The organism is Paenibacillus anaericanus, assembly GCF_003994475.1.
In the GTDB taxonomy this organism is placed as follows: Bacteria; Bacillota; Bacilli; order Paenibacillales; family Paenibacillaceae; genus Fontibacillus; species Fontibacillus anaericanus.
This window is the reverse complement of the sequence record NZ_RZNY01000007.1, coordinates 57,672-115,342: the sequence shown is the minus strand read 5'-3', so window position 1 is coordinate 115,342 and position 57,671 is coordinate 57,672. Positions and strand designations below refer to the sequence as shown.

Below are 57,671 nucleotides of genomic sequence, written 5' to 3'. Positions count from 1 at the left end.
GCTATTGATCATTATTGCAGCATTGCTGTTATTTGGGCCTAACAAGCTGCCTGAATTAGGGAGAGCTGTGGGTCGTACTTACCGTGAATTCAAAGAGGCGACACGGGATATCGTAGATGATGGACCTGAGGTGAAGAAGCCAGAAGCATCTGTTGCTGTAAAGAGTGAGTCTCCGAAACCTGATGATTGGCGATTACCTGAATAGTTGAACTGGAGATCTCTATACGAAGAACAATCCCTTCTTTTTTGAGGGGATTTTGTATGATGTAGGAGTAAACAAGGACTAAAGGGGGCGGAGTATGGCTCAGGGGCAGGAGCAGTTGAGCGTGATCGATCATTTGTCGGAACTTCGCCGGCGATTATTCTTCACCTTACTGGTGTTTACAGTAGTTCTCGTAGCAGCCTTCTTTGTTGTTAAACCTATCTATCATTATTTGACGGTAAATGTAATCTCAGGAGTGCAGATTGAACTGAATGCGTTCTCTTTCTGGGACGGCGTCGGAGTCTATATGAAAATTGCGATGATGGTAGCGCTTGGCATTACACTACCGTTTACCCTATTTCAAATTTGGGCGTTCGTCAGTCCTGGTCTGAAGCCTAAGGAACGCAAAGCGACGTTGAGATATATTCCATTTGTATTTATTTGTTTTCTATTAGGTGTTGCATTTGGCTATTTTGTCGTCTTTCCGCTTGCGATGACGTTTACAGGTTCCTTAAATAAGGAGTTAGGTTTAATAGAGACGTATGGCATGGCTGATTACTTCAAGTTCTTAATTAACATTGTGTTACCGATCTCTCTATTATTCGAGCTCCCGGTTGTCATTTTATTCCTAACTCATATAAGGATTTTAAACCCACTCAAGTTGCGAAAAATGAGACGTGTGGCTTATTTTGCACTGGTTGTTATTTCAGTTATGATTACACCAGCTGATTTTTTCTCGGCATTTCTCGTACTGGTTCCGCTTATTGTGTTGTATGAGTTTAGTGTGCTGCTATCTAGTCGTGTACATCGTCGGCAATTAGCTGCAGATGCGGAACGTAAGGAAAAATATAAATAGATTATTTCAACGCGCTACTTTTCTTAATAAGCGCGTTTTTTTGTAAGTAAAAGGGTAATATAGGTGAGTACGGAGGAAAGATGAAGGAGTGCTTTGAGGTTGTTTTTAAAAAAGTAGGTAAAAAATATTCAAAGAAACTTGAAATTTTGGCTCAAGTTGAGTATCATAAATATTGGTTGTTAGCACTGAGGCATGTCGAGTGCTAATCACGAGGATTACAACTATTAGATTAACACCAACATATTCAAAGGAGGACATTATTCATGATCAAACCTTTAGGTGAACGCGTATTGGTAGAAGCAATTGAGCAAGAGCAAACAACAGCTTTCGGTATCGTGCTTCCAGACTCATCCAAGGAAAAACCACAAGAAGGTGTAGTTGTTGCTGTTGGTAGCGGTGCATTGAAAGACGGGGTTCGGGTTCCTCTAGAAGTTAAAGAAGGCGACCGTGTATTGTTCTCTAAATACGCTGGAACAGAAGTTAAATACGAAGGTAAAGAATATCTGATAATGAAAGAAAGCGACATTCACGCGATTATCGGTTAAGAAATATTCGCTTAAATTATATAGGGAGGTAATTAACAATGGCAAAGGATATAAAATTTAGTGAAGACGCGCGTCGCGCGATGCTTCGTGGTGTAGATGCTTTGGCAAACGCAGTAAAAGTAACATTGGGACCTAAAGGTCGCAACGTGGTACTGGAGAAAAAATACGGTAGCCCATTAATTACAAATGACGGCGTAACAATTGCTAAAGAAATCGAACTAGAAGATGCATTCGAGAACATGGGTGCTCAACTAGTTAAAGAAGTAGCAACTAAAACAAATGATGTAGCCGGTGACGGTACTACTACTGCAACAGTTCTTGCTCAAGCTTTGATTCGTGAAGGCTTGAAAAACGTAACTGCAGGTGCTAGCCCAATTGGTCTTCGAAAAGGTATCGACAAAGCTGTTAAAGCTGCGGTAACTGAATTGCAAAAGATCTCCAAAACTATTGAAGACAAACAATCGATCGCTCAAGTGGCTGCAATTTCTGCTGGCGACGAAGAAGTGGGCGAATTGATCGCTGAAGCAATGGAGAAAGTCGGTAAAGACGGCGTAATTACCGTTGAAGAATCCCGTGGATTCGCAACCGAATTGGAAGTTGTAGAAGGAATGCAATTCGATCGCGGATACATTTCCCCATACATGATCACAGATACTGACAAGATGGAAGCTGTTCTGGACAATCCGTATATCTTGATCACGGATAAGAAAATCAGCAGCACGCAAGAAATTTTGCCACTTCTAGAGAAAATCGTACAACAAGCTCGTCCGCTCTTGATTATCGCTGAAGATATCGAAGGCGAAGCACAAGCTATGTTGATCGTTAACAAACTACGTGGCACGTTCAACGCTGTAGCTGTAAAAGCTCCAGGCTTTGGCGACCGTCGTGAAGCAATGCTGCAAGATATCGCTGCTTTGACTGGTGGTCAAGTGATCACTGAGAAACTCGGCCTTGACTTGAAGAGCACGACTATCGAGCAATTGGGTACAACTCGTCAAGTGCGTGTAACTAAAGAGAACACAACCATCGTAGACGGTAGTGGTGATAAAGGCGACATTACAGCTCGCGTGAATCAAATCCGTGCACAACTGGAAGATACAACTTCCGAGTTCGACAAAGAAAAACTGCAAGAGCGTCTAGCTAAATTGGCTGGCGGCGTAGCAGTAATCAAAGTCGGTGCAGCTACAGAAACAGAATTGAAAGAACGCAAACTTCGCATTGAAGATGCTTTGAACGCTACTCGTGCAGCGGTTGAAGAAGGTATCGTATCAGGTGGCGGTGTAGCACTTGTGAATGTATACAATGCAGTAGCAGCAATCGATGTTACTGGCGATGAGAAGACAGGCGTAAGCATCGTGCTTCGCGCGTTGGAAGAACCAATTCGTACTATCGCAGCAAATGCTGGTGAAGAGGGTTCCGTTATCGTGGATCGTCTGAAGAAAGAACAACCAGGTATCGGATTCAACGCAGCTACTGGCGAATGGGTAAACATGATTGAAGCAGGTATCGTTGACCCAGCGAAAGTAACTCGTTCTGCACTACAACATGCAGCTTCCGTAGCAGGTCTATTCCTGACAACTGAAGCAGTTATCGCAGACAAACCAGAACCAGAAAAACCAGGTATGCCTGATATGGGCGGCATGGGTGGAATGGGCGGCATGATGTAATCATTACATCAAAAAGCCTGATATATCAAGGAAAACGGGACCTTTAGGGGTCCCGTTTTTGCTTAAAAATCACGTAATGGCAATCATAGAGAGGGCTCAGCAACCTGTGGAAGAAAAATCGAAAGCAGACGGCGCCGTATAGGGCGTATTTTTTTTGACACAGAGTTATTTAAAGGAAGTGAAGTGATGGAATTTAGATCTTTAATTCCAATGCTGAGAATGTTGATTTGAAAATTCAATCTATGAAGGCAGGGGCTATCCGATGGAGTATTCCTTCCAAGAAATACCCTGAAAATCAATGCTAGCTAAAAAATTAACAATATCTTGTTTTCCATGATACGTAGGTATGCCATTGGGATTCTGTGCCATCAAAACAATTGGAATGCCGAGAGGAAAGTAAGGTCTAAACCTACTTCTCACTATTTCGCGTTCTGCAGAATTAAGAATTTGAGGTTTTACAATTACAATAGCAAAGGTTACACCTTGTTCTTTAACTACAGCGCCTTGATATTTCAAGGTTGTTATCTCCTCTCTTTGATTTAATAGGAATAACGATCTATATTGTAATTCGCTAAACTGGGACAATTTACCTTTTTATTCTTGTGTGTAGTTAATATTTTCGAATGGTTTCCATTATGTTTTTTACTTTGCCATCACTGTTACGTGAGGAATATCTATTAAAAATTAGAACAGGGGAATGGGGATGCCGGATCGCAATTGGAAACGTTGCAACGTGTAACACGAGTCGAGACTAAGGTAGATTACATTGAGGAACGCAATTAATGCCCGTAGCCCGCGCTCAGCAAATCGATCAGCAAAAGAAAATGCTGGATAACGAAATAATTAGGCAAATACAACGTAAAATGATTGCTGATAAATTTCAATAATCTATAGTTTAAATTATTCATGTATTAATGCGAGATTTTTATATAGTTAAAGCCCACTAACCTATATGAACTGCCTTCAAGGTATCAGTTCTGTATGGTCGGTGGGCTTTTTTCCTTATATAAAAAACTTCTCAAAAACAGGACTCCGCGACCATCACATCGAATAATGTGAAGCTACTCACCACATAATACTACCGACACGAGGAGGTGTATTTGTGATGAATGAGAAGAATAATGCGAAGCATAGCTCCAAACAAGTAAAAAAGAAACTAGGTGTTCCAAGTCTTGATGCAGAATTTGCTGGTGAAAATTCAGATGCCTATAAAGGAGCGTCCCAAAAGACGAAGAAATAGAATGAGCATAAGACCACCTAGGTATATGGTCAAGACCCAATATTGTAGACAATGAAAAAAGCCCTATAAAACTGAATTATTTAAATGACAAAGCGGCAGACTAGAATTTGGTCAGCCGCTTCAATGATTTAACTATCGTCTCCCGTTAGTTGATCGCCAATTACCTCAATAAGGGTTTCTAACTTAAGAATTAAATATTTCTCTATTTGCTTTAATAACATCTTGAATTGAAATTGCACCTGGAGAAGCTGACAGCTTTTCCATCACCTTATCACGCAGAAATGGAGCTTTTTCTTTATTCGCTTTATTTAAGGCTATGGTTAGTTCCTCTTTTGTAAGTTCTGTACAGTACGCAGGGGTTCCTGGCTGTTGTCTCCACGAATCGCTTAAAGAACCACTATCTACGGAGTCGAAGCCTAGATTGTTCGCTAGACCCATAATTTTATTTTTATGGGATAGGTCATCACCAGCAATCGCTATGGCAATGCGTCCATTAGTCCCTTCGGGAGTTCCATGATGTTCTAACGTATAGGCTAAGAAATTGTTGAAAGCTTTAATGATAGGTCTACCAAAATGATTGGATACCCACACACTTTCAACCATCCCGTTCTCAATCTCTTCGATCTTATTGCTTATTTGAGGATAATAATTTGAAGTGTTTACAACGACTACTTTCTCCCCAACTTTATCAATAATGTTGCGAATGCTTGGCAGCGTGTGGAAAGGGATTGATGTTATAAGAACATCAATATTTTTAATTACATCTTCTACGATTACAGGTATTCCTGTAAGTTTTTTCCCTTCCAAGCGTTCAATCCCACGAGCATCTGCAATCTTGACATCATGTCCATTCTCAACCAATTTTTTCGCAATATTTGATCCAATTGGTCCTGCACCTATAATTCCAAATCTCATTTTCATTCCTCCTATTTTCTACTTTATTATTGAGTCGATTGAGTAATCTGTATACATGCACTAATATATATACATTGCTCTTATTTTTGAAGAGGGAAATTAAAATTGACATAGTACTTTTTTTTGTACCAAACAGCAGATTGAGGTGGAAAGGTGTCTAGAATAAGCAAAGATGGATTTAACGAAGAATGTAAGAAGGATCACAGAGAAGTATATGGCATTGCCTATACCCAAAACATGCTTTCAGGACGTTGGAAGTACCTGATTCTATGGTTTTTAAAGTATAAACCGCATCGATACAATGAAATCAAGACTCTTTTATGGGGGATTTCACAAGGGTCTCTAACCAAGCAACTTCGAGAATTAGAAGCGGATGGCTTAATTAATCGCAAAGTTTATCCCGAAGTACCTCCGCGTGTTGAGTATTCGTTAACATCAAAAGGGGAGAAATTGATTCCAATTATTGATCTAATGGAGGAATTCGGAAAGAAGTTTGGAGACAAAATAGATTAATTATATTGGGTATTTTTAAATTAAATTGCCCATTAGCTTAATGAAGTCCAGTTCTAACATTTGATTTTGATCTAACACACTCATGATGTGAATTGTAGTCGATACTCAACTGGAGTCTTCTTTTTTAATTTAATTTGGATTCGTTCATTATTATAAAATCGAATGAACTCCTCAATTCGTTGTTGAGCCTCGCTAATTGAACTAATATCATAGGGGTAGAGTGCTTCCGTTTTTAGATGCGAGAAAAAACTTTCCATTGCGGCGTTGTCTATACAATTGCCCCGACGAGACATGCTGATTCGAGCGCCGACCTTAGGTAGTAGATCGTGGTATTCGTGGGACGTATATTGGGATCCCTGGTCGCTATGAACGATTAGATCAGCTATCTTACCAGAAGCATCCTTGTGTTGTTTAAAAGCTTTTGCAAAGGTGTTCAGCACCAACTCATTGTCATTTCTAGTGTTAGTATGAAACGCTACAATAACATTCCCACACAAATCTTTTATGGCAGACAGATAGAGACGCTGCTCCCCAACGCGGTATTGTGTGATATCTGTAACCCATTTAAGGTTTGGTTTCGTAGCAGTGAATTCACGATAAAGAGGTTTGGAGATACCCTGCCATCTGATTGCGCGGTTTGATAATTACTAAAATAGGGACGCTTAGCACGAATGATAGATCTAATACCCATTTCTTGCATCAGACGTAATACTTTCTTATGATTCACCGTTTCATTGTACTGACGTTCTAACTCACCTTGGATTCTCCTATAGCCGTAAATTCGCTCACGCTGTAGATAAATCGCCTTTATCCGCTGCTTGATTACGCCATCAGGGTCTGCTTGCTTACGCTTAAGATATCTATAGTATACGCTCCTCCATACATCAAGTAATTCACATAGCAGAGTCACTGGGTAAAGATCAGATAACTCCTCGATAATTGCATACTTGCCTTTTACACCTCCCGTTTCCAGATTTCTAAGCACTTTTTTAGTACCGTATTCTCCCGTTGAAGTTGTTAGTTGTAACGATCCTTATCTATATACTCTTCTCGGCGGCCTCTGTTATCCAATAATCCGTATTCGCCTAGTTTCCTGAATTTATACACCCATTTACGTTTACGAACTCTATCTTTATCTTGTATTCCATACTTTTCTGTAATCTGCTTGTACGTCCATTTGTCCTCCTCGTGTAAACGCACGGCTTCTTTCCTTACTTCATTTGAATACAATTTATTCGTTTGCTCTCTTTTCCTCATAAAAATACACCCCTAAAGTATCATCGGTTTCCCATATGGGTTTTTCCAATGTCTACTATAAGGGGTGCACTTCAATATCCTAAGTGGTCTTTATTATCGATATGATTGGGGATGTTTTTTTTCACCAAAGTAAGTCGAAAATTTATATTAAACATATTGAAACGGTAACTAAGAACATAAAAAAATTAAATGTTCGACTCTCTCGAAGCCAACTTAATTTGCCGTAATTTCTTCCACAGAATGGACATCTGCGAACAGTTTTTGAAACTAAATAGTTGCAAGATATACATAGAGTCATAGGGTTATTTCGTCCTTCCTCATTTTGTCTCGATAGACGTACAAAAGAAGAAAGACAGTTATATAAAAGCCCTTCTAGCGAAGGGAGCGCAATAATCAGAGACCTTTCATGAGTTCATTGAACTTTTGGGAGGTCTCTCATTATTTTTGATGTAGTCGTATTGATTTCGCAAACATTTCGGAGTGAAGTCTAAATACTTGGATTCTGGAAAAGGTGGGTATGTCTCAATCTAATTCTTCATCTAAAACACGTTTTACTAAACGACGTACTTCATCTGTTGAAGAGGTATCCATTAATTGGATTCTTAGTTCGTTTGCACCTCTAAATCCACGAACATAGATTTTGAAAAAGCGAAGAAGTGGTTTAAATAGACGTGGTTCGGTTTCTATGGAATATTTATCGTGAAGATCCAACTGTAAAAGTAGTAAATTGAGAAAATCCTTCGCGCTATGTTCTTTATGATCTTTTTCAAAAGCAAATGGATTGGTGAAAATACCGCGGCCAATCATGACACCATCAACGCCGTATTGTTCTACTAATTTTAATCCTGTTGCGCGGTCAGGAATATCTCCATTAATAGTTAACAACGTATTTGGAGCAATTTCATCTCGTAATTTTTTTATTTCAGGGATTAACTCCCAGTGTGCATCTACTTTACTCATCTCTTTTTTTGTACGAAGGTGAATGGAAAGATTCGCAATATCTTGTTTAAATAAATGTTCTAACCAATTGCGCCACTCGTCAATATTAGTGTAACCTAATCTTGTTTTAACACTAACTGGTAATCCACCTACTTTTGCTGCTTGGATAATTTCTGCTGCAACTTCAGGACGTTGTATTAATCCAGCACCTTTTCCGTTGGGCGCGACGTTGGGTGCTGGGCATCCCATGTTTAAATCGATACCACGAAAACCAAGTTTTTTCATATCAATACTCATCTGTTCAAAAAATGCTGGTTTATCGCCCCAAATATGAGCGACAATCGGTTGCTCATCTTCTGTGAATGTTAACCGACCACGGACACTATGTCTTCCTTCAGGGTGACAATAACTTTCTGTATTTGTGAATTCCGTGAAAAATACGTCGGGTTTTGCAGCTTCACTAATGACGTGACGAAATACAACATCTGTGACATCTTCCATTGGCGCTAATATAAAAAATGGCTTCGGTAAATCAAGCCAAAAGTTCTGTTCGTTACTCATTTTATCTCCTCCTGTTGCAACATCTAAAAAAGATTTTTAGCAATTGCGAAGTCCTTTATCCATCATACATAGTATCATTTCTTTTCGTTTGATGCACAGAATCTCACCTAATATCATGGGCGGTATTATGTCATAAGTTTGAGGAACGCTGATACAAGGGATTTGTTGGAGCTGGCTTAGAAGCAGTGGGTTGGTTTGAATTTAGAGTCCTATAGAGTATACAATAGAAAGGAATACATTCATTGGAGGCAAATACATGTACCGTAAAGCAGGAGACTTTTTGATAGATTGGACAGCATCGGCGCCTGGTACGCTGTCCGTCATGAAAGCGATCACGGACGACAAGATGAACACGGCGATCGTGGAAGGACATAACTCTCTGGGCTGGTTGGCTTGGCATTTGGTCGGCACGGCGGGAGCGTTCGGACAGCTTGCCGGATTGAATACTCCCGCGATTGAGCGGGGGACTGAAGTACCGGAGCGAATGGGCGAGATCGTGGAGAAATACGAGGCAGTTATCGATGCCTATAATAGCGAAGCAAAAAAATTCACGGATGAAATGATGACTGAAGAAATCAACGTTTTTGGAGGCAAGATGATCAGAGGCAAGTTTTTGCGGATGCTCATCGATCATCAGACACATCATCGTGGTCAAATGACGGTATTGCTCCGTCAGGCGGGCCTAACGGTGCCGGGCGTGATGGGACCGACGAAAGAGATGCAGTAAGCTCTGCTTGCTAATACAATATCTGTTTGAACCGAGCGAGCCGTTCTGAAGGATGGACTCGCTTGTTTTTTTTTAAATCCCTTCCGAATCAACAACGTATACGCAAACGGAAATATTCCAAGTAAGAGTCTGCGAATCCGTAGGCTCTTTTATTATGTCTGGAAGGAAGAGCACGAAAAATAGGATTGCTCAACATAGCCTAAATGAGTAATATGAGTATTGCATGTTCTTTTAAATATAGAGAAAAATGGGTAGGGGAGCACCATGAAAACAACACGACAGAACGCATTGATTTTCTCGTTTACGTTTATGGCTTTTATTCTGGGTACGACGGAGTATATTATTGTTGGCTTACTCTCGGAAATATCCGCGAGTCTTGGAGTTACGCTAGCGACAGCCGGGGGATTGGTATCAGGCTTCGCGATCTCTTACGCGATTGGCACACCTCTAATGATGTCCTTATGCAGCCGTGTTCCGAAACGGATTACGATTCTTGTAACTCTTGTATTGATTCTGCTACTGAATTTGTGGAGTGCTGTATCCGGATCTTACAGTATGCTATTGGTGACGAGAATAGTTACAGCCGTACTGTGTGGCTTTGTCCTGTCTGTAGCAATTACGATAGCTAGCGAAGTGGTTGACCCTGACAAGAGAGGCAAAGGGATTGCTACTATTCTGAGTGGTTTCGCGATTGCGAACGTGCTTGGTGTGCCGATTGGCACATTAGTAGGGCAGTTTTTCACTTGGCCGGCTGCATTTGTTCTAAATGGAATATTAGCTGGAATTGCTATTGTACTAAATTATATGTATATTCCACGCGGACTACCGAAACCTGTGCCTAGCTCGCTCAAGGATCAGGTCGAACTGCTCACGAATGGACGCATCATTCTTGCTTTCTTTATTCCGGTTATGGCTGTGGGAGCCGTATTTGTTATGTATACATACATTACACCGTTACTGGAACAAGTGATGAATATTCCTAAGAGTTCGGTCAGCGGTGTGCTGCTGGTATATGGGATTGCCACGATTGTTAGCAACTGGCTAGGAGGTAAGATTGCGTCGGGAAATGCGGTAAGCAAGCTTAGATTCGTATTTCTTATACAAACGGTAGTCTATATCGTTTTTAGTATGACCGCATCGATCCCGATTTTAGGAATGGTCGTACTCATGGTGTTAGCCACAATGTCGAGTATTGTGAGCGCACCAGCACAGCTCTATTTGATCGATTTGGCCAAGCAGTTCGCACCAAGAACGAAGGACCTTGCCGCATCGTTGAATCCAGTTGCCTCTAATGTGGGAATCGCAGGAGGATCCGCGGTTGGTGGAGTGGTTGTCCAGCATGGAGGCTTAACCTCTCTTCCAATAGCTGCTGCCATTATGGCGATAGGGGCATGTTCAATTGCGGTGATATGCAGTAGGTTGGATCATCCAGGGCAAACGACGGCGAATGTTCAACATCATACCAATGGGTGAGGTTGTAAACGAAAATACCAAAGGCAAAGTGGCACTTGAAGCATGCGCAAGTGTCACTTTGCCTTTGGTTCTTCGTCTGTTATTAAGCTACTACGTCCTTTTGATGATAGGAATTGACCTTATCATGCCCTATGCTTTTACTAATAAGGAATTGAGCGGTGTAATAGGTTGACATAATGATTGGACCTGAATAGGCGACATCTGAAACAAACATATTCCAGGATAAAATGGAGTCTGAAGTGATGAACAATAAACTACCCAATATGGCCCATTTATTACTTGTCATAATAGAGAACCAACCCATCGAAGCAATAGCAACGAGATAAATAAATACGGGAATGACTAATCCTCCGTCACCTGAATCTATTAGAGCATGATATAGCTGGTATCCCATAAACCCACTAAATATAAGAATTGGAATGATCGTCAGGAATCTTAACCAAGAGAATCGCCATCTTGTGATGAATGCCGCGGTATAGAATAGATGACCAATTAGAAATGCAGACAGTCCAATCATAAACCATTGAAGAAGACCGTCACCAAGCATACAGAAGAATAAACCGATAAGTGTAATTAAAGAATATCGATCTTTTACATTTGGTTTCTGTAAATAAGCATAAATCAGAATTAGCCACATCGGAATTAATTTATAAATTAGTGCAGAGCTCCCAAAAATATAAACAAGCCCCATCACCAGAATTGCTGCAGGTAACCACCGTTTCATTATTCATACCCCCGGCATATTTGATTTAAAGTTAGCAGCTCTGTGGCTTTATTCATCCGCATTTCGCTAATTATATCAGATAGTGCATTTGTGGTTAATGTTTAATTAACCGGCTCAAATGAATTGGAGACATCGAGAACTCGTCTGCTATTGAATTTTAGCACAGGTTGGAATTGCAATAGTCTTGTTCAATAATTTGATGTACTTTTTTAATGAGGTATTCTTGTTTTGTACTTCGTTTTTGTATTTCTTGAGAACTGATATTTGATAAGAGCTTCGATGCTGTACTTGCCATTTTAAGCAGAGAGAGTGGCAGTCGAACAATTTGAAAACAATATCTATATCCACTGAATGTTAGTCTTGTAGATGATGTTGAGGGTGGCCTGAGAATATTTATGGAAAAGGCAAAACAAAGCAGGTTTAGATAAGATTCAAGACGAATATAAGAAGCAATGGTTGCAGTATTTGGATGATGCAAATATTAGGTGAGCCAGTTTAAAGTATGACTCAGGGAGAACAGCAGGACTAACGTCCTGTTGTACTCTATTACAAGGGGGTAATTTTTATGAAAATTCACTTTCATGGAACAGCTGCATTTGAAGGAATTCCTTCTTTATTCTGCCATTGCGAGACTTGTAAGCAAGCCAAAGTACTTGGCGGGAAAAATATTCGTACACGGACTTCGGTCTTGATTGATGAGGTGCTAAAGATCGACTTTCCGGCGGATACCTTACATCATTCCATCCGTGATTCTGTTGATATGGATAAGGTTCGTGATTTATTATTTACACATTCACATTCCGATCATTTGTACCCTGAAGATTTACTGATTCGTGCGTTTGGTTATGCCCAATTTATTGAAGAGGAAGAGCTCCATCTGTATGGTCATGACTTGCCTATTAAGCACTGCAGTCAATTGCTCGCCACGGAATCGCATCGCTTCCAATTCCACAACTTGAAACCGTTTGAAACCGTACAAGCACAAACAGCTACGATTACCCCATTGCTTGCCAAGCATGATCCTAAAGAAACTTGTTTATTGTACATAATAGAGAAGGACGGCAAAACTATATTTTATGGTCACGACAGTGGTTGGTTTCCTGAACAGACTTGGGACTGGTTGAAAGGGAAGAAGCTGGATCTTGCCATTCTGGAATGTACAACGGGGAATGCCGAACAATGCGACGGTCATATGAATGTCAAGGATACACTAAAAACACGGGATTGGTTGGCCCAGAATAATGTTATGAAAGTGGAAGGGAAAATCGTGGTAACTCATTTCTCTCATAATGCCCATCTGCTACATGAAGATTTGATGCAAATTTTTGAACCGAAAGGTATTATAGTTGCATTTGATGGGATGCAACTGGATATATGAATCCAGGTCTACACTCATGAATTGAAGTTATTGCTGTGATGTCCGTGGTTGTCTTACTGGTTCTATGCTTCACATTTTTAAGCTGATCTTGCAGAAGCAAATAATATGAGTATAAATGAGTTTATGGAAATTTTTGATGTTGATATTTTGCTTGATACCAATAAAAGAATTGATACAAGCAAACGGCAGAAAATGCTGAAGATGTTTCGGTAGTATCTCATGGAATCACTCATGGCATTATTATTCTATTCAATAGAACCAGAATCTCTAGATGAACTGGAAGCTGGACTTGCTAATGCGAATATATCAAAGATAATATATGATGATGGCAAGTACACAGTTGAGTAAATGATATGGATTATGTAGAAAAAGGTAATAAATAAGAATAAAAAAAGCACTTGATAGAAAGCTTTGCAAAACGAATACTGATTCAGTAACAACAACCCCAATGCTACATAGGCACTGGGGTTGTTGTATACGATTAAAAGGATGATCTGATCCATTCATGCTGAGTACATAGAATTTAGCTATCCTCGCATTAAAAATTGCTGACTCATCCTGGTTATTTACATACAACATAATTTGACCTACCTCGACGTCATGTACTACAACGAACGTTTTGCGGAACGAGTCATTCGTGGGTTTGGAGATCTGGAGGTTAGGAAGAAATTGAACGAGATGTTTGAGACACGTTATCCAGCTTCACTTATGCAAGCGTAACTAAGGTTGGGTGTTCTTTGGGGTGGGGCTTCTCCCCACCCCAAAGAACATCACCACTTAACAATCCGAAGAGATACCTCTACCAAGCTTACACAAACTTCTTGACGCTACCAATGCCATAAAAGTATTCGAGAAATATCATCTTAAATAAAACAACAGGGTCAATCTCAGTCGTCCATTATCCGCACAATACAAGGGCCGAACTTGTTCATCGATAAAGGAAAAGTCGATATGTTTATCTACTTTGCGCAGCAAATGATCTTGCGGGACCAAATCTTCTATGGAAACAAACTCGTAGACTTGTTGTTTTTCTCGGTTGGAACGTAGCATGTAGAATACCATCCGTTCTATAATAGTTACCTATATTATACAACGTTAACGCGGTGTCGTCTTAAATAATTAGGTCATAAAGAAGGCTGTCGAGAAAGTCTCGACAGCCTGGGAGACCCCTTGGGGTCCTTTTTTATATAGCAAGTCACAAAAACGCCACATTTTCTGTGAACATAGTTTTTGAGAGTATCCTCGAAGTGAATATTCAGCTTCTTAAGAGCGTGCCACTACCCTTATTCGTAATTTTATTAATTTATATAGATGCTATTTATGATAGTCAAGTCAAAGCGGATCGAAGGAATGTCTCCCGTGGAGTTTGACCTTCCTTGTACGGGTAGCTGCTGCAATCTTAAATGCTGGTGCTTACGTGATTGCATTCTCCGATACAATCTACTCATTAGTATTCCCCCCGTTTATGATCATACCCCATCTCTAGCTATTCAATATCTTGATTAAAAGAAAAATGACCCGTAGGACACTTTGAGTGTCTATCCTACGGGTTATAGTCAAGGTAACCGTACCGATATTTGCTTGAATAAGATAATTCTGCAAAATGATTAAGTGTAAAATTCATTTTGAGAATCACCATAAGGTCAATGTTGTATACAGTAAGCATAATTATAAGTGAATTTAAGAAGCAATAAAATACTATTTTCCCTGTTCTTTTTTTGTAGCGATCTTCCATTTAACTAAAGTATTGAAAGCTATAACTATAATTAAAATAAATAAAAGAAGATTAGTGGTACCTAGACTATTGTCTACTTTATTAATATTACTCGATATTTGATATGAACCACTACTAACCGTTGAACTGACATTACTAACTTGATTAGCTACATTGATTAATTGCTGTTTGTAATCAATCTCGGAATCATCCAATTTATCCATTCCCTTCATAAAATATTTGACTGGGTTAAGAGTAACATATTATTTTTGTATTTACAATAAATCTATTAGATGTTATATTTTGTATTTAATTATACAAAAAAAGGAGGAATTGTATAAATGAGGAATAGTAAGTTATTTTTTTCACTAAGTCTTGCTGTATTGTTACTTCTATGTTCAGTAATGGGGGCATCTGCAAAGAGTATTGACAATCCAATAGGAGCAACTGAGAAGAATGGAAAAGTGGTATATAAACTGAAATTAGAAGGTTTTACAATTGAAACACCTTATAGTCCGAAATTATACAATTTTGTGAGAGAAGAGATTGATAATGGTGTTAAAGTAATAGTTATAGAAAAATTAACAGGAAAGATTGTTACAGATTATGGGGAAATCGTTGAGTACAAAGCCACTCCAAATAAACTTGCTGGAGGAGTGACCCCTAAAATTTCTGGGACGTATACTTCGAGAACTACTTATCAAACATTTTATGATAAAGGTTATAACGATAAGCATTTTGCAGGTGCAAGACTTTACACTGTTTATACATGCTGGCAGGAAGGTTCCTTTGCCCAAATTAACTCTGTAGAGGATACCTACTGGTCTCCTATTGCTGGAAGCGGAAACTTCGATCTAGAATCTCCTCACGCTACTACCGTTCCAACTGGATCAACAAACAAATTTCCTTGTAACAAAATGACAACAACGGGTACTGTTGTGTTTAAGACAACAACTACAGAATCCATGGGTGTAGATCTTAAGTTTTTTGGATTTACACTTGGCGGTGATAGTTACAATAGATATGATACTGGTCCCCAGGGCTACAATATTACTTTTGGAATTTGATAAAAAATCCTACCCGACAAGCTGGCTTCGGTCTCAACCGGAGTCAGCTTGTTTAGTTTTATTTGCGGCGACATAGATATAAACATAAATACTTCGCTTTACAGTATTGATTTAGAAATACCTAACTCTCCAGTATATGAGTAGTCCTGGATGAGAAACTTATGGCTGGCTTATGGAAGTGAGGAGAGCTGATGGAGAAGGGCGTTTTAATATATCTAGACACATCGCTGACCACAATTGACCACCAACTCATCATACGTAATTAAACTTCATGAGAAGCCTCCTTTAGTTGTAACTGAATATTGAGAACTGACAGTATTCTTAGTCAAAATCGATTTATGCTCAATCTTGTTTCTTAGTGAAAAAGGCTTCTATTAAAGGAAACCCTGCTATAATATATTTTTATTGATTACTTTTTTTCTATTATAGCAACATCAGCAAAGTTAAATACTCTTCCATCAGGCACATTGAAATTTCTCCGAGGGTTATTTTTTTATCTGAAAAATCTTTATATATTTGATTAAGGTCATCCGAAAAATACAATAATGAAGGGGTTCCCAGATTGACTTCAGGCGACGTCTTTGAAACTAATTACCGGTATCTGTCTCAGAGGAGAACCCTGCTTTTTCTGTCCAAAATTTTGACAACTCGTTCTGGTTATTTACATCAACATAAACTTCCCCATTGAACTCATTCCTAATTTAAGAGTGTCTGATAGTTTACTGAACTGCTGGGATGAATTGGTATAGTCCATTTGTTAAATGTCGATAATAAGTGTACATTCTCGTTGTGATTTGTACCTATAAGCTAAATACATAGTAATGAATTATATGAATTGGCATAAAAATGGAGGATTTATAAATGAAGTTTCCACATGATTTTTTATTTGGAGCAGCATCGGCTTCTTATCAAATAGAAGGAGCATGGAATGAAGACGGTAAAGGGTTAACGAATTGGGATGTCTTTTCAAAGATTCCTGGGAAAACGTATGAGGGCACAAACGGAGATGTAGCGATAGATCATTATCATCGATATAAAGAAGATATTAAATTAATGGCCGAGATGGGACTTGAGTCGTACCGATTCTCGATTTCATGGGCACGTATTTTGCCAACAGGAGACGGAGAAGTCAATGAAAAAGGCTTGGAATTTTATAATGATGTAATTAATGAATGTTTAAAATATGGGATTGTTCCATTTGTTACGCTGTATCACTGGGATTTGCCTCTGACACTTGAGGAAGATGGGGGATGGACGAATAAGCGAACAGCTGAAGCCTTCGTCCAGTATGCGGAAATTTGTTTTCGGTCATTTGGTGACCGCGTCAAACATTGGATTACTTTTAATGAAACGGTTATGTTTTGCGGACTAGGTTATTTAAAAGGGGCACATCCTCCTGGTATCCAAAACGATGAGAAGAAGTATTTTCAAGCGACACATTACGTATTTTATGCACATGCCAAAGCCGTAGAAGTTTATAAGGCATTGAATCATTACGGTGAAATTGGTATTACACATGTGTTCTTACCGGCTTACAGCGTAGATGATAACAAAGAGAATGTATTAGCCGCCAGACATGCCAATGAATATGAAACCTTCTGGTATTATGACCCTATTTTAAAAGGAGAATATCCGACGTATGTGGCTCGGCAACTTCAGGAGAAAGGCTGGACGCCAAGTTGGACAGAAGAAGAACTAGCAACGTTAAAAAGGAATGCCGGAAAGAATGATTTTATAGGACTTAATTATTACCAGCCGATTCGAGTAGCAAAAAATCACGAAGCTGTTTCATCTATGGAACATTCAAGAGAAACATCTACTCTAACTCCAGGCCTCCCGTCCTTTGATGGTTTTTATCGGACCGTAAAAATGGAAGATAAAACATATACAAGATGGGGATGGGAAATCTCACCTCAAGGATTTCTAGACGGACTGCATATGTTAAAAGAGCGCTATGGTGATGTTAAAATGTACGTAACAGAAAATGGTCTTGGTGATGAGGATCCGATTATTGATGGCGAAGTAGTGGATGTTCCTCGTATTAAATATATAGAGCAACACTTACAAGTGATTAAGCGTGCAATTGAAGAAGGTATTCATTTAAAAGGGTATTACGCATGGTCAGTGATTGATCTATTAAGTTGGTTAAATGGGTATAAAAAGCAGTACGGATTTATTTACGTGGATCATAATAATAACTTAAACCGTAAGAAGAAGCTGTCGTATCATTGGTATAAGCATATTATTGAGACGCGAGGAGAAGAGCTGTAAAGTAAATGAAGAGCATCTCATTCATCGAATGAGATGCTCTTTTTGTCGTGCGCCCAGTATGGGTGTTAATAAAGGAACGTGTGAATTATTCCCATATAACTTTCCAGTTCGGTACGCAAGTAGCTTGTATTACAGGGAATTCAGCGAAATAATCAGCAATAATTTCTGTCATATCGGTCTGAATATCTTTTACGACGGGACAGTCTGCGAAGTACGGAAAATTTCCAGCGCCGGTTGCTCGATAATTATTCATAGCCACTTCGTAACTGCCATGCATATCTAATGGTTTCCCTTGATAGTTGATGCTCAAGATACGATGACCAACGGGCTGTCGCACATCTATCACATACTCAATTCCTTCCCACATATCATAGTTATATGGCTGTGCTTTTGGGTGAAGGAAAGAGGGATCAATTGTTAATTGACCATCTTGAATGGTGAAATAGGATGCACACTGTTCAAGAGCATCATGAATATGCTGCCCCGTCACCTGCAGTACTTTCAACGTGTTGGGATAAATATAATTCGTGACAATATCACGCATCGTTACTTGTTCATTAAATCCGCCTGGTTGATCATGAAATAGAGATGTGCAGGAAATGGGCGCATTCGTCACATGCATTTGTACATGTTGTAAAAATTCAATATAGGGATGTTTGTGTAGTCTTACATCAAAAGCATTGTTATATCGCAGATTTCCATGAATGTGGCCAATCGGTTCATCTAACCATTGTTCCGTTAAATCATGCATTTCCTGAGCTTCACGTACTACTCGCTCATCAAGCGGTGTCTGATCATCCACATAATATAAGTTAGGCTCATGCTGAATAGATGATATTGTACCGTTGATCATCTCCACATCGATGGTAATTCCAGCTATGCAGACAGCTTTGGTTCCTGGCTGTACGATCGATTTCCCGAATGCTTGGGTGCATATTTCACGGTGTTGGTGCCCTGTAATCATAATATCGAAATCTAGCTCTTTACACATGCGATAGCCTACATTTTCCCCTGTATCTGGCTCAAGTAAGCTACCTGATGTTAGATCATGAGCAAAGCCCCCATGATAGCATATTACAGTAATATCAACGTTCTCCTGTTCTTTCATAATACCCAACCACTTTTTAGCACTTTCAAAGGAATCCTCAAATATCAAGCCCTCAATATGACTAGGGTCCTCCCATAAAGGGACAAGTTGAGTAGTGATGCCAATGATGCCGATTCGAATACCTGCAACTTCTTGAATAACATAAGGCTGCATCCAGGTTGATCCGTCTTTGGTATATATATTGGCTGATAGCCAGGGAAATTGTGAAGCTTGAATCGTGTTCTCTAATACAGGTAAACCGTAATTAAATTCGTGATTGCCAAATATGGCTAAATCATAGCGAAGCGCATTCGCAGCATTGATGATGGGGTTGGACTGTTCAGGGTGAAATCTTTGATGGTAATACGTTAAAGGACTTCCTTGAATAAGGTCTCCATTATCAATCAATATGGTCGGACGTTGTTGTCGTAAGTTTTCAATGAGGCTCGCGGCTTTAGCAAGACCAACGGGTTCGGTTATACCACGGTAAGTTGTAGGCATGAGATATCCATGGACATCACTTGTTACGAGTATTTGAATTTGTTCTGTAGACACAAGTTACACCTCTTAATTTTTTAATAGTATTTTATTATAAGGTCAATAGAGTGTAGGATGTCAATTTATCAAATGAATTGTTTGAAATAAATGGTTTAACAATATCTTAACATTAAGTTGAAAAATTCTTTACATTTATCTTATATACGGATTAGTAGCATTGAAAGATATCAATTTGAAAATTAAGCAGGGTGAATATGTTGCCATTATAGGTTTGTCAGGCGCTGGTAAGTCAACATTATTACGTTGCATTAATCGAATGCATGATATTTCGGAAGGTACATTGACGGTTGAGGGTGTAGAGATTAGTAAGCTCAAAGGAAAAGGTATCCGTCAGTTGCGTCGAAAGATCGGAATGATCTTTCAATCCTTTAACTTAGTGACAAGAATTTCCGTTATTAATAATGTACTCGTAGCGTTCGTACCTGAAATGCCGTTTTGGCGTAAGACGTTAGGGATATTTACAGTTGATGAGAAGAAAAGAGCACTGATGTCGCTAGATCAAGTCGGCATTCTAGATAAGGCTTACGTACGTGTAGATCAATTATCTGGAGGACAACAGCAACGTGTTGCTTTGGCAAGAACACTAGCACAGAACCCGGGGATTATTCTAGCAGATGAACCGGTAGCTTCCTTAGATCCGGTTACTGCCAATCAAGTAATGGAAGATTTCAGACGAATTAACCAAGAGATGAATATGACCGTAATTATTAATATTCATCATGTCGAATTAGCATTGGCTTATGCCACACGTGTCATCGGAATACGGGCCGGTGAAATTGTATATGATGGTCCTTCTCAAGATGTGAACGATCAAGTGCTACAGCTTATTTACAATGGTCAAGTAGATAAAGGAGGCAGCACTAGCCATGCTAACGAAGCTGTTTCCACCTAAAACAATAGAGCTTCCCAATGGTAAAGTTGTGATCCAAAAACGATCGATGACACCGATCACAATATTAGCTTTTATTGTGCTGATCTATATTTCCGTACAAATCACAGATTTTGACCTGCAAAGATTGGCTAAACGAATTAATCAGTTCTTTTTCATTTTAAAAGATATGGTGCCCCCAACATGGGAGTATATGCCAAAACTTTGGGAACCATTAGTTGCAACCATAAAAATGTCTTTATTCGGTTCTGTGCTTGGTGCCATTGTTGCATTGCCAATAGCGATGTTAGCAGCAAGCAATATTAATCGCAGTCGTTGGATTCCTGCTGTTACGAAATTTATACTGAGTATACTGCGAACCTTACCGACTTTAGTTGTAGCACTGATCGCTACCTTTATTTTTGGGTTAGGAACAATGGCAGGAACCGTTGCGATCTTCTTGTTTACGATTGCTTATATAGGTAAATTGCTCTACGAGCAGATCGAAAATGCGAATATGGGTGCTTATGAGGCCATGAATGCGATGGGTTTAACGACGATTCAGTCGTTCCGATATGCCATATTTCCACAAGTGTTACCTAACTATTTATCGACATCATTGTTCTGTTTCGAAGGTAATGTTCGGTATGCTTCTATATTAGGATACGTTGGTGCAGGTGGAATTGGCTTATTGTTAAATGAGAGTCTTGGATGGAGAAACTATGCGAATGTAGGCATGATTTTGTTGATGCTTGTTTGTACAGTTTTCGTGATTGAGACGCTCAGTGAATATTTCCGAAAGAAACTGATGTAGGTGAAGAAATGATGAATACTATAGACCAACAATTACAAAAAGCCACTAACCGTCGTCTGCCTAAGTTTATAATCACTGTGATAGTCCTCATTATTTTTTTGTGGTCAACATCAGCAGTGCAATTGGATAATATAACAGAAAATGGATTTTCCATCGCGAAGAATATTCTAATGGGACTAGTTCAACCAGATACGGGACTGCTGTTTAACTTGACTACAGGCGGTGTCTTATATTTATTGCTTGAAACTATGGCAATCGCCTTTTTAGGAACGATTGTTGGGGCAGTGATAGCTATTCCGCTTGCTTTTCTATCGGCGTCCAATATTGTGCCGAAACCAGTAGCCTTTGTTGTTCGCTTCTTATTAATTATTATTCGGACAATTCCAGCAATTGTGTATGGATTAATGTTCATTCGTGTGACAGGGCAAGGACCATTTACAGGTGTACTCACGATGTCTTTAATAAGTGTCGGCATGTTATCTAAGCTATATGTTGATGTTATTGAAGAGTTAGATACATCGGTGCTTGAATCCATGGAATCCATTGGTTGTACCACAATGGAGAAAATTCGTTATGGTATCTTACCACAATTATCTGCTTTGTTTACGTCCATCGTTATTTATCGATTTGATATGAATCTGCGTGATGCTGCTATTCTCGGAATAGTTGGAGCAGGAGGGATAGGTGCCCCACTTATTTTTGCGATGAATGCGTATCGCTGGCCGGAGGTAGGATCTATCCTAATTGGTCTTATTGTACTGATTTTAATTGTGGAATATGTTTCGAATAAAGTTCGCAATAAATTAGTAAATGGATAATAGATAATCACGTTGAGCAAACCTATATAAGACGCATTTCATGGGTTCTTTAGAACTCCTTGGAGGCGTTTTTTTTGATTATGAGAGTTTTTCGGAACGATGAGTTAAAAGAACCCGTTATCTATACAAACCTCTAATGTCCATCGCATGGACTGGTGAAAAAAAGCGCTTTAAACATATTGACAAAAAAAAAGAAGGGTGGTAATCTATGTTACGTAAACGTTTAACCAAAGGTGAATTATAGATTATTTCTATTGCCTTTTAAAATAAGTAAACGTTTACTTATGAGGGGTGGATATATGGCTGCTACTATTAAGGATATTGGAAGGGTTGCTGGTGTATCAACCGCAACAGTTTCTCGAGTAATTAATAATCTTGGCGGATACAATGAAGAAACCGAGAAAAAAGTTATGGCTGTGGCAAAAGCATTAGGATATAGAAAAAATGAAAGTGCCAGGAGTCTGGTGCAAAAATCAACAAACATAATCGGTGTGATTATGCCTGATGTTGCTACGAATTTTTATGGTGACATTGTAAATGGTATAGAAGATGCTTCTTATGAGTACGGATACAGCGTTATATTAACCCATGCAGGTATTAATGGTTGCCGAATTAATGAGAGTTTGAATTTAATGGGGGAACGCAGGGTAGATGGAATCATTATTGTTTCTGTCGAATTACACGAAGCAGAGATAGAATCATTGACGTCTCTCGACATTCCCTTTATCTTGCTCTCTACAAAAACAAATCGTGAGGATACACCTTACATCAAAGTTGATGATTTTAGTGCTGCTTATACAGCCGTAAATTATCTCATTGAGAATAACCATCGAGTCATTGGTATGGCAGGAGCTAATCCTGTGGATCCTATAGCAGGAACACCAAGAATTAATGGATACATTCAAGCTTTAACAGATCATGGGATAAAAGTAGACTTGAATCTAATTAAGGCTGGGGATTTTAGTTTTGAGTCAGGTAAATCAGCAATGCAGCAATTTATTGAGGATAAAGCTCCTATTACAGCAGTATTCTGTGCAAGTGATGAAGCTGCTTTAGGTATCATTTCAATTTGTTTTGAGAATGGTATTAGCGTACCTAATGATATTTCATTAGTAGGATATGATAATTCTACTGTTTCTTATATGTCGATCCCTCCCCTTACAACCGTAGCACAACCCTTTTATAAAATGGGGAAAGAAGGCTGTTTGAAATTGATAGGTTCGATTCAAAATAAAACTAATATTGAGTCAGAAGTTATTCCACATGAATTGGTTGTTCGTCAGTCCGTAAAAAAAATATCTTAAAAAGATATTTTTTTATAAATTACGTAAACGTTTACTTAATCTGAATCTACCCAAAATAACATATCTGAAAGGAGAAAAAATGATTGACCATAAAGGCATTAGACAAAATTTACTGTAATAGGTTTACGTAATCTAATTAATGCTTTCAATCACTGAGTTTAAGACTAAACTGCATAAACAAAAGATAAATTGGAGGAAATATTTTATGAAGAATAGAAAAATATTAGCACTATTTGCTTCAACGGCATTGTTAATGAGTATGGTTACAGCTTGTGGCAGTGATAATAGTCCATCCGTTTCAGACAATAATAATGTTCCTAGTGACGAAAAATTCACTTTAACGATGTGGCATACCTTTAGTGATGTAGAAACAGAAGTATTTGAAAAGAAAGTCATTGCGAAATTTAATGAAGAGCATCCCAACATCAAGATTGATGCAACGCGTATGCCAGCTGGTGATGAGTTCAATCAGCAATTAGTACAAGCTGTTTCGGGAAGTAGTGCGCCTGACTTAGCTCGTATGGATATTGTAGATGTTCCTAGATATGCCAAGCTTGGTGCTCTAGAGCCACTGGATGGATATGAAGGATTTGATGAGATCAAGAGTGAGATGTTCGAAGGTCCCATGTCTTCTAACTTCTATAATGGAAAATACTATGGTTTACCACTCGACACCAACACCAAAATTGCAATTTATAATAAAAAACTTTTAGATAAAGCTGGGTTGACGGAAGCACCAAAAACATTTGATGAATTAGTTGAAGCTGCTAAAAAAATCACGAATGATGAAACATTTGGCTTTGCTCCACAAAATATCGAGGTTTGGGGAACGATGCCATACTTCTTCTCCCTTGGTGGAACGTATACAAATGAAGATTACACGAAAGCAACAGGTCATTTAAATAGTGACTCAAGTGTGAAAGCGCTTGAACAATTAGTAGCTTGGAATAAAGAAGGATTGATTGGTAAGTCATTTGAAGGTGGCTTGGGTTCTTGGGAAGGCTTCAAAGGTGATAACTACATGATGATTGATGATGGCCCATGGTTCGCATCTGCCAATCAAGATGTAAAAGATAACATGGAATTTGCATTATTTCCTGCAGGATCAGCGGGCAGTATCGAAACCAACGGTGGAGAAAATACGGTTATCTTCAACTCTAGTAAACATAAAGAAGCAGCATTCACATTTGCTAAATTTTTAGCTTCTGATGAAGCGCAGACCATATTTGGTGAAGAACTACGCATGATGCCTGTTAATACAAAAACGGGAGAAAAAGAATTTGTTAAGAACGATGAAATGTTGAGTCTTTACATGGAACAATTGAAGACGGCTGTATCTCGTGTACCATCACCAGAATGGACTGTAATCAATAACGTCATCACAAAAGCATTTGAAGCAGCCATTAAAACAGATGAAACACCAAAAGCCCTATTAGATGATGCAGCAAAACAAGTGGATGCATTGTTAGCAAAATAAAGAGCATTAAAGAACTAAAAGGAGGACCAAGCCATGGAGTTTTCAGATCGATTAAAGAAATTAAACTCGAAAAAAAATAAATACAGCTGGTCTGAGACAAGAGATGCGTGGCTATTCACAGGTATTGGTGTTGTACTATTCTTGGTATTCGTATTGTATCCACAAGTCAAAAACTTCTATATGGCTTTTACAGAGTACAATATCCTCCCCGGTCAGCCAAGTAGATTTATTGGACTAGAAAACTTTAGAACGATGTTCATTTCAGATGGTGCTTTGGGTGAAAGTAAATATTTCTGGGTAGCTTTTAAAAACAGTCTGTGGGCGGTTATCATAACCGTCCCCGGACAGCTGATCCTAGGTGTGATGCTTGCAACCCTCATTCATAATCTTACTCGAGGTCGTCTTCTCTACAAGATTTTGCTCTATATTCCGGTTATTTCGAGTTGGATCGTTGTATCAGTTTTATTTAAGTATATTTTTCAAGATACAAAAGGCGCGCTAGTTAACTATGCACTTATCCAGGCGAATCTGATTGATACTCCCATTGCTTGGTTACAAAATGCGACTACTGCAAATATCGTAATTTGGGCTTTGTGTATTTGGAAAGGCGTGGGTTGGGTCATGATTATTTACACAGCTGCTCTTCAATCCGTACCCAAAAGTATGTACGAAGTAGCGAAAATCGAAGGTGCGAATGCGATTCAAACTTTCTTTAAAATTACCATCCCGTTACTTAAAGAAACAACCATCTATTCGATCGTTCAACTAACCATTGGTGCATTCGGCATTATGATTCAAGTGATTATGATCACCGGTGGAGGTCCTATGGGTAAGACGGAGACGCTGAATAGTTACATGTATTCGCAGGCGTTCTCACAATTCAAGTTTGGTTATGCATCAGCAGTATCTATTGTAATGGGAATCGTGGTCATTGGAATTACACTAATTCAACGTAGAGCATTTAAAGAAGGGCAATAGAAAGGATGGAATACCTATGAAAAAGAAAAAAATAGCAATGCAACTAGGTCTACAAGTATTGCTTATAGGGGCATCCATTCTTGCTATCATGCCTTTCCTATATATGCTGGCGACTGCTTTAACGAAAGATACTTATACGATGCCAAACCCTCCTATTTTGATACCAAAAGAATTCTATACAGGTAATTTTGTTTCTGCGTGGACATCCAATAGTTTCTCGCGTTACTTCTTAAACAGTTTGTTTGTTTCATTAGTAACGATGGTGTTAACACTTGCGATTTCAACAGCCTCCGCTTATGGATTTGCGAAGCTACGCTTCCGGGGTAGAAATGTAATTTTTAATGTGTATCTGTTCTCGATGATGATTCCAGCCGTACTTGCCTTAGTATCTCAATATACGGTATTGAACGGTTTGAATTTAATCGATACTTACCGTGGGCTAATTTTACTCTATATTAGTGGTGGTATAGCGGGAAACACCTATTTTCTCAAAGGGTTTATTGAACAATTACCGAATGATTATGAAGAATCCGTCATGATTGACGGGGGAAGTCGCTTTACCGTGTTCAGTCGAATCATTCTACCGTTATGTCGACCTTCGATTGCGACGTTAGCTATTCTATCGTTCATGGGGACATGGGATGAATTCTTCGCGGCGTTAACAATCATTAAGACGGCCTCCAAACGTACTTTACCGATTGCGATTCGCTTGTTTCAAGGACAAAATGCAACCCAATGGGGCCTTGTATTTGCAGCCGCACTCATTGCTTTGATTCCAATTCTGATTATTTATATTACGTTCCAAAAATACTTTATTAAAGAAACTGATGATGGTGGTGTGAAAGGATAATGGAAATGATGAGAGAGACCATAACTGTAGAAAAAGAAGTGAAATGGTGGCAGACTGCTGTGGTATACCAAATATATCCACGAAGTTTTCAGGATAGTGATGGAGATGGGATTGGCGATTTAAGAGGAATAATTAATCGTATTGATTACTTGAAATACTTAGGAATTACTGCGATTTGGTTATCACCCGTCTATAAATCCCCTAATGACGATAATGGTTACGATATTAGTGACTATCAAGATATTATGGATGAATTCGGAACGATGGAAGATATGGAAGAATTAATCACGAAAGCTAATGATGCAGGTATTAAAATGATCATGGACTTAGTCGTAAATCATACATCGGATGAACACAAATGGTTTATCGAAGCTAGAAAAAGTCGAGATAACGAATACCGCGATTACTATATCTGGCGTGATCCTGTAGATGGAGGAGCTCCTAATGGTTTAACTTCTACATTCAGTGGTTCTGCGTGGGAATTAGATGAAGCAAGCGGACAGTATTTCTTACATTTATTTAGCAAGCGCCAGCCAGATTTGAACTGGGAAAATGAAAAAGTTCGTCAAGAAATCTACGATATGATGAATTTTTGGTTGGATAAAGGTGTTGGGGGCTTCCGTATGGATGTGATTGATTTAGTCGGAAAAATCCCTGATCAAGAAATTACGGGGAATGGTCCGAAATTACACGATTACCTTCAAGAAATGAATCAAACAACCTTTGGTTCTCATGATGTTCTTACTGTAGGCGAAACATGGGGCGCAACACCTGAAATTGCAAAACTTTATTCTGATCCCAAACGAAAAGAGCTATCTATGGTGTTCCAATTCGAACATGTAAGTTTGGATCAACAAGAAGGTAAAGAGAAGTGGGATTTAAAGCCGCTGCGTGTTGCAGACTTGAAGAGGGTTTTAGTGAAGTGGCAAACGTCATTGGGTGACGAAGGCTGGAATAGTCTATTCTGGAATAACCATGACCTACCTCGTATTGTATCGAGATGGGGTAATGATCAACAATTCCATGATCAAAGTGCCAAAATGTTTGCCGTTCTCTTGCACATGATGAAAGGTACCCCTTACATTTATCAAGGCGAAGAAATTGGCATGACCAATTATCCCGTCACAACGATTGATGAAGTTGAAGATATAGAATCAGTGAATATGTATCATGATCGCTTAGCGAATGGGTATGCGGTGGAAGATATCATTGCATCCATTAACGCAAAAGGGCGAGACAATGCACGTACACCGATCCAATGGGATGACAGTGACAATGCCGGGTTTACGATAGGAACTCCTTGGTTACATGTGAATCCAAATTATAAACAGATCAATGTAAAACATAACCTGGAGAATAAAGATTCTATTTTCCATACGTATCGACGTTTAATCCAGCTTCGTCAACATAATCCGATTATCGTGTGGGGAGATTTTGAGCTGATCGAACATACGCCTGAAGATGTGTTTGCATACTATCGTAAATATGATGGCCAAAGATGGCTAATCGTTGCTAATATTTCTTCGCAGAAGAATGAATTTTCAGTGGATGAAGAGGTCACAGAAATCATTATAAGTAACTACAATCGTCAAGAAATTGTTGTGAAATCTGTGACGTTAAAGCCGTATGAGATATTTGCTGTAAGGGTTTAAATGTTAAAGCTCACATGTTCTTTGTGTGAGCTCTTTTCATAAGTAAATCTTGGAGGTAGAGTATGAGATTGCTCAAAATCGTGAGTATCGTTTCAGCTTGTTTATTAACAATAGGTTTAGTGTCAGGATGTGGAAATGTGTCAGATAAGGGTCAATTAGATAAGAATGGTTTGCAAATTATTCAATTAACAACAGATAAAGCTATGTATGATCCCAATGCTGAAGTAAAAGTAATCGTTAAATTAGAAAATGTAACGGATAAGAATGTGAAAGGGAAATATACATTAACCGTTAGTCACCTGGAACAACAAGTGGGTGAAGCGATTGAAGGGAATTTTTCAGTCGCTGGCCATGAATCTACGAATATTGAAATCCCATGGACAGCTCCAAATGAGGATTACAAAGGTTACTTGTTTGATTTCCAAATGAAAGATAACAAAGGTAACAGGGTGGCTTCCGAAACGATGGGTGTCGATGTCTCTTCCGACTGGACGAAGTTTCCTCGTTATGGCTATGTGACGGAATATAACGACAAAGTAGATACGGAAAAAGTGATGGAAACACTTAAAGATTTCCGTCTCAATGCAATTGAATACTATGACTGGAAGTACCTGCATCATCAACCTGTTCCGGCCGACGGTTCTATGGAATGGGAAGATTGGGCGGGAAGAAAGATTTCAGGACAGACGGTCAAAGATTATATTTCTGCAGCAAAGGACCGTAATATGGTCAACATGTCCTACAATATGATTTACGCAGCAACTAATAATTTTGCGGATTTTGGTGTGAAAGACGAATGGGGTCTATGGTATGCAGAAAATCATGGTGGACCTGGCAAAGCCAAAGGAGATCGCTTTACATTCCATATGGGAGCAAGCCCGTCCGGTCAATCCGATTTATACTTCTTTGATATCGAGAATGAAGAATGGCAAGATTTTATCATTAAGAAAAATATTGAAGCCATTCATACGATGGGTTTTGACGGATGGCATGGAGATACAGTCGGAGAATGGGGTAAAATGTGGACGAATGAACATCGTGGCAATGAAGCTGAAACCCTATATGTCAAAGATGGCTATACGGAATTTTTGAATAAAGCCAAAGACATGTTGGGAGAAGATAAATACCTAGCTTTTAACCCTGTAGGTGCTCAAGGGATTGAGAATGTTAATAAATCGAAGGTAGACGTGCTGTATACAGAAATGTGGCCTTGGGATCACGACAGTGAAGGAAATCAATATGACACCTATATGGGATTAAAACGAGAAATTGATCAATCCAGACAAGAAAGTGGCGGCAAGTCTTTAATTATCCCTGCCTACATGGAATATGATTATGCGGAACGAAATTCAAGCGTGCCGTTTAATATGTCCTCCGTGTTGTTAACAGATGCTGCTGTATACGCAGCCGGGGGATCACGGATTGAATTAGGTGATGGGGAGAACATGCTCTCGAATGAGTATTTCCCATATAAAAATTTATATATGACACCGGAACATGTAAAAAGACAGTCTGCGTTACAAGATTTCATCGTTGCCTATCAAAACTTATTGCGAGATGGGCAAGAGGATAATGGAAATCTCATCGAAATAGCGAATTACGATACAAGTATCGATGGTCAAGCGCAAACGATCTGGGCTTACAGCAAATCGGATGCTAAATATGATACCATGCAAATGATTAATTTAGTCGATGTGAGTACCAACGATTGGCGTGCGAATGAAGGCGAGAAAGACACGCCTCGTATGCTGACGGATGTTAAAGTGAAGTACTATTCAGAGAGAAATATTCAATCGGCTTGGGTGACTTCACCGGATCCAGCCTACGATTCTCGTTCACACAAACTTGATTTTACAAAAGGATCTGATACAAATGGGTCTTTTGTGGAATTGACTGTACCTTCGTTAGAATATTGGAACATGGTGTTCTTTTCTGAAGCAGAGGCACCCGCTTCTGAAAATAACGAAAGTATTGGTAAAGTCGACCTTTTCGAAACAGAAGGCGAACTAGCCAATGGCGATTTCAAAAATGGACTAGATCATTGGAACTTATACAATGATGTTGCAGAAGTAAAAGAAGGAAAAGTTAACTTTGAAGGGTTACATTTCGCACAAAGTATTGACCAAACGGTGACCGAATTAGAAGACGGTATATATGAAGTAAGTTTTACGGGTAAGCAGTATGGGATGAAGGCGCATATCTCGCGTTTAGAATTAACAGGAACAGGTTATCCGAATGTGTTCGTCGATTTGCCAGTCGCAGAATCTACAGATACTATCACACAAGAAGTGCGAGTTAGAAACGGACGACTGAAGATCACAATTCACCATGAGAGCATTTTAGGCTCTAATCTTGAGATCGAAAAGATCGAACTGAAAAAAGTTGAATAGATAGGTTTATACAGTTAAGGGATACTCAAATTGAGTATCCCTTAACTGTATAATTGAATAAAAAATAAGTAAGGTCAATTGGTATCGATCTGAAACCATCGAACTTGAACTTTTGGGAAGCTTCTTTATTAATGTCTTGGAACCTTATTTTGACACGTAAAATCCACTAAGCTCGGCTTTTTCAATAATATTCTGTTCAATCACTTGTTCGAAACCGTAATAATCAACAAGATAGTCGTCATTTTCCACAATTGTTCCCCTCAAAGTAATGACACAAATCCACGAAAGATATCTCCCTAATGTTATTTGGCAAGTCGCCCAACTCGGAACAAGCTGATATAATATGCTGCTCATCCATTCTGAAACTTTTGAAATGGAAGTTGCTTGCCTCAGGTGAGAACCAGACATCCCCACTTTGGTGAGATAACGAGAACCCATCAAGTGGAATAGACAAGCCTTTCCCGAGTGCTTTAACATAACTCTCTTTCAAGGTCCAGAGCCTAAAGAAGTATTCCAATTGTTCTTCTCCCTGTTTCGCTATGAGATCCATGTATTCTTGTGGGCAAAAAAACCTTTCTGCTATCCCCATATCCATAGGTTTGATCTCTTCAACGTCTATCCCCAAAGCAAGGTGCTTATCGCTGTAAATCAGGACAACCCAGTTACCTGAATGTGATAGATTGAACGAGAAAGGGGAGCCTTTACCTTTGGTAAGGGACGGCTTACCGTAATTATTGTATATAAACCTGATATCATCGTTACTTATACCTGTGTAGTCGCAAATTGTGGCGCGTAGGAGGAGTTCACCCAGAAGTGAACGGTAAGCATCGCTTATCCGCTTATATCTTCCAATTCTCGCGTTTTTTTCTTTACTAATTTTTGATAATAGTAGACTATAGCAGTCCGAATCAATGAATTCAGGCACCCTTAATGAGACGATTTCCGTCATTATATTATATTCGCCTCCTCACTATAGAGTAATTGGACAAAACAACTTGGATTCCTGCGAGACACCGATGAAACTGGTGGAATAGTCATGTAATGATATGAGATTCGACAAAATGATATATGTTTCGCCAAAAAACTACATACTTAAACTAGAATATTTAGTTAATAGGTAGTAATCTTACTATGGAAGCGCATACTTTAGTGGGGGTAAGTGAAAAAGTTAAGTTCGTTATTTTAAATTGAAATGAACTATGCAATAAAAATGGAGGTTTAGTATGAAGCTGCGGGCAACGGGTAAAGTAAAATGGTTCGTCTACCAGAAAATTGTCATCTTATTTATCGTCTTTCTGATTCCACTTTTATCGATGAATATTTGGGTGAATTACAAAGGGATGTCTTTTACGAGGAACGCAATCCTGGACTCATCATTAGCGGGGGCGTCATTCTATTCTAAGCAACTGGATAAAGAAATGTACTTTATCCGTAATCAACAATTACAATTTCAAGAAGATAAAAATATACAGAAACTAAGCTTCCGAGGTGGAAGTTTAGAGAAATATGAAGAGGTAGAACTAATCGATAATGCTAGAGATCTGTTGAATCGGATTATTGCCTCAAGCGATTATGTGGTTAATGCTGGGGTATATGTTAAGTCGTTGGGTAAAACGATCTCCGGTAAGACGGGTGTCACAGACATACCTAATGAAGAGTATGAGAATATTTCCTCGTTGCTTAACGTTAAGCAGAAGCCTTCATTCTATAGGGATGGTGATGCGATTTTCCTTATTGAAACAGGGGATAATGCGGGCTTGTGGTCGTATATCGAAATCTCTACAGCGAAGTTATTAGAGGCATTAAGTCAAATAGCAACCTTATATCAAGAGTCAGAGGTATTTCTCGGGAGCAGTGATATGGGGAATGTGTTATCTACAACAAAGGATACTATGGTATCTACTGCAGTTCTTGACCTCATCGCCAAAAAGGATAACTCTAACTCGGACATTCCCGAAATGAATAAGGTGAATGGTACAAGTTACTTTATTGCCCATAACTTCATCAGTTCAATGAATCTATCATTAATTATGTATGTGAACCAGAATGAAATTACACGTCCATTAAGTCAGTTTAACACGTTACTCTACATCTCGTTCGTTATCGCCATAGCGGTGATGATACTCTATTCTTATTCGGTTAATTTAATGATTCATAGACCACTATCGAAACTAGTTAAGACATTTCGTATGGTGGAAACGGATAATCTTGATATAGTTATTGAGTCAAGGACAAGGGACGAATTCCACTATATCTTTCATAGCTTTAATCGTATGGCTTATAGACTGAAGCGTTCTATAGAGGAGAATTATGAGCAGAAAATAGCACTGCAGCATTCGCAGTTGAAGCAGTTGCAGTCGCAGATTAACCCACATTTTCTCTATAACAGCTTCTTTAATATTTATATGATGTGTAAAGTAGGCGATTCAGACAGTGCGGCCGAGCTCTCACAGAAGCTAGGGAGCTACTATCAGTACATTACGAGAAGTGGGTCGGATGAGGTGCCTTTCTTTAAAGAATATCAGCATGCACTGGACTATTGTGAGATTCAGTGTATTCGCTTCTCGAACCGTATCCGGTATGAATACGAGGAACTGTCTAATTCATCCAACACTATACTCGTTCCGAGGCTGATCATTCAGCCGATCGTCGAAAATGTGTTTGAGCATGCGTTCGAGGACGGTAACATGGACGGCGTGGTCTACATCAGTGCGGATTGCCATGACGGAGTGGTACGCATCGCGGTAGAAGATAACGGGAGTCTATTTACGAACGAGGGAATAGAACAGTTACGAGATAAGCTTGCTATGGGGTTGAAACAAGTTGAGAAGACAGGACTGATCAATGTTAACAATAGACTTCAACTGAAATATGGTGCAGGTAGTGGTCTGTTTGTCTCGCGGAGCAAATATGGCGGACTGAAGGTAGAGCTTATTGTTAATTATGACAACGTCAAGGAGGCATAACCATGTATCGACTATTAATCGTAGATGACGAGCCTGTTATTGTAAATGGCCTAGTTCATCTCTTTCAAGAGGATCCACAGTTTGACTTTGATATATGTAAAGCGTATTCCTCAAGCGAAGCGCTTGAAATAGCGAAGAAAACCAAATTAGATATCTTAATTAGTGATATTCGCATGCCACAGAAGAACGGGCTCCAGCTTGTAGATGAAATTATCTATTATTGGCCTTTGTGCCGAGTTATTTTTCTTACAGGATATAGCGAATTTGATTATGTATATGAGGCAATTCGTAAGAATGTGGACAATTACATTCTGAAAACCGAAGGGATGGAGCCTATCTTCCAGGCCGTAAAATCGGCAGTCGACAAGCTGGAAGAAGAGAACCGTCGTAGACTTCAATTGGAAAAGGCACAGATGCACTATCAAATTGCTAATTCCTTTTTAAAGGGAGAGTTAATGGAACGGATGCTAGGTGGTGAGTCAATTGCTTCTTTATTATCCGACTCACGATATAAGGACGTAGATTTTAGTATTGCATTTGATCGACCTTCGTTCTTTCTTGTTGGAATAGTAGATAGATTGGATGATCATAAATTTAAGATACCTCCGTCTGTTAAGCGAATTTTTCGTGATCACCTGCCTGTGTCTATTGCCTGTGAGGAAGTGATCTATGATGATCGTGTGTTTGTATGGCTACTTCAACCGGATGAAGGTTTGCTGAATCGCTTCTGTGGTGGTTATCCTGATTTGGGATTGAACTGGAATGGAATTGTTGCGTATATGAGGGGGATTTTGGAGCTTGTTCAAAATGAGTGTGAAGAGCTGTTAGGTGCTTGTGTTTCGTTTGGAATATCTGGGAACCTACAAAACTATTGGGAATCGATCCACCTCCAAGTTGAGGCTGTACATACCTTGATCAGCAAGAGAACATTGTTAGGACAGCATATGCTTATCTTAGACCTAGAGAAACTAAGTCAACATGAAGATACGGTCCATAAGGTCGGAGGGTTTGAACAGGATGATTTCAAGACGTTAATCATTGAACAAGTTCACCAATTTGTACAGGAGAATCTATCGGGCGATGTATCTCTTACTTCGATTGCCGAAGAGGTGCATCTTAATCCATCGTATTTATCCCGTTATTATAAACAGACGACCGGTCAAAATTTAATAGAGTATATCCAGTCGACGAAACTCCATGTCGCTCTTCAACTGATGGAGAATACAGCTTTAAAATTAAATGAAATTGCCATAAGGGTGGGTTTTGAATCACCATCCTACTTTACAACATTCTTTAAGCGAAAGATGGGCCTTTCACCACAAGAATATCGAAATTCAAAATGAGTAAATAAAGTGAAAGTGATGTAAAGAAAACGAAATTGTAAGCGCATTCCCGTGTGCCTAAAATGATAACTAGGAACACAGATAACGCCATGAATTACAGCATACAAAGGGGGAAAGCGTTCAAATGAATAAAATTAGACCATGGAAAATGATTTTGGCAGTAACGATGATCCTTTCATTATTGTCAGCATGTGGAAGTCAAGGGAATGGAAATGCTAATGCTCCAACCACGCCGAAGGAGGACGCTACGAATAGTGCGACAGACAATGCCACACCACCTGATCCACTAGGAAAATATGCAGAAACGGTTACTGTTACAGAAGTACTCGGATATAATCCACCAGAAGATCCAAGAACGCCAAGTGGAATTACACCTGAGCAGAATGCCTATCTGAAAGATCTCAAAGAGATGATGAACATCGAAGTGAAATACAAATGGACAGTTCCTTCTGCGCAGTTTGAGCAAAAGTTCTCGCTTGCCATGGCATCGGGAGATCTACCAGATGTGATAGAAGTTGATCAGAAGACCTATGAGAAGCTAAAAAAACAAGATATGCTTGCTGATTTGACAGAAGCATATGACCAATATGCATCACCGGCTCTTAAGGCATACATGGATTCTGACGGTGGATTCGCGATGAAGACATTTAGTGCAGATGGTAAGCAATTGGGTATTCCTGCATTTGAAGATCCTTTCCTATCCACACAGTTACTATGGATTCGGCAAGATTGGCTTAATAATCTAGGTTTACAAGCACCGAAGACGATCGATGAGCTTGAGAAAGTTGCACAAGCATTTACGAATAATGACCCAGATCAGAATGGTAAGAATGACACCTATGGTATTGCGATGCAAAAGAGTTTGTTCTTCTGGGGATTTGATGTCAGAGGTTTCTTTAATGGATTCGGAGCATTTCCTTCCGTTGGTGATAATCAATCTGCTTGGATTAAAGGCAGTGATGACAAATTACTACCAGGGCTGATCCAACCTGAAGTGAAGACTGCACTTGGCAAGCTACAACAATGGTACAAAGATGGAATTATTGATAAAGAGTTCGCACTTAAGGATGAGAATAAAGCGGTAGAAGATCTGACAGCAGGTAAAGTGGGTATTTCCTACGGAGAATGGTGGTATCCGAACTGGCCGCTTAACTCGAGCGTAGACAAAGATCCGAAGGCGGATTGGATTGCTATTCAACTTCCAGGGATTGATGGTCCAGCTAAATCGCTCGTTCCAAAAATCCGCAGTAATAAAATTTTCGTCGTGAACAAAAAGATGAAGAATCCAGAAGCAGCGATTAAGATGCTCAATTTCTACATTGAAGTTGGGAATAAGAAATACAAAGATAAGAACCAAGCGGCAGATGGTTATGTATACAACTGGTTTAACCCACGTATCGCCAACCCTGCTGATATTGATACGATTTACACTGAAGTGAACAAAGCACTCGATGCCAATCAGACTGAAATTACAATAGACGATGCAAATTATAAGACCGTTGCGGATACCTTTAAAGCGACAAAAGACTTCCTAGCTGGCGACACAACCAACGCTTCCAAAGGCGTAAACTGGGGCCAATACTATAGCCGAGCTGCGAAAGACGGTGGTTGGGGATTAACACGTCAAATTAAAGAAAATCAACAGTTCGTGTATAACGAATTCTATGGTCTTCCGACAGCAACAGTAGTGGAGAAGGGTGGTCAGCTAGATAAGTTGATGCAAGAGTCCTTTACCAAGATAATCATGGGCGGTTCCATTGATGATTTCGATAAATTTGTTGATAGCTGGAAGGCACTTGGCGGTAATCAAATTATCGATGAGGTCAATGAATGGTATAGCACGGAAGCTACGAAATAAATCATAGGAACAGTAAGCGGGTGAGGTGAGTCGGGTAAACCCGGCGCACCTCCCGTTTTCAAAATGAGTAGTTGGTGAGGAGGGTCATCTGTGAAATCACTGAAGAAAGAATATCCGCTTCATATCATGTTAATACCGGGTGTTATTGTTACATTGATTTATGCTTACGGTCCAATGGCCGGCCTGGTTATGGCGTTTCAACAATTTGAGCCGTTATCCGGGTTCTTTAAATCCGATTTTGTCGGACTAGATAACTTCCGTTATGTATTTAATTTACCGGATTTCAAGCAAGTGCTTTGGAATACGCTTGTTATAGCCATCATCAAAATGGTCTTGTCCCTGCTTGTCCCTCTCATTCTAGCTTTATTACTAAATGAGATTACTAAGAAATGGTTTGCAGGCTTTATTCAATCCGCTATTTTCCTTCCGTTCTTCCTTTCTTGGACCGTACTTGGAGGCGTCATCATTGAATTATTCTCTCTGAATGGACCTATTAATGGTTTGATTTCCTCTATTGGCTTGGAACCTATTATGTTCATGCTTGATAATGGTTGGTTTAGAGGAATTATCATCGGGTCGGATGTCTGGAAAGGCATGGGCTACAATATGATCATCATGCTTGCGGCTATCACAGGAATTAATGCGACGCTGTATGAAGCGGCAGAGGTAGATGGTGCAGGGAAATGGAAGCAAATGCTTAACATTACGCTTCCAGGAATAGCGCCGATTATTATTCTACTAAGTGTATTAGGTCTTGGTGGTATTCTTAACGCAGGTTTTGAGCAGATCTTGATTATGTATAATCCGACTGTATATGCAGGCGCAGATATAATTGATACATTTGTCTATCGATTGGGGATGTTCAGCCAACAATTTGGACCTGCGGCAGCAGTTGGGCTCTTTAAATCGGTAATATCTTTATTCATGGTATCAACGACTTACTATGCAGCCTACAAATTTAACAATTACCGCATATTCTAGGAGGTGGAGAAGTATTATGCTGCACAAACAATCATTTAGTAGAAAGTTATTTGTCGTGTTCAATACGCTGTTGTTAACTTTCATCACCATACTCGGCATTATCCCGTTTGTTCACTTACTCTCCATCTCACTAAGCTCGAATACAGCCGCGATGGCTGGAGAAGTGAAGCTGTGGCCCGTCGGTTTTTCATGGGATGCATATGTATATTTAGGAGAAAAGGTAGAGTTCTTCCGTTCTTTGGGAGTCTCAGTTAAGCGGGTAGTGCTTGGCTCAATAGTTAACTTGCTTCTAGTATTTATTACTGCTTTTCCGCTTTCCAAATCAAATGATCAGTTTAAATTTAGAACCCTATATGTGTGGATATTTGCAATTACGATGTTCTTCGGGGGCGGCTTAATTCCTTCGTACATCATAGTGAAAAATACAGGCTTAATCGATTCGATATGGGCGCTTATTTTACCAGGTGCATTGAATGTATGGAATATGGTTCTGATGCTTAACTTCTTCAGATCCATTCCTAGGGAGTTGGATGAAGCAGCCACAATTGATGGTGCTGGACATTGGAGAGTGCTTTGGCAAATTTATTTACCCGTATCACTCCCCTCCATCGCAACCATTGGATTGTTCACCATTGTAGGGCATTGGAACGCTTGGTTTGACGGTATTCTATACCTAAATTCGCCTGAGCATTATCCGCTGCAGACTTATCTTTCTACATTGATCATGTCCATCAATGCTCAGATGTCATCAATGTCTGTTGAGCAACTCAAGGTGATGGAGAATCTAAGTGAGAAGACCATCAGAACGGCGCAAATATTCATGGGCGCGTTGCCAATTATGGTCGTATATCCGTTCTTGCAAAGATATTTTGTGAAAGGTATGACGGTTGGTAGTGTTAAAGAGTAGAGACAGAATAACGTCATAGAATAAGTCAGAGATGAAGATAGGAGCAGATGAGATGAAAAAAATTACTGTTGCGTTAATTGGAGCGGGGCTACGCGGGATTAATTATTCAGAATATGCGATTCAGCATCCAGAGGAGCTTCAAGTTGTAGCTGTTGCAGAACCGAATGTTGATAGAAGAAATAAATTCAAGGCAAGACATAAACTATCAGATGACGTGTGCTTTGCGAATTGGGATGAATTCTTTGCGTCACCGAAAGTAGCAGATGCAGTTTTCATCTGTACTCAAGATAATCAGCATTATGTACCTACAATGAAAGCACTAGAGGCAGGATATCATGTTCTTCTGGAGAAGCCAATGTCTCCTGATGCTAAAGAATGTGTACTTATGGGGGAAATGGCCTCTAAAGTAAATCGTGTATTTTCGATTTGCCACGTGTTGAGATATACAAATTTCTTCTCTACGATCAAGGAATTGTTAGAGCGTGGTGCAATCGGACAATTGATGTCTATCCAACATAATGAGAACGTAGGTTACTGGCATCAAGCCCATAGCTTCGTAAGAGGCAATTGGCGAAACAAGGAAGAGTCCAGTCCGATGATTCTAGCGAAGTCTTGTCATGATCTGGACATCCTTTCTTGGTTAACAGATTCAGAGTGTGTTCGAGTATCTTCCTTCGGCTCACTATCGCATTTCAAATCTAGTGAGGCACCGGAAGGTGCGCCACTACGTTGCACGGATGGATGCCCAGTAGCAGATACGTGTCTCTATTATGCTCCTAACCAATATTTGACGGATAATACGGATTGGCCAACTTCGGCAATTAGTGATGATCCAAGTTATGATGCTCGCTTGAAGGCACTTCAAGAAGGACCTTATGGTCGATGTGTCTATCATTGTGATAATGATGTCGTTGATCATCAAGTGGTAAATCTAGAATTCGCTAATTCCGTAACTATAGCATTTACGATGAGTGCATTCACTAAAGACGTAAGTCGCACTCTTAAGCTCATGGGTACCAAGGGAGAAATTCGAGGTGCCATGGAGAAGAATGAAATCGAAGTTATTCATTTTGGCAGTGGTAAGGTTGAGAGAATCTCGTTCGAGAATGCGGGAGGACATGTAGGCCATGGTGGCGGCGATATGGGTTTAGTCAAAGATTTTGTTAAGTTGGTTCGAGCAGATGGGAAAATTCAAGGCCTTACATCAGCTAATCATTCCGTTCAGAGTCATTTAATGGCTTTCGCAGCGGAGCAGTCAAGAATAGAGGGAAACAGTATTATTCTGAAGGACTTTGCACATAGTTTCCATACTGCTGAAGAGGTGAAATAAGTGACACATGTCCCGCAGTCATTTCAGACGATGTTATTAAGTTCGTTGACTAAGGTGTTTGCAGATGAGAGGCCAAATAATGAATCTTATAGTCGTGCAACCGCACTTTTTGGAGAGACATTTTCCTTCCAAGTGGCCTATACCTCAGACACACTCCTAAAAAACATAGACATCAATATCAAGTCAGCTCTTTCCGACCAAATATTGATCAGATCTGTTGGACTTGTTCCCTCGGAAATGCCTTGCTTCAATAATCATGATACGGATGTGTTACGTACCACACCGGGACTATATCCAGATCCATTATATAAGTTAGATCAGCAATCTGTTTCTTCAATCCCTGGTCAATGGCGCTCAATATGGGTGACGATCGAGGTGGATGAAAGTGTAACTGCGGGGATGCATCCTATACAAATTATCTTTAGATCATCTGAAGGACAGGTGTTAGGGGAATCCGAGATATTTGAGTTACATGTCATCCCTGCTGCTCTGCCACCGCAACAGTTAATTCATACAGAATGGTTTCATGTCGATTGCCTTGCAACACAGTATCATGTCGAAGTATTTAGTGAAGCTCACTGGGCACTGATTGAATGCTATGCAGACACTATGGTCAAGCACGGAATGAATATGATCTTGACACCGTTGTTCACTCCACCCTTAGACACACTCGTTGGTGGAGAACGCCCAACGGTTCAACTCGTATCCGTAACCGCCGTAGGGGATACCTATGAGTTTGGATTTGATCGACTTACGCGGTGGGTAGCGATGTGCCATCGGCTTGGCTTCAAGTACTTTGAGTTCTCTCATTTATTCACACAATGGGGCGCGAAATGCGCGCCGAAGATTATGGCAACCATTCATGGAGAAGAGCAAAAGATATTTGGTTGGGAGACGGATGCATCTTCAGCGGCTTATCGAGATTTCTTAGATCAATTCTTACCTTGTTTGGATCGATATTTGAAAGAGCATGGACTAGATCAGCAAAGCTGGTTCCATATTTCAGATGAGCCAGGTCAGGAACATTTGGAGTCGTACCGAGCTGCAAGTGAGATGCTTCATAAGCATTTGTCAGGTTATCCGATTATGGACGCCTTATCCGATTTGGAGTTATATGAGCAGGGGCTAGTGAAGAGACCAATTCCAGCGAATACACATATTGAACCATTCTTAGAGCATCAAGTGCCAGACCTTTGGACGTATTATTGCTGCGCCCAGGGTGAACAAGTATCCAACCGTTTTTTTAACATGCCGTCTGCAAGAAATCGTATCATTGGATTCCAATTGTATAAATTCGGATTACAAGGCTTTCTGCATTGGGGTTATAACTTCTGGTATTCACAATATTCATTGAATCAGCAGCTTGATCCGTATCGTACGACGGATGCAATGCATGCCTTCCCTTCAGGGGATGCGTACTTGGTCTATCCAGGTGAAGAAGGCCCGATCGAATCAATTCGATTGGAAGTTCTGTATGAAGGATTGCAGGATTTGCGTGCACTTGAGCTACTAGAGCAGAAAATTGGCAAGGAACAGACAATAGCCATTATGGAAGAAGGTCTCAGTAATCCTCTGACATTCACTGAATACCCAAGGGGCCATGGGGCGTGGCTGCTAGCGGCAAGAGAGCGGATTAATCAAGCGTTAGCTAGTCATTATGTTTAGTATACACAATAATTTACAAGGCGGAGAAAACATGGCAACCTTTAATTATTCAGGATCCTCATTTTATTACAATGATCAGCCGGTACGACTAATTTCAGGAGCCATCCATTACTTTCGGACTGTACCTGAGTATTGGCAAGATCGTCTTATAAAGTTACAGGCATGCGGCTTCAATACGGTTGAAACTTATGTAGCATGGAATTTACATGAGCCGAAAAAGGGCGAATTTCATTTTGAAGGCATGGCAGATTTAGTCCGGTTTATTGAACTGGCAGGGGATTTGGGCTTACATGTGATTGTCCGTCCCGCACCTTATATTTGTGCAGAATGGGAGTTTGGTGGGTTGCCATCTTGGCTCCTGGAAGATTCGGATATGCGTCTTCGTTGCTATCATGAACCGTTTCTAGATCATGTCGATGCATATTATGATGTCTTACTTCCTATGTTAAAACCGTTGTTATGCACAAATGGTGGGCCAATCATTGCCATGCAGATTGAAAATGAGTATGGAAGTTATGGTAATGATAAACGTTATTTGACTCATCTGAAAGACAGCATGATATCACGTGGGGTGGATGTTCTATTATTCACGTCTGATGGACCTGATGACGCAATGCTTCAAGGGGGCATGGTACCTGGTGTATTGGAGACAGTAAACTTTGGGTCACGGCCAGTAGAAGCTTTTAACAAGTTGCGTGAATATCAACCAGATGCTCCAATTATGTGTATGGAGTACTGGAATGGTTGGTTTGATCATTGGCATGAGGAGCATCATACCCGTCCTGCGGAGAATGTTGCGGAAGTGTTGGATGAAATGCTTAGTTTAGGTGCATCCGTTAATTTCTATATGTTCCACGGTGGAACCAACTTTGGCTTCTACAATGGAGCAAACGGTCATACGTTCGATAGCTATGAACCAACGACTACAAGCTATGACTATGATTCATTATTGAATGAATCGGGTGAACCGACACCTAAATATTTTGCAGTTCGTGAAGTCATTTCGAAATATGTGGATCTCGGACCATGTGAGCTGCCGGCTCCAATCGAGAAGAAAGCCTATGGGCGGGTTGAGATGAAGGAGCAAACTGCACTAACAGCAAACTTAGACCGTATTTCAGTACCTATTTACTCGGCATATCCTGAAACGATGGAGAAATTGGGCCAGGATTATGGATTTATTCATTATAGTACGTTCATTTCAGGACCTCGTCCGAAAGATGAGTTCTTCATACAAGATTTACATGATCGTGCACAAGTCTTTCTGAATGGACAGTTGGCAGCAACCTTAGATCGTACCCGGCCAGAAGTAAAACTAGAATTCGAGGTTCCGGCTGATGGGTTACATGTAAGTATACTTGTGGAGAACTTAGGTCGCGTCAACTATGGTCCTTTTATGAGAGATTGCAAAGGGATTAAAGAAGGGGTACGTTATGGTCGACAGTTCTTGTCGGAATGGACGACATATACGTTGCCATTAACTGATTTATCTGGTCTGGTATTTGATGGTCTTTCCGAACAAGCAGAACCTAGCTTCTTCCGTGGAGTCTTAGTTGTGGATGATCCTGCTGATACTTTCTTGAGCATGGAAGGTTGGATCAAAGGGGTAGTGTTTATCAACGGTTATAATCTTGGACGCTATTGGAATGTTGGTCCGCAGAAAACGTTGTATGTGCCGAGTCCATTATTGAAGCAAGGCGACAATGAGATTGTAATCTTTGAATTGCATGGCACTTCGGAAGTAGCTGTTACATTCGTGGATCAACCCGATATAGGATAGGATGAAGGGGAGAACAACCTGTGGAGGATTAATATTCCGCAGGTTGTTTGTGTTGTAATGATGAATTATTTAATACGTGATCGTATAATTTTATTTGTTCTAGAAGGAATAAAGCGAAATAATGACGAAAATAGTCGGAGACCTAAATTCTAACTATAATTAGTAACAGGGGATGACTATGTGAGAAAGAGTAAAGCTATTATGATTGTATTTATCAGTATTATCATCGTACTAACTGCAGGTATAGGTTGGTTATTAAATGACAAGTACGGTTTCATTTCACATGGAGCAAAAAAGCCGACTTATCACTATACTATAGGTGATTTCACGATAGAAGATTTGGGAGTATTCGATACAAAGACCGGTAAAATGTTGTATATCGGAATGAAGAAGGATGAGGTTGATAAGATTCTAGGCGATGGTGTAGAAGAAAAGGAATTTATGAGATTAACTGTGTACGCTGATAATATAAATATCAAATATCGCTTGGATCAGGTTGTAGCTATTTCATTATCTGAGGATTCATCTAGGTATGTTACGGCAAGAAATATGGAGGTGTTAAATTCCCGTCAGGAATTTGAATATGCGTATGGAAAACCAAGTTTTTCTGACGATAGATATACAGATTATTATCTACATAAAATTAACGATGAATCTTATTTAAAGTTGCTACCTAAGTTACCGATTGATCAAGACGAGTTGACTAAGACCTTTATAATGAGTGTGAGTTCTTCTGAAGAAGGCAATAGGATTATGATTTCGGATTTTAAATTCGCTCGAGATCATAATTGAAGAGATTCTAATTGCAAAAAGAGGCATATAATGAGCTCAAGAACTCATTACATGCCTCTTTTCCTTGCCATTTATCAGATTGATATTAACGTAAAGTCTTCAATGCTCCGCTCCAAGCAAGCACTTGGTCAAGCATGCCATTTACATTGGTAAGGTGAAGATCAGCTGGTTTGAAAACAGTTCCGTTCTCAAAGTCAGTGAATAGTGACAATGCTGGGTGTACACGAACGTCCGCTACGGATAATTCTCCCAAGATTCCACGTAGATGTTCTGCTGCACGAGCGCCGCCTACAGAACCATAACTAACGATACCTGCTGCTTTGTTGTTCCATGCATCACGTGCATAATCCAGAGCATTTTTCAAAGATGCGGATATGCTGTGGTTATATTCTTGAACGATAAATACGAAGCCATCCAAGCTAGCGAGTTTGGTATTCCAAGCTGTCGCTTGTTCTGTAGCATCAGCTTCTCCTAATAGAGGAAGTTTGAAGTCAGCGATATCTACGATTTCGTAATTGGCATCTCCCCGCTCATCAGCAACACGTTTAACCCATTCCCCTACTTGTGGACTTAACCGACCTTGACGCGTGCTTCCTAAAATAATACCGATGTTTAATTTTGACATTGTTGTTTCCTCCTTAGTAATTGTTCTACCTAATATTTTGTCTAAAAAACCCAAATCCTACACCGCCATTTCAAAAGCCAATAAAATATAACCAATTTGTTGAAATATAATCTCCCTCTAAGATGATAATAATTCCATAAATGAGGAGAAGTTATTCTCGAACTTTAATCACACTCTATATTCCTTTAAATTAAGTATCTTTAACATGAGATAATAATAACGAATCTAATTCCCTTTGTCAAGCAACTTTATAATAGTTAGTCCTAAAAATTTACTGCAATCAAAAAGAGGCTCCCTATTAGGGAACCTCTCCATAGAAATATTTGAGATTATTGGTCCATATTATTCGTTACAACGATAAGGTGAGTATACGTTCCTCCCGTTGTATTATCTACTTCTGTTCGTCCAACCACTAATCCGGTTATAGATACATAATCATTAATTTTGATGTCTCCACTAGGTACCGTTCCAATAAAGTCAACTATGACATCATCATCAGTAATTATAACTACCTCAGACTGTAAATATGAATCCCCAGTTGGAGGATAGTCATCGGCTATGCTTACGTATCCAGAGAATGTGAGTGCTTTACCATAATATTCCCAAGGAGCTTTATATACCCTCTCATTATCAACTTGCTTCCCTTTTGATAAAGGGGAGGACGTTAACAAGTATTCCAGGGCAACCTGTATATTTCCATTCGTCTCGGCGTCAATATTCGAGGTATTCCACACCAAATCGCCGATATCTGAAGATTTACCATCTATTATAGGTGTGACAGTAGCACTTTCTGAGGGAATGATTTTTACAGAATCAATCACTTGATCAATGACATCTTGTCCTTCTTCATCATAATATTCCTTGGAAAAAGTTAGGGTGATGCTATAAACCTCTGCTTCGGTTGGAATTACGTATTGGGTCATTATTACGTCTACACCAGTACTATGTTTATATTTTCCTGTTAATATACCCGCTTTGTAGTTAGCATATTTTTTTGCTTTAAAATCTATTTGTTCATAATCTGTGATTCCAGCACCCTCACCATATTGGGTGAAATATTCGACTACTCCATCTATAATAGCTTTTGCCGAGGCGGCTTTGGAGGTATTTGGCTCAATGACAACGTTTATATTATCTGCAAATGGTGCCTTTGGATGGGGATTTGAAACTGCATATTTAATCACAGGATTGTTAAATGTAGCTAGGTCTACTGATTGCCACGTTGAAGGATAGGAAAGGGAAAATTTGGCGTCATCATAGCTGGTGTAAGTCACAGCATCTTTAGATTCGTTTGTTGTTTGAACTTTAGTAGTATCTTGATCTTTAGCAATATCTTGATTATTAGTGTCTGAAGTTATGCTGATTGGAATGGAGTTATTCGTTGATGATTCCGATTCTTTTGGATCAGAATTATTACAGCCAGCTAGTACTATAGACAGTGTTAGAAGTAAAATAATCCTTTTCAAAATAAAACATCCCTTAAGGTCTCCATCGGCTGAAGTATTTGCTTATTCTTCGAAGTTTTTTAGTATATTTCTATAGGTATTGTTTATGTATAAACATATTTTAACATAAATAAGTGTCGAATCTCGTTATTAATATTTATCTGGTCAATATTAACTAGGTAATTTATACTAATTCTAAATAGTCAACTTTGGGAGGATAGATATGTTAGCTAGTTCAATAGAAGAGTTAGAAGTATTAAGAAAACAGTGTAAGAAAATGGTTACAGGAAGAGCGGTAGCTTCAGGTGGAGTTGCAGCAGTTCCCCTGCCAGGTGTTGATGCAGCGGCAGATATAGCTATGTTACTACAACTGCTACCGGCAATAAACGAAAAGTTCGGGCTGTCTCCGCAGCAACTAGAGGGTTTAGATCCAGAGTGTTATGAAGTGTCGAAGAAGTTACTTGAAAGTAAAGTGAGTAGTTAATTATTCACATTTATAATAATCGGGGATTGTCTATACTTAGAACATCTAAGTAGAGGATAATTCTCTTTTTAATATAAATCAATAAGTGTAGTTTGAAACAGACTATTTTTATCAGACTACACTTGCTAAAATGGGAAATAGATGGAAAGGAGGGTATATGAGAGAGATGGGTCTAAAAGTAATTATTGTCGATGATGAGCGCCTTGCTTTAAAAAAAATGGAGAAACTATTAAATGAACAGGTCGAATTAGATGGTAGTCTAGATTTGATTGGAACTTTTGTGGATCCATATGCTGCACTAGAAGTAGCTAAGCTAGAAACATTGGATTTGGCTTTTTTAGATATTGAGATGTCGGAGATTGATGGATTTGAATTGGCTAATCGATTGCTGGAAATTCAGCCGCAGCTGCAAATTGTTTTTACTACTGCGTATCAAGAATATGCTGTGAAGGCATTTGAATTGAATGCGCTCGATTACTTGTTGAAGCCTGTAAATCAAAGTAGATTGGCGATAACACTGCAACGAGTTGCGGTATCGGCCACAAGAACTTCAGAAATCGATAAAGAGAAGGTTCTCCCAAAACTATGTCTTTTGCAAAATGTTCATTATATAGATGAGTCTGGATCGGCGCAGTCTTTTCCATGGAAAACTTTAAAAGCACCTGAGTTATTCGCTTACCTTGTCTATCATCATGATAAAACGGTGAATAAACAAACGCTAATGGATTTATTATGGCCAGATTACGACATTGAGAGGTCAACTACTCAATTACATACTGCAATTTATCAAATTCGTAAAATAATTAAAGAAGTTGGATTGTTTGATCTTGAGCTTAAGTATAAGGATGGCGGATATAGTTTTGTATTAGGTGAATTAACGTTGGATGTTGAGGAGTGGGAGCGCCGTGTACGGCTGGCTTCTGTAGTGACTCCTGATACATTGGAACAACACTTGGCGATTATGGCGCTGTACAGTGGAGACTTTCTGGTAGAACATCGATATATGTGGGCGGAGTATGAGCAGGAACGAATCCGTTTGATTTGGTTGAATCATGTTAAGCAAGTAGCGGAGTATTACGCATCACTTGAACAATATACAGAGGCTATGGTATTGTACCAAAAGGTTGTGGATAGATTGCCACATATGGAAGATGGTTACTTTGGGTTAATGATTATTTATTCCAAATTAAATCATCAACTAGAAGTTAGGAAACAGTTCCAACTCATATCGAACAAGTTACTAGAGGAATTTGATGTGACTCCTAGCAAGGAGCTTATGGATTGGTATCAGGAATGGTTAAGCGGTTTGTAAGTCTGATTACTAGGGAGATTGGAATGAACATAATATGAAAATCAAGATCATATCCGTGTTGCTAATTGTTATTGGGATTTTTGTAATATGTTATCCTAAAATTTCTGAAGTATATCACGATTATCAGCAACAAAAGCTAGTTAAGGAATGGAAGAATAGTCTTGAAATTATTCATAATGGCGAGGATACCTCTGAGGTGAGTAATGAGATCGAATTTACCGATACTGCTGCGATTGCCCACGTGGAGGATGAAACAAACGCTGAAGATCCTAAACCGGATTTTAGCAGTTATGAGAACATGGAAGGCATTTTGGTAATCGATAAAATAGATTTACTTCTACCTATTCTTCACGGTGCAACGAAGGACAATATGAAGACTACGGTGGCTAGTATTCTAGATACCGGTAAAGCTGGAGAAGTTGGTAATTATGGAATAGCGGGTCACCGGAATCGTACATTCGGCAGAAACTTCAATAGACTTGATGAATTAGAAATAGGGGATACGATTGAAGTGGACAGCGGAGATGCCCAATTCGAATATACGGTGACGGAAAAGTTCAGAGTTAAGCCTGAAGAAGTGTGGGTATTGGAAGCGAATAACAAAGATAAAGAGATTACCTTGGTCACCTGTGACCCTATGGTAAATCCAACTCATCGACTCATTATTAAAGGGAAAATAGTAGATTAAACGATTTCCATAAAAGCCCGTTACGCTGACTGATCATTCTTACGAGCGCTGCCTCTTCTTCAGAACGATTCCGTCCACTTCACTGGGTTTGTGTATTGGGCAAACAACCACTAAAGCCGATAGATCTCTTGAAAAGAGGTCATCGGCTTTTTCTATTACCACATATTCAGAATAAATTCAGTGAGATAATTTATATTTATTTGATAAGTATCGACTTGGATTGACAGTGGTTGATTCGAGAGATGGAAGCTTTTTGTCGATTCAACTGGAAGATTGTGAAATTTAGAGTTATCGGTTTGTGCTTTGATTAAAAATGTGAGGTGAGGTTTCTAACATGAGTAAGTTTAAAAAAACGGTGTTCTTATTTTTAGTATTTATATTAATGCTAAATATTGTGGTACCTTCTTCTTTAACCCGCGCCGAGGGTGAGTCAGAGGATCCTGCGGTAACGACTCAGCAGAGTGTGACGGATGATGTGTATGGCAAAGACAAAATGAGTTTGCTGAGCGCTACTGGCACTGAGATAACAGATAAGTTTTCGATCACAAAAGTAGAATTGTATGATAAAAAGCCTCTTGTTGATGCAGATGGGGACATTATCCCAGGTGGGAATAAATTAGATGATGCGGGATATCGGGCCAACGCTAATAAAGAAGTGGCTATAATCCTTGATTGGGAGTTAGCCTATGATCATTCTTATGATCTTGGTTCGTTCTATACCTTTTCTCTACCAAAAGAGTTCAAAGTACCAACTAAATTATCAGGCACACTAACAGGTGGCGTTGGAAATTATGTGGTAGATACAGATAAAACAGTAACTTTGACATTTAATGAAAAAATTGAGAATGGTCAAGGTTTTGATGGTCAGTTCTTCGTATGGATATCGTTTGATCAAAGCGAATTTGCAGAGGGACTGGAGCAAAAAATTGATTTCAATTCTGTAGGTCAGGGAGAGATCAAAGTCAATTTTGAGAATAATGCTACAGATGGGCTCGTGAAAACTGGGGAGGCCAATAAAAACAAGTTTAACTCAGATGAAATTAAATGGACCGTTGATTTTAACCAAGGTGAAAAAACGATTATAAATGCAGTGCTTACGGATTCTCCCGACGCTGGCTTGACAGTTAAAGGAGATATTGAGATTCGTCAGTTAATCATTCAAGTAGATGGAACATTAAAAGAGGGTCCTTTAAGTCGAACAGAAACTACGTTTCCTATAAGCTTTGGGGATATTGATAAAGCATATCGCGTAACCTACACAACGAGTGTTAATGCTCCGATTGCTGAGCCTTTTAAGGATCGGCCAATTAATAACAAGGTTACACTTACCGGGGATAGTGGTTACAAGGAAGAAAAGACAGGGACTGTAAAAATTAGTTTCAATGAACCGCTGAATAAGAAAGCTATTGGATCTCAAATAGTTGGCTCTAAACAAAGGGTCACTTGGAAAATCGAATATAACTTTAATCAGCAGACGATCGCTAAGTCTGACGCTTGGATCGAGGATACACTTGATGCATCTAATAAGACAAAGCATAAGCTAGTTGATCGTAAAGTGAATGTGTATGAAATGCTGATCGACAGTAGTGGTAAGGCTACACGTGCTACTAATATCCCTATTAATGAGAGTGAATATGCTTTAACAGGGCTAGGTACTGATTTCGATGGTGGTTTTAAATTGGAATTCGACCATGGAGTAACCAAAGCCTATGAAATAGAGTATACAACTGAAGCACAAGATCGCATTTACGAAGATCAAGATGTGTCCAATCATGTAAAGATCAGTAGCATGACTAAACCTGCTTCACAACCGCTCAAAGAAGTTATCTTTGCGAAGAGTGTAAAGAATGAGGACTTCAGTGGAAAGAAAATTGAATGGCAACTTGTTCTCAACAAAGATAAGGTGGAAATGACTGATATCGTAATCAGTGATGAATACAAAGATAGATATATGAATTTGGATCCTACAAGTATAAAGGTTGATGGAGTAAAATTAGAGGATTCTAAATTTGAGTTGGTAGGATCAGCTGATTATAGTGAAGGATTCGTAATTAAACTAAAAGCTGGAGAGAAAATTAATGATGAAGTTACAATTACTTATGTAACCACATTTGATCCTAAGGCTGGTAAGCCAAAAGATAATCTTTATAAGAATGTAGCAACATTAAACTGGAACGATTTTAATGGTCCACATGTACTTAAGAAAGAAGCCTTTGTACAACCAGAAGACAAAACGAACAACAATGGTACCAAAATAGGTGTATATAGCGCTAAGGATAAAGAAATTACTTGGACGATTATTGTAAACTACAATCTATTTGATATTGAAGATGCGATAATCAAAGATTCATTAGAAGGAAACCAAGCTTACGTAAACGGTTCTTTAGAAGTGAATAAGCTCAAGCTTGACCTCGATAATAATAACGTAACTCTTGGTGATTTAATTGAGGCTGATGATTATGAATTGAAAGTGAATAATGATAGTAAAAGCTTTGAATTGAAACTTGGTAAGATTGGTCCGACTGCATATCAAATCAAATATAGAACAAGCCTTGAGGGGAATTTTCCGATTGAAGATACGTATTCCAATCATGCGACGATGCAAGATGGAATAAAGCCGTTTCTATTTGAACAAAAAGCTACTGTAACACCTAAGCACGGCGGGGAACTACTTTACAAAACAGGTACTCAAGACGGTCAGTCTGACACCGCTTCATGGACAGTTACGATTAACCCAAGCCAGTCCTTTGTGGCAGCAGGTTCTGTTGTAACTGATACATTAGGGGCAGGACATTTATTATTGGCTGACTCATTAATGCTGTATGAAGCAGATTTACCTAGTAATAATTCTGGCGATATTCAACGTAGCAATACGTTGGTAGATGAAAGTGAATATGAATTAGTGGTAGAAGGAAATAAATTCACGCTAACCTTTAAAAAGGATTTAAAAACCGCTTATATCTTGGAATATAAATCTTTTATTACTGCTGAATCGGGCGACAGAATCGAAAATGAAGTTCAGTTCGCTGGTAAATCTGTTTCTGTTCAAGGCGATGGTGGTCAGGATGGCATAAAAGTCTCTTTGGCTGGAGCTGGAGGAGGAGCATCTACTGGTCTTGGTCAATTGAAAATTTCCAAAGTAGATGATGAAGACCGTCCACTACAAGGGGTTATATTTGAATTATACAACGCTGCCGGAACTATACTCTTGGAAACACTGACTACGGATGTAAAAGGGGAAGCTACAACCGTTCGAAGCTATAAATATAATGATAAAACGAATGGTTTTCCTTATAAGCTCAAAGAAAAGTCAGCACCAAGTGGTTATGTAATTGATCCTGCGTATGGCACGGGGAAAGGGAAAGATATTTTATTCAAAGATCCTGCTGTACCATTAAAGATTACGAATAAAATTATTCGCCAAGGCTTTGAATTTACGAAGGTTGACGCTGTAGATTCAAATAAAAAGTTAGCCGGAGCAACCTTTGTATTAACCAGGGATGGTCAGCCAAACCTGCCGATTGGCGTATTAATTTCGGACGAGAATGGAAGAATTGCACAAGGTGATTTGGCACCGGGTGATTACAATTTAGTTGAGATTACAGCTCCTGAATTTTATGTAGTAGATCCGACCCCTATCCAAATAAAAATTGTTGCTAATCAAACTACAATCGTGCAAAGAGACATATCTAATGTATGGGGAACGGATGGCAAGCTGATTGTAACCAAGGTCAATGCGAAGGATCAATCTGTCATAGAAGGGATAGAATTTGAACTTCATGATAGTTCGAATACAGTCGTTGACAAAGGTACAACGGATGTAAATGGTGTAATCGAGTTTAAGAATCTACGATACGGAAATTATTCATTGGTAGAGACAAAAGCGGATGGTTTCGTAATTGAACAAGCAATTACTTTAGTTCCAATTAAGCAGTCAACGACACTCAAGACGATCGAAAACAAGGAAAATGATCGTTCTGTTAAATTAACAAAATGGAACTCTAATAAGAGCCAAAGGGTCCAGGGAGCTGTCTTTGAATTAAGAGAACAGTCCATCATTTTTGATCAAAATGGTAACTACTTATTTGATGTTGTTGCAGGAATCGATGAGTCCCAGTTAACAACAGATCAAAATGGAGAACTATTCTTAGGGAATTTAGCACCCAATAAATATCAATTGATCGAAATTAAGGCGCCTGCAGGTTACTTATTAGACCCAACACCCGTAGCATTTGTGATTACGGATAAGCAAACTGAGTCTATATTAGTTGAAAAAACAAACAACAGAATCCCAACCACAGGTGGAGGAGGAGGTGGCGGAGGCGGCGGAATTACGCCGACACCGAGCCCAACTCCTACACCGACACCAGGGCCGACTCCAATACCAACACCGGATCCAACGGAGCCAGTTGACCCAAATCCGGGCACACCAGTGAGTCCTGAGCCAGAAAAACCTGCGAAACCTAAAGAGAAGGTGACCACACCGAAGCAAACTCCTGTAAAGGGTAAAATTGGAGTTCCGAAGGACAAGACACCAAAGGTTAGCGAGAAACCTAAGCATGGTAAGGTTACTGTAGATCCGGAAGGAAAATGGGTATATACGCCGGATAAAGATTATGTTGGTGAAGATTCATTTAAGATCAAAGTTACAGATAAAGACGGAAATGAAGAGGTGTATGCGGTAGAGGTTGATGTATTGCCTAAAGATGGGACAACGGGTGATACTGCTTCGTCAACTGGTACAGGAAAGACGCTTCCGAAAACAGGAGAATCTAGTCAGTTACCACTTCAGTTGGCTGGTTTAAGCCTTGTTATTCTGGGTACAGCATTATTGATCTTAAGAAAGAAACGATTGCTGCATAAATAAGGAGAGAAATTTCCGCGCGAATATGGACTACTCCCAATGTCACGAGAATGACTAGGGGGTAGTCCATATTTTTAATCTAATTTTCAGGTCAGGGTAAGGTGCTTTTAAGGAACGGGCTATATAGTAAGAGTAACCCCTCTTCTTATTAATATATATGAAGACCCCATCCCTCGTAGGGATGGGGTCTTCGGGCGTTTTGAAGTCTTGTTTCAAACAGTTATTCTAACGATTTCTTTAAATCTTCTATCGAATCGAGATCTACATAGCTAGGTACAACTAGTCCGGTTCTGACACCTGTCATGTTAGGACCAAGATCCTCAAGTTTATCACTATATTTCTCCCAATAATCACCGTGGGTCAGGGGTAACCAAGCAGCAGCTGTGGCATCTACATCGCCACTAGCGACACCGGTCCACATCGGCCCAGCTTCTACTTGAAGTGTGTTTACTTTGTAACCCAGCTTTTGTTCAAGGATATATTGGAGTAGATGGGTGCTGGCTATCTCGGAATCCCAAGCTACGTAACTTAGCGTCAGTTTGTCACCGTTCACAGGTGCAATGCCCTTTGTCCATTCATCCACGCGGTCTTTATGAGCATTTGCCCACTCGGCAGCGGCTTTGTCTGGGGCTTGTCCTTCCTGCATAGCAGTCATAATCTCGCCCATTTCATCGGATGACCACTGGAATCGGTCGAGGAATTCATAGGCAGACGGGTGATCTTCAGCTAGTCCAAGGCGTACGACGGTGTGTATTTCCTCCGCGTCACCATACGATTTAAGTGGATCTTCTAAATATTTGAGATCATATTTGTTGAACATCCAGTGTGGAGTCCAACCTGTGATGATAATCGGTTGTTCTTCACGTATCGCTTTATCCATTGCTGCGGTCATGGCTGCACTAGAACCTTCAATTAAAGTCCATCCCTCAAGATCATAATCTTGGATGGCTTGTGCAGTTGATTTCATGATGCCGGAACCTGGATCGATTCCGATAATTTTGTAATCAAAGAGACTACCAACAGAATTCTCCGGTGAAGTTTTAGATGAAGTTTCTCCGCCCTGCTGTAGTATTGCCTGAAGTATTCCACCGCAAACAATTACGATAATTAGTGCTGCGGGGATAATCCATCTACGGCGAGATGCTTTTTCTCCGGGAGCAATGACTTTCTTGCGCCTTGGCTTCAGCAGGCTTTGTGTAAAGCGATCAAGGACAATCGCCAATACGACGACGGCGAGACCTGCTTCAAAACCTTGGCCGATCTTCAATTGAGTTACAGCGCGATATACCTCAGCTCCAATACCCTGTGCACCAATCATCGAAGCGATAACAACCATCGACAGGGACAACATGATAGTCTGGTTTATTCCAGCCATCATTGTAGGCATGGCAAGGGGAAGTTCCACTTTGAACAACTTTTGCCATGATGTTGAGCCGAAAGCATCCGCCGCTTCATTGAGCTCCTCGGATACTTGCTTGATTCCTAGATAGGTCAAACGAATAGTTGGTGGAATCGCAAAGATCACGGAAGCAATTACGCCTGGTACCACGCCAAGACTGAAGAACGTCACGGCAGGAAGCAAATAGACGAAGGCCGGCATGGTTTGCATGAAATCTAGTGCCGGTGAGATGATGCGATGGGCTGTCTTGCTATAAGCACTCCAGATCCCGATCGGAATCCCGAGTAGGATAGAGATAAGTCCTGAAGTGATAACAAGACCTAGAGTATCCATCGTATGGGTCCAATATCCGAAGTTATCAATAATCAGAAAGCCAATGACAGTGAAGAACATCAATGGCAGACGTCCGATTGCAAATGCTAATATGCCGATGATGGCAATAAAAAGCAACGGATGTGGGAGGAGAAATATCCAAGAGATGAAGGTGACAATGTTTTCAATAACTGTTGATATAGCATCAAAGAAGCCACCTAGATAATTCTCCATCCAAGCTACGATCCAATCGATCCAATCAGCTAACGGAATTTTTGGTGTCATTTCCAATCACCTCCATCTGTTGGGTGATTTCCAGCAAGAGCACCTAGTAGAGCACCGCGGATAATGACGCCCATCAATTTACCTTGCTCATCTACAACTGAAACTGGAACTTTGGCTGAACTCGTCAGTTCAAACAAGTCACCGAGTAATGTATCCGGTTGAACTCTTGGTACATCTGTAATCAGAATGTCGGATAGTGACTTACCTGTCTTAGCCGCAATTGAAGCATCTTCGGCAGTAATAACACCAAGCAGTATTTTGGAACGGTTTATGACAAACAGATTAGATATCCCAAGTTCACGCATCAGCTCTAGAGCAACACGGGGACCTCTGTCTAGTGTAGTCGTCTCTGGACGCCGCATAACATGGGCAGCTGTGAGTACTTTAGAAAGATCGACATCTTCAATGAAACGTTCCACATAGCGATTGGCTGGTTGCGTCAACATTTCCTCTGGTGTGCCGATTTGCACCAAAGAGCCGTCCTTCATTAAGGCGATCCGATCACCAATTCGCAGTGCTTCATCAAGATCATGGGTAATGAAGATAATCGTCTTCTTCATCTTTTCTTGCAATTCAAGTAATTCATCTTGCATATCGCGCCGAATTAATGGATCGAGTGCGCTAAATGCCTCATCCATGAGTAGGATCTCAGGATCGTTAGCCAAAGCACGTGCAAGACCTACCCGTTGCTGCATGCCCCCACTTAATTCATCCGGCAGTTTATCTCCCCAACCTTTAAGTCCGACCAGTTCCAGTGCCTCTAGAGCCTTTTCTCTGCGTGTTTCTTTATCCATCTTCTGAATTTCCAGGCCGTATTCTACGTTCTGTAGTACAGTACGATGGGGGAAAAGTCCGAATTTCTGGAATACCATACTGATGCTTTTCTGCCGCACTTCCCTTAATTGTGCTTTGTTCATCTTAAGTAGATCTTTTCCATGGATCAGTACTTGACCCGAAGTGGGATCAATCAGTCGATTGAGCATCCGAACTAAAGTAGACTTCCCGCTACCGGACAGCCCCATAATGACAAATATTTCACCTTGGCGTATATCGAGACTAACTTTGTTCACGCCTACGGTAATCCCTTTACTAGCAAGACTTTCTTTAGTATGACCTTGTTCCAAAAGTTGCAGACCCATTTCTTGATTGGGACCAAACACTTTGGTGACGTTTCGGACTTCTAATATAGAATCCTTCAAACCATCAACCCCTTTAATTCAATTTTAGCCCAAATACTTGGAAGTCTATTCGTGGTCTCTAGTGTAACAAAAGACATTAATTTTTACAAACGTAAAAACTGTACGTAAAGTATGAACAGAAAAAACTGTACAGAAAGAATGTGACTTATTCTGCCGTATGCTTTAAAATGCTTATGAGATGTTTTCTTTACATTTCGGTATGCTTTTTTTAATATAGAAGAGAAATTGCGATAGGAGGTTACAAGCATGAGCTTGGACCAGCTGACACCGGAACAACATTCCGCACTATTAAAGATACGTAAGCGTGTTATAGAAGCGATTGGAAGAAACATGGATTTATACGGTATCCCATTATCAACAGGTCATTTATATGGGCTGTTATTTTTTGCAGATAAACCGATGACATTGGATGATATGGGCCTAGAAATGAGTATGAGCAAGACAAGCATGAGTACAGGAGTTAGAACCTTACTTGATTTAAAGATGGTCAATAAGGTATGGGAAAAGGGCTCGCGTAAGGATTTATATGAGGTTGAAAACGATTGGCATCAAACGTTTACTGACTTCTTCGCAATTAAATGGAGAAAAGCT

General features: G+C 39.7%; 48 protein-coding genes and 3 pseudogenes (2 of these 51 cut by a window edge). 35 read left to right on the top strand and 16 right to left on the bottom strand.

The window, feature by feature from the left end; translation table 11 throughout:
- The 4 genes from tatA to groL form a co-directional block, all read left to right on the top strand.
- Window positions 1–205, top strand: partial view of a twin-arginine translocase TatA/TatE family subunit gene (tatA, locus tag EJP82_RS10670; RefSeq protein WP_127192035.1) — the 3' portion only. It extends 17 nt beyond the left edge of the window; only the last 205 of its 222 coding nucleotides appear in the window; the start codon falls outside the window, past its left edge; its stop codon occupies window positions 203–205.
- 94 nt (window positions 206–299) lie between these two features.
- A complete protein-coding gene (tatC, locus tag EJP82_RS10665) occupies window positions 300–1,058 on the top strand; it encodes a twin-arginine translocase subunit TatC (RefSeq protein ID WP_127192034.1) in 759 nt (252 codons plus the stop codon).
- A 263-nt stretch (window positions 1,059–1,321) separates the two neighbouring features.
- Complete coding sequence (groES, locus tag EJP82_RS10660; protein ID WP_127192033.1) at window positions 1,322–1,603, top strand: co-chaperone GroES; 282 nt, start codon at window positions 1,322–1,324, stop codon at window positions 1,601–1,603.
- Between the two features lie 38 nt (window positions 1,604–1,641).
- Window positions 1,642–3,270: a chaperonin GroEL gene (gene groL, locus EJP82_RS10655; protein WP_127192032.1), complete on the top strand. Its 1,629-nt coding sequence runs from the start codon at window positions 1,642–1,644 to the stop codon at window positions 3,268–3,270.
- Window positions 3,271–3,525: 255 nt separating this feature from the next.
- Here the strand turns inward: groL and EJP82_RS10650 are convergent, their stop codons facing one another.
- The gene (locus EJP82_RS10650) at window positions 3,526–3,786 is read right to left on the bottom strand and encodes a hypothetical protein (protein ID WP_127192031.1); all 261 of its coding nucleotides are present in this window, start codon (window positions 3,784–3,786) and stop codon (window positions 3,526–3,528) included.
- Window positions 3,787–4,375: 589 nt separating this feature from the next.
- Between EJP82_RS10650 and EJP82_RS28635 the strand changes: the two genes are divergently transcribed.
- Window positions 4,376–4,510 (top strand): hypothetical protein, encoded by a 135-nt coding sequence (locus tag EJP82_RS28635; protein ID WP_281278189.1) that lies wholly within the window; start codon window positions 4,376–4,378, stop codon window positions 4,508–4,510.
- Window positions 4,511–4,693: 183 nt separating this feature from the next.
- Here the strand turns inward: EJP82_RS28635 and EJP82_RS10645 are convergent, their stop codons facing one another.
- Window positions 4,694–5,425, bottom strand: a complete 732-nt coding sequence (locus tag EJP82_RS10645; protein WP_127192030.1) for an NADPH-dependent F420 reductase — start codon at window positions 5,423–5,425, stop codon at window positions 4,694–4,696.
- Between the two features lie 153 nt (window positions 5,426–5,578).
- Between EJP82_RS10645 and EJP82_RS10640 the strand changes: the two genes are divergently transcribed.
- Window positions 5,579–5,938 carry a winged helix-turn-helix transcriptional regulator gene (locus EJP82_RS10640; protein ID WP_127192029.1) on the top strand — a complete coding sequence of 120 codons (360 nt, stop codon included), beginning with the start codon at window positions 5,579–5,581 and terminating at the stop codon, window positions 5,936–5,938.
- A gap of 80 nt (window positions 5,939–6,018) precedes the next feature.
- Here the strand turns inward: EJP82_RS10640 and EJP82_RS28830 are convergent, their stop codons facing one another.
- The 4 genes from EJP82_RS28830 to EJP82_RS10620 all read right to left on the bottom strand — a co-directional run bounded on the left by EJP82_RS28830 (window position 6,019) and on the right by EJP82_RS10620 (window position 8,695).
- Window positions 6,019–6,489, bottom strand: a complete 471-nt coding sequence (locus EJP82_RS28830; protein WP_425464336.1) for an IS3 family transposase — start codon at window positions 6,487–6,489, stop codon at window positions 6,019–6,021.
- A complete protein-coding gene (locus EJP82_RS28365) occupies window positions 6,441–6,923 on the bottom strand; it encodes an IS3 family transposase (RefSeq protein WP_127192028.1) in 483 nt (160 codons plus the stop codon). Before EJP82_RS28365 ends, EJP82_RS28830 begins: the two co-directional genes overlap by 49 nt.
- A 32-nt stretch (window positions 6,924–6,955) precedes the next feature.
- A complete protein-coding gene (locus EJP82_RS10625; RefSeq protein WP_127192027.1) occupies window positions 6,956–7,195 on the bottom strand; it encodes a helix-turn-helix domain-containing protein in 240 nt (79 codons plus the stop codon).
- 522 nt (window positions 7,196–7,717) lie between these two features.
- Window positions 7,718–8,695: a tRNA dihydrouridine synthase gene (locus EJP82_RS10620; protein ID WP_127192026.1), complete on the bottom strand. Its 978-nt coding sequence runs from the start codon at window positions 8,693–8,695 to the stop codon at window positions 7,718–7,720.
- Window positions 8,696–8,951: 256 nt separating this feature from the next.
- Between EJP82_RS10620 and EJP82_RS10615 the strand changes: the two genes are divergently transcribed.
- A complete protein-coding gene (locus EJP82_RS10615; protein WP_127192025.1) occupies window positions 8,952–9,422 on the top strand; it encodes a DinB family protein in 471 nt (156 codons plus the stop codon).
- Between the two features lie 264 nt (window positions 9,423–9,686).
- Window positions 9,687–10,895 carry an MFS transporter gene (locus tag EJP82_RS10610; RefSeq protein ID WP_127192024.1) on the top strand — a complete coding sequence of 403 codons (1,209 nt, stop codon included), beginning with the start codon at window positions 9,687–9,689 and terminating at the stop codon, window positions 10,893–10,895.
- An 82-nt stretch (window positions 10,896–10,977) separates the two neighbouring features.
- Here the strand turns inward: EJP82_RS10610 and EJP82_RS10605 are convergent, their stop codons facing one another.
- Window positions 10,978–11,619 (bottom strand): lysoplasmalogenase, encoded by a 642-nt coding sequence (locus EJP82_RS10605; RefSeq protein WP_127192023.1) that lies wholly within the window; start codon window positions 11,617–11,619, stop codon window positions 10,978–10,980.
- Between the two features lie 565 nt (window positions 11,620–12,184).
- Between EJP82_RS10605 and EJP82_RS10595 the strand changes: the two genes are divergently transcribed.
- Window positions 12,185–12,997, top strand: a complete 813-nt coding sequence (locus EJP82_RS10595; RefSeq protein WP_127192022.1) for an MBL fold metallo-hydrolase — start codon at window positions 12,185–12,187, stop codon at window positions 12,995–12,997.
- Window positions 12,998–13,579: 582 nt separating this feature from the next.
- A pseudogene (locus EJP82_RS28825) lies at window positions 13,580–13,717 on the top strand (IS256 family transposase); the annotation flags it as partial.
- Window positions 13,718–13,814: 97 nt separating this feature from the next.
- On the opposite strand, the pseudogene EJP82_RS10590 reads toward EJP82_RS28825, so the two are convergent.
- Window positions 13,815–14,047: pseudogene (locus EJP82_RS10590) on the bottom strand (transposase); the annotation flags it as partial.
- 248 nt (window positions 14,048–14,295) lie between these two features.
- The gene (locus EJP82_RS27950) at window positions 14,296–14,445 is read right to left on the bottom strand and encodes a hypothetical protein (protein WP_170220171.1); all 150 of its coding nucleotides are present in this window, start codon (window positions 14,443–14,445) and stop codon (window positions 14,296–14,298) included.
- Between the two features lie 607 nt (window positions 14,446–15,052).
- On the opposite strand from EJP82_RS27950, the gene EJP82_RS10585 reads away from it, so the two are divergent.
- Window positions 15,053–15,778, top strand: coding sequence for a thioredoxin domain-containing protein (locus tag EJP82_RS10585; RefSeq protein WP_127192020.1), 726 nt, complete (start codon window positions 15,053–15,055; stop codon window positions 15,776–15,778).
- 409 nt (window positions 15,779–16,187) lie between these two features.
- Here the strand turns inward: EJP82_RS10585 and EJP82_RS28360 are convergent.
- Window positions 16,188–16,479 (bottom strand): annotated as a pseudogene (locus tag EJP82_RS28360) (VOC family protein).
- Window positions 16,480–16,639: 160 nt separating this feature from the next.
- Between EJP82_RS28360 and EJP82_RS10575 the strand changes: the two are divergent.
- The gene (locus EJP82_RS10575) at window positions 16,640–18,049 is read left to right on the top strand and encodes a glycoside hydrolase family 1 protein (RefSeq protein WP_127192019.1); all 1,410 of its coding nucleotides are present in this window, start codon (window positions 16,640–16,642) and stop codon (window positions 18,047–18,049) included.
- A gap of 85 nt (window positions 18,050–18,134) precedes the next feature.
- Here the strand turns inward: EJP82_RS10575 and EJP82_RS10570 are convergent, their stop codons facing one another.
- Entirely contained in the window at window positions 18,135–19,691 is a 1,557-nt protein-coding gene (locus tag EJP82_RS10570) for a bifunctional metallophosphatase/5'-nucleotidase (RefSeq protein ID WP_246054041.1), read from the bottom strand.
- Window positions 19,692–19,851: 160 nt separating this feature from the next.
- On the opposite strand from EJP82_RS10570, the gene phnC reads away from it, so the two are divergent.
- From phnC to EJP82_RS10525, 9 genes are all read left to right on the top strand, one after another.
- Window positions 19,852–20,586: a phosphonate ABC transporter ATP-binding protein gene (phnC, locus tag EJP82_RS10565; protein WP_246054040.1), complete on the top strand. Its 735-nt coding sequence runs from the start codon at window positions 19,852–19,854 to the stop codon at window positions 20,584–20,586.
- A complete protein-coding gene (phnE, locus tag EJP82_RS10560) occupies window positions 20,561–21,376 on the top strand; it encodes a phosphonate ABC transporter, permease protein PhnE (protein ID WP_127192017.1) in 816 nt (271 codons plus the stop codon). The genes phnC and phnE (EJP82_RS10560) overlap by 26 nt, the downstream gene beginning before the upstream one ends.
- Window positions 21,377–21,387: 11 nt before the next feature.
- Window positions 21,388–22,194 (top strand): phosphonate ABC transporter, permease protein PhnE, encoded by an 807-nt coding sequence (gene phnE / locus EJP82_RS10555; RefSeq protein WP_127192144.1) that lies wholly within the window; start codon window positions 21,388–21,390, stop codon window positions 22,192–22,194.
- A gap of 299 nt (window positions 22,195–22,493) precedes the next feature.
- Window positions 22,494–23,498, top strand: coding sequence for a LacI family DNA-binding transcriptional regulator (locus EJP82_RS10550; RefSeq protein ID WP_127192016.1), 1,005 nt, complete (start codon window positions 22,494–22,496; stop codon window positions 23,496–23,498).
- Window positions 23,499–23,703: 205 nt separating this feature from the next.
- Window positions 23,704–24,975, top strand: coding sequence for an extracellular solute-binding protein (locus tag EJP82_RS10545; RefSeq protein WP_170220170.1), 1,272 nt, complete (start codon window positions 23,704–23,706; stop codon window positions 24,973–24,975).
- Between the two features lie 33 nt (window positions 24,976–25,008).
- The gene (locus EJP82_RS10540; RefSeq protein WP_127192014.1) at window positions 25,009–25,953 is read left to right on the top strand and encodes a carbohydrate ABC transporter permease; all 945 of its coding nucleotides are present in this window, start codon (window positions 25,009–25,011) and stop codon (window positions 25,951–25,953) included.
- A gap of 16 nt (window positions 25,954–25,969) precedes the next feature.
- On the top strand, window positions 25,970–26,803 hold the full coding sequence (locus EJP82_RS10535) for a carbohydrate ABC transporter permease (protein WP_127192013.1): 834 nt from the start codon (window positions 25,970–25,972) through the stop codon (window positions 26,801–26,803).
- An 8-nt stretch (window positions 26,804–26,811) separates the two neighbouring features.
- Window positions 26,812–28,455, top strand: coding sequence for a glycoside hydrolase family 13 protein (locus EJP82_RS10530; RefSeq protein ID WP_127192143.1), 1,644 nt, complete (start codon window positions 26,812–26,814; stop codon window positions 28,453–28,455).
- 62 nt (window positions 28,456–28,517) lie between these two features.
- Window positions 28,518–30,845, top strand: coding sequence for a glycoside hydrolase family 66 protein (locus EJP82_RS10525; RefSeq protein WP_127192012.1), 2,328 nt, complete (start codon window positions 28,518–28,520; stop codon window positions 30,843–30,845).
- 238 nt (window positions 30,846–31,083) lie between these two features.
- Here the strand turns inward: EJP82_RS10525 and EJP82_RS10520 are convergent, their stop codons facing one another.
- Complete coding sequence (locus tag EJP82_RS10520) at window positions 31,084–31,794, bottom strand: 4'-phosphopantetheinyl transferase family protein (RefSeq protein WP_127192011.1); 711 nt, start codon at window positions 31,792–31,794, stop codon at window positions 31,084–31,086.
- A gap of 274 nt (window positions 31,795–32,068) precedes the next feature.
- Between EJP82_RS10520 and EJP82_RS10515 the strand changes: the two genes are divergently transcribed.
- From EJP82_RS10515 to EJP82_RS10475, 9 genes are all read left to right on the top strand, one after another.
- Window positions 32,069–33,811: a sensor histidine kinase gene (locus EJP82_RS10515; RefSeq protein WP_127192010.1), complete on the top strand. Its 1,743-nt coding sequence runs from the start codon at window positions 32,069–32,071 to the stop codon at window positions 33,809–33,811.
- Window positions 33,812–33,813: 2 nt separating this feature from the next.
- Window positions 33,814–35,154, top strand: a complete 1,341-nt coding sequence (locus tag EJP82_RS10510) for a helix-turn-helix domain-containing protein (RefSeq protein ID WP_127192009.1) — start codon at window positions 33,814–33,816, stop codon at window positions 35,152–35,154.
- 124 nt (window positions 35,155–35,278) lie between these two features.
- Window positions 35,279–37,012, top strand: coding sequence for an extracellular solute-binding protein (locus tag EJP82_RS10505; RefSeq protein WP_127192008.1), 1,734 nt, complete (start codon window positions 35,279–35,281; stop codon window positions 37,010–37,012).
- Between the two features lie 90 nt (window positions 37,013–37,102).
- Entirely contained in the window at window positions 37,103–37,993 is an 891-nt protein-coding gene (locus EJP82_RS10500) for an ABC transporter permease (protein ID WP_127192007.1), read from the top strand.
- 16 nt (window positions 37,994–38,009) lie between these two features.
- Window positions 38,010–38,900, top strand: coding sequence for a carbohydrate ABC transporter permease (locus EJP82_RS10495; RefSeq protein WP_211350078.1), 891 nt, complete (start codon window positions 38,010–38,012; stop codon window positions 38,898–38,900).
- Window positions 38,901–38,952: 52 nt separating this feature from the next.
- The gene (locus tag EJP82_RS10490; protein WP_127192006.1) at window positions 38,953–40,230 is read left to right on the top strand and encodes a Gfo/Idh/MocA family protein; all 1,278 of its coding nucleotides are present in this window, start codon (window positions 38,953–38,955) and stop codon (window positions 40,228–40,230) included.
- 30 nt (window positions 40,231–40,260) lie between these two features.
- On the top strand, window positions 40,261–41,895 hold the full coding sequence (locus EJP82_RS10485) for a DUF4091 domain-containing protein (RefSeq protein WP_211350084.1): 1,635 nt from the start codon (window positions 40,261–40,263) through the stop codon (window positions 41,893–41,895).
- 31 nt (window positions 41,896–41,926) lie between these two features.
- On the top strand, window positions 41,927–43,675 hold the full coding sequence (locus tag EJP82_RS10480) for a glycoside hydrolase family 35 protein (RefSeq protein WP_127192004.1): 1,749 nt from the start codon (window positions 41,927–41,929) through the stop codon (window positions 43,673–43,675).
- 180 nt (window positions 43,676–43,855) lie between these two features.
- Window positions 43,856–44,467: a hypothetical protein gene (locus EJP82_RS10475; RefSeq protein ID WP_127192003.1), complete on the top strand. Its 612-nt coding sequence runs from the start codon at window positions 43,856–43,858 to the stop codon at window positions 44,465–44,467.
- Between the two features lie 85 nt (window positions 44,468–44,552).
- Here the strand turns inward: EJP82_RS10475 and EJP82_RS10470 are convergent, their stop codons facing one another.
- The gene (locus EJP82_RS10470; RefSeq protein WP_127192002.1) at window positions 44,553–45,092 is read right to left on the bottom strand and encodes an NADPH-dependent FMN reductase; all 540 of its coding nucleotides are present in this window, start codon (window positions 45,090–45,092) and stop codon (window positions 44,553–44,555) included.
- 329 nt (window positions 45,093–45,421) lie between these two features.
- Window positions 45,422–46,558 carry a lipoprotein gene (locus tag EJP82_RS10465; RefSeq protein ID WP_127192001.1) on the bottom strand — a complete coding sequence of 379 codons (1,137 nt, stop codon included), beginning with the start codon at window positions 46,556–46,558 and terminating at the stop codon, window positions 45,422–45,424.
- A gap of 202 nt (window positions 46,559–46,760) precedes the next feature.
- Between EJP82_RS10465 and EJP82_RS10460 the strand changes: the two genes are divergently transcribed.
- From EJP82_RS10460 to EJP82_RS10445, 4 genes are all read left to right on the top strand, one after another.
- On the top strand, window positions 46,761–47,021 hold the full coding sequence (locus EJP82_RS10460) for a hypothetical protein (RefSeq protein ID WP_127192000.1): 261 nt from the start codon (window positions 46,761–46,763) through the stop codon (window positions 47,019–47,021).
- Window positions 47,022–47,178: 157 nt separating this feature from the next.
- Entirely contained in the window at window positions 47,179–48,333 is a 1,155-nt protein-coding gene (locus EJP82_RS10455) for a response regulator (RefSeq protein ID WP_246054039.1), read from the top strand.
- Window positions 48,334–48,367: 34 nt separating this feature from the next.
- The gene (locus EJP82_RS10450; protein WP_127191999.1) at window positions 48,368–49,021 is read left to right on the top strand and encodes a class D sortase; all 654 of its coding nucleotides are present in this window, start codon (window positions 48,368–48,370) and stop codon (window positions 49,019–49,021) included.
- 334 nt (window positions 49,022–49,355) lie between these two features.
- Window positions 49,356–53,888 carry a SpaA isopeptide-forming pilin-related protein gene (locus tag EJP82_RS10445; protein WP_127191998.1) on the top strand — a complete coding sequence of 1,511 codons (4,533 nt, stop codon included), beginning with the start codon at window positions 49,356–49,358 and terminating at the stop codon, window positions 53,886–53,888.
- A gap of 217 nt (window positions 53,889–54,105) precedes the next feature.
- On the opposite strand, the gene EJP82_RS10440 is transcribed toward EJP82_RS10445, so the two are convergent.
- The gene (locus EJP82_RS10440) at window positions 54,106–55,881 is read right to left on the bottom strand and encodes a glycine betaine ABC transporter substrate-binding protein (RefSeq protein ID WP_127191997.1); all 1,776 of its coding nucleotides are present in this window, start codon (window positions 55,879–55,881) and stop codon (window positions 54,106–54,108) included.
- Window positions 55,878–57,020, bottom strand: coding sequence for a quaternary amine ABC transporter ATP-binding protein (locus EJP82_RS10435; protein WP_127192140.1), 1,143 nt, complete (start codon window positions 57,018–57,020; stop codon window positions 55,878–55,880). Before EJP82_RS10435 ends, EJP82_RS10440 begins: the two co-directional genes overlap by 4 nt.
- A gap of 306 nt (window positions 57,021–57,326) precedes the next feature.
- Between EJP82_RS10435 and EJP82_RS10430 the strand changes: the two genes are divergently transcribed.
- A protein-coding gene (locus tag EJP82_RS10430) for a GbsR/MarR family transcriptional regulator (RefSeq protein WP_127191996.1) crosses the window boundary here: on the top strand, window positions 57,327–57,671 show its 5' portion. Its footprint extends 204 nt past the window's final position; only the first 345 of its 549 coding nucleotides appear in the window; the start codon lies at window positions 57,327–57,329; its stop codon lies beyond the right edge, outside the window.

Excerpts from the sequence above, each read along its gene's own strand:
- tatC (WP_127192034.1), top strand. The coding sequence starts at position 300 with ATGGCTCAGGGGCAGGAGCAGTTGAGCGTGATCGATCATTTGTCGGAA.
- groES (WP_127192033.1), top strand. The coding sequence starts at position 1,322 with ATGATCAAACCTTTAGGTGAACGCGTATTGGTAGAAGCAATTGAGCAA.
- groL (WP_127192032.1), top strand. The coding sequence starts at position 1,642 with ATGGCAAAGGATATAAAATTTAGTGAAGACGCGCGTCGCGCGATGCTT.
- EJP82_RS28635 (WP_281278189.1), top strand. The coding sequence starts at position 4,376 with ATGAATGAGAAGAATAATGCGAAGCATAGCTCCAAACAAGTAAAAAAG.
- EJP82_RS10645 (WP_127192030.1), bottom strand. The coding sequence starts at position 5,425 with ATGAGATTTGGAATTATAGGTGCAGGACCAATTGGATCAAATATTGCG.
- EJP82_RS10625 (WP_127192027.1), bottom strand. The coding sequence starts at position 7,195 with ATGAGGAAAAGAGAGCAAACGAATAAATTGTATTCAAATGAAGTAAGG.
- EJP82_RS10620 (WP_127192026.1), bottom strand. The coding sequence starts at position 8,695 with ATGAGTAACGAACAGAACTTTTGGCTTGATTTACCGAAGCCATTTTTT.
- EJP82_RS10615 (WP_127192025.1), top strand. The coding sequence starts at position 8,952 with ATGTACCGTAAAGCAGGAGACTTTTTGATAGATTGGACAGCATCGGCG.
- EJP82_RS10610 (WP_127192024.1), top strand. The coding sequence starts at position 9,687 with ATGAAAACAACACGACAGAACGCATTGATTTTCTCGTTTACGTTTATG.
- EJP82_RS10605 (WP_127192023.1), bottom strand. The coding sequence starts at position 11,619 with ATGAAACGGTGGTTACCTGCAGCAATTCTGGTGATGGGGCTTGTTTAT.
- EJP82_RS10595 (WP_127192022.1), top strand. The coding sequence starts at position 12,185 with ATGAAAATTCACTTTCATGGAACAGCTGCATTTGAAGGAATTCCTTCT.
- EJP82_RS27950 (WP_170220171.1), bottom strand. The coding sequence starts at position 14,445 with ATGAGTAGATTGTATCGGAGAATGCAATCACGTAAGCACCAGCATTTA.
- EJP82_RS10585 (WP_127192020.1), top strand. The coding sequence starts at position 15,053 with ATGAGGAATAGTAAGTTATTTTTTTCACTAAGTCTTGCTGTATTGTTA.
- EJP82_RS10575 (WP_127192019.1), top strand. The coding sequence starts at position 16,640 with ATGAAGTTTCCACATGATTTTTTATTTGGAGCAGCATCGGCTTCTTAT.
- phnE (WP_127192017.1), top strand. The coding sequence starts at position 20,561 with ATGCTAACGAAGCTGTTTCCACCTAAAACAATAGAGCTTCCCAATGGT.
- phnE (WP_127192144.1), top strand. The coding sequence starts at position 21,388 with ATGAATACTATAGACCAACAATTACAAAAAGCCACTAACCGTCGTCTG.
- EJP82_RS10550 (WP_127192016.1), top strand. The coding sequence starts at position 22,494 with ATGGCTGCTACTATTAAGGATATTGGAAGGGTTGCTGGTGTATCAACC.
- EJP82_RS10545 (WP_170220170.1), top strand. The coding sequence starts at position 23,704 with ATGAAGAATAGAAAAATATTAGCACTATTTGCTTCAACGGCATTGTTA.
- EJP82_RS10540 (WP_127192014.1), top strand. The coding sequence starts at position 25,009 with ATGGAGTTTTCAGATCGATTAAAGAAATTAAACTCGAAAAAAAATAAA.
- EJP82_RS10535 (WP_127192013.1), top strand. The coding sequence starts at position 25,970 with ATGAAAAAGAAAAAAATAGCAATGCAACTAGGTCTACAAGTATTGCTT.
- EJP82_RS10530 (WP_127192143.1), top strand. The coding sequence starts at position 26,812 with ATGAGAGAGACCATAACTGTAGAAAAAGAAGTGAAATGGTGGCAGACT.
- EJP82_RS10525 (WP_127192012.1), top strand. The coding sequence starts at position 28,518 with ATGAGATTGCTCAAAATCGTGAGTATCGTTTCAGCTTGTTTATTAACA.
- EJP82_RS10520 (WP_127192011.1), bottom strand. The coding sequence starts at position 31,794 with ATGACGGAAATCGTCTCATTAAGGGTGCCTGAATTCATTGATTCGGAC.
- EJP82_RS10515 (WP_127192010.1), top strand. The coding sequence starts at position 32,069 with ATGAAGCTGCGGGCAACGGGTAAAGTAAAATGGTTCGTCTACCAGAAA.
- EJP82_RS10510 (WP_127192009.1), top strand. The coding sequence starts at position 33,814 with ATGTATCGACTATTAATCGTAGATGACGAGCCTGTTATTGTAAATGGC.
- EJP82_RS10505 (WP_127192008.1), top strand. The coding sequence starts at position 35,279 with ATGAATAAAATTAGACCATGGAAAATGATTTTGGCAGTAACGATGATC.
- EJP82_RS10495 (WP_211350078.1), top strand. The coding sequence starts at position 38,010 with ATGCTGCACAAACAATCATTTAGTAGAAAGTTATTTGTCGTGTTCAAT.
- EJP82_RS10490 (WP_127192006.1), top strand. The coding sequence starts at position 38,953 with ATGAAAAAAATTACTGTTGCGTTAATTGGAGCGGGGCTACGCGGGATT.
- EJP82_RS10485 (WP_211350084.1), top strand. The coding sequence starts at position 40,261 with ATGTTATTAAGTTCGTTGACTAAGGTGTTTGCAGATGAGAGGCCAAAT.
- EJP82_RS10480 (WP_127192004.1), top strand. The coding sequence starts at position 41,927 with ATGGCAACCTTTAATTATTCAGGATCCTCATTTTATTACAATGATCAG.
- EJP82_RS10470 (WP_127192002.1), bottom strand. The coding sequence starts at position 45,092 with ATGTCAAAATTAAACATCGGTATTATTTTAGGAAGCACGCGTCAAGGT.
- EJP82_RS10460 (WP_127192000.1), top strand. The coding sequence starts at position 46,761 with ATGTTAGCTAGTTCAATAGAAGAGTTAGAAGTATTAAGAAAACAGTGT.
- EJP82_RS10455 (WP_246054039.1), top strand. The coding sequence starts at position 47,179 with ATGAGAGAGATGGGTCTAAAAGTAATTATTGTCGATGATGAGCGCCTT.
- EJP82_RS10450 (WP_127191999.1), top strand. The coding sequence starts at position 48,368 with ATGAAAATCAAGATCATATCCGTGTTGCTAATTGTTATTGGGATTTTT.
- EJP82_RS10445 (WP_127191998.1), top strand. The coding sequence starts at position 49,356 with ATGAGTAAGTTTAAAAAAACGGTGTTCTTATTTTTAGTATTTATATTA.
- EJP82_RS10440 (WP_127191997.1), bottom strand. The coding sequence starts at position 55,881 with ATGACACCAAAAATTCCGTTAGCTGATTGGATCGATTGGATCGTAGCT.
- EJP82_RS10435 (WP_127192140.1), bottom strand. The coding sequence starts at position 57,020 with ATGGGTCTGCAACTTTTGGAACAAGGTCATACTAAAGAAAGTCTTGCT.